Genomic DNA, 56,312 nt, shown 5'->3' on the forward strand with positions numbered 1-56,312 from the left:
CCACTCGCACCCCCAGCCGAGCACGAACAGACGCGCTGCCGGCGCGAAAGATCCACTCGCACCGCCAGCCGAGCACGAACGGTCCGCCCACGCACCAATCCCACTCCACGCAAAGCCGACCGCGCGGCACGAACCGTCCAGAACGAACGGTCCAGCCGCTCACCTACCACGGCGCGAAAGGACAGTTCGCAACCCCCGCCCGGGCGCGAACGGACCACTCGCACCCCCAGCCGAGCACGAACAGACGCGCTGCCGGCGCGAAAGATCCACTCGCACCGCCAGCCGAGCACGAACGGTCCGCCCACGCACCGATAGCAATCCACTCAAAGCCGAACCGCGCGGCACGAACCGTCCAGCCGCTCACCTACCACGGCGCGAAAGGACAGTTCACAACCCCGCGCGGGCGCGGAAAGGACCGGCGCACCGCCAGCCGAGCACGAACGGGCCCCCGCGCCGCCAGCGCGAAAGATCCACCCGCGCCGAAGGTCCGGCATGAAGGGCCCCGTCGCTCACGTGCCGCGGCACGAAACGACAGTTCACAACCCCGCGCGAGGTGCGGAAAGGACCACTCACCCCCCAGCCGAGCGCGAACGGACCACTCGCACCACCAGCCGAGCGCCAAAGCACCATTCGCACCGCAGGCGGAGCGCAAAGGGACCGCCCGCGCCGGCGCGAGGGGACAACTCGCGCACGTCCAGCTGTTCCAGCGGAGCACCCGCAACGCCGCCCTCGTGGCGAAGGCGCCGCTCGCGCCGAATTGCGCGATGCGAGGAATCCGTGCGGCCGGAGCGCACGCGCGAAAGGTCCGCTCGTGCCTAGCCGTCCGGCATGAATGACCCAGTCGTGCACCGACCGCGGCGCGAAGGGACCGTTCGCGGAGGCCGCCAGGCGCCGACGCGACCGCTCGCCCGGAAACGCGAAACAGCCCCTCCGCCACCACCCGGTGGCGAAGGGGCTGTCCCCACAAAAACCTCAGCGGCGCTTCGGCTTCCACACCACCAAAGACGTCTGCTGCCTCATCGGCACCAGGTCCTTCCGGTACGAAGCGTGCACCGCGGCGGCGGCTTGTTCGGCGGCGGCGTACGCGGACGCCAGCTCCTCGGTCAGCTCGTGCACCCGCGCCCGCAGGGCGTCGACCTGGTTTTCCAGCTCGATGATCCGCTTGACGCCCGCCAGGTTGACGCCGTCCTCCTGCGAGAGGCGCTGGACCTCACGCAGCAGGGCGATGTCGCGCATGGAGTAGCGCCGGCCACCGCCGGAGGTGCGGCCCGGGGAGACCAGACCCTGGCGGTCGTAGGAGCGCAGGGTTTGCGCGTGGAGGCCCGAGAGCTGGGCTGCCACGGAGATCACGAACACGGGGGTGTCCTCGTCCGCGCCGTGTGGGAGTCCCGGGATTCCGCCGAACATCACCCTCACCTGCCTTCGAGCATCTCGGTCACCTCAGGCCGCGGGTCGTGGCCCTTCATCGCCTCCGCGTAGGCCTCGAGGGCCTCGCGCGCCTTGTCGTCCAGTGTGGCGGGGACCGACGCCTGCAGGGTCACCAGCAGATCACCCTGTGAGCCGTCGCGCTTCTGAATGCCCTTTCCGCGCACGCGCAACACTCGGCCACTCGCGGTACCCGCGGGCACCTTCAGCGACACCTTGCCCTCGAGCGTCGGCACCGTGATCGTGGTGCCCAGCGCGAGCTCGGTGAAGTCGACCGGCACGGTCAGGGTCAGGTCGAGGTCCTTGCGCCCGAACAGCTTGTGCGGTGCCACGTGGACGCGCACGTACAGGTCACCGGCTTGCGCGCCACCGCGGCCGGGCTCGCCCTGGCCGGCCAACCGGATCCGCTGGTCGTCGTCGACGCCCGGCGGGATGCGCACGGTCAGCGTGCGGGTGCGGGTGCTGATGCCCTCGCCACCGCACTCGGGGCACGGGTCGTCGATGATCTGGCCGCGGCCGCGGCAATCACGGCACGGCTCGGAGAACGCGAACGCGCCCTGGCTGCGGCTGACGAGACCCGAACCGCCACACGTCGGGCACTGGCGCGGCGACGTGCCCGGCTTCGCGCCGTTGCCGCCGCACGTCGAGCACGTCGCGGGGCTCGACAGCCGCAGCGGCAGGGTCGCGCCCTTGACCGCCTCGGTGAAGTCGATCCGCACGTCGGTCTCGACGTCGGCGCCGCGCTGCGGCCGGTTGGCCGACGCGGCCCCGCCGGCCCGGCCCTGACGGCCGAAGATGCCGCCCAGGATGTCGCCGAGCCCGCCGAACCCGCCCTGCTGGGCAGCGCCGGCCTGGCCGAAGATGTCGCCCATGTCGAAGCCGCCCGCGCCACCGGCACCGCCCGGGAACCCACCGAAGCCGCCGGAGCCGAAGAGGCGCTGGGCCTCGTCGTACTCCTTGCGCTTGGCCGGGTCGGACAACACGCCGTAGGCCTCGGACACGGCCTTGAACTTGTTCTCGGCCGCGGTGTTGCCCGCGTTGGCGTCCGGGTGGTTCTCCTTGGCGAGCTTGCGGTAGGCCTTCTTGATCTCGTCCGCGGTGGCGTCGGAGGAGACACCCAGCTCTTTGTAGAAGTCCTTGCCCATCCACTCCCGAGCACTCATCGGGTGCCTCCTCCTTTCGCTACGAAACGGTTGTTACTGCTGGTTCGGCTCATCGATCGACCCGTCCAGCGGCAGCTCGCCGCCGACGGGCGGGTCGACCGGTGCCGCGGCCGGCTCGTGGTCGGTGACCCCGACCAGCGCCGCCCGCAGGACCCGGTCGCCGAAGCGGTAACCGCGGCGCATGACCACGGTGACCGTCGGACCCGCCACGTCCGGCGAGGTGTTGTGCTGCACGGCCTCGTGCACGCTCGGATCGAAGGGCTCGCCCTCCGTGCCGAACGATTCGAGACCGGCTCGCTGCAAGCCGCTCACCAGCTTGTCGCCGACTGCCTTGAACGCACCGGTGAGGTCACCGTGCTGCTCCGCCCGCTCGAGGTCGTCGAGCAGGGGGAGCAGGTCGCCGACCACCGACGCCTTCGCGTTCAGCACCACGCCCTCGCGGTCGCGGTCCACGCGCTTGCGGTAGTTGGCGTACTCCGCTTGCAGGCGTTGCAGGTCGGCCGTGCGCTCGGCCAGCTGCTTCTCGACGTCGGACGCGACCGAGACCGCGTCGTCCACCGAGTCGCCGAGCGAGGGGCCCGCGTGCTGCGCGGGCGCCCCATCGGCGGGGTTGTATTCAGGGACAGGGGTTTCCGGGGCAGGGGGACGGACCTCACCGGTCTGCGGGTCGACCCGCCGCCGGTCACGCACGACCACCGGTTCCTCGGGGCCCCGGCCCTCGGCTTCGGAGTGTCGTGGGGTCACTTCTTCTCGTCCTCTTCCACGATCTCGGCGTCGACCACGTCATCGGCCTTGTCCTGCGCCCCACCGGCGGAACCGGCGTCGGCACCCGGAGCGGCACCGTCGGAACCGGCAGCGCCCTGGTTGGCGTAGAGCGCGGTGCCCAGCTCCTGCGAAGCCGTGTTCAGCTTCTCGATGGACTCGCGGATCTTGGCCGAGTCGGTGCCCTTGAGCGCCTCGTTGGCCTCGTCGATGGCGGTCTTGACCTTGCCCTTGAGGTCCTCGGGGAGCTTGTCCTCGTTGTCCTTGACGAACTTCTCGGTCTGGTAGACGAGAGTCTCCGCCTGGTTGCGCGTCTCCGCTTCCTCGCGGCGCTTCTTGTCTTCCTCGGCGTGGGCTTCGGCGTCCTTGACCATGCGGTCGATGTCGTCCTTCGGCAGCGCGGAGCCACCGGTGATCGTCATCGACTGCTCCTTGTTCGTGCCCAGGTCCTTCGCGGTCACGTGCACGATGCCGTTGGCGTCGATGTCGAAGGTGACCTCGATCTGCGGCACGCCACGCGGAGCCGGCGGGAGACCGGTCAGCTCGAACATGCCGAGCTTCTTGTTGTGCGCCGCGATCTCGCGCTCACCCTGGAACACCTGGATCTGCACCGACGGCTGGTTGTCGTCCGCCGTGGAGAAGATCTCCGAACGCTTGGTCGGGATCGTGGTGTTGCGCTCGATGAGCTTGGTGAACACGCCACCCTTGGTCTCGATGCCCAGCGAAAGCGGGGTCACGTCCAGCAGCAGGACGTCCTTGACCTCGCCCTTGAGCACACCGGCCTGCAGCGCGGCACCCACGGCCACGACCTCGTCCGGGTTCACGCCCTTGTTCGGCTCGCGCCCGCCGGTCAGCTCCTTGACCAGCTCGGCCACGGCCGGCATGCGGGTGGAACCACCCACGAGCACGACGTGGTCGATGTCGCCGACGGAGATGCCCGCGTCGCGGATCACGTTGTTGAACGGCGCCTTGGTGCGGTCGAGCAGGTCCGAGGTGATCTTCTGGAACTCGGCGCGCGACAGCGTCTCGTCGAGGAACAGCGGGTTCTTGTCGGCGTCGACCGTGATGTAGGGCAGGTTGATGCCGGCGGAGTTGGAGCTCGACAGCTCGATCTTCGCCTTCTCGGCCGCCTCGCGGATGCGCTGCAGGGCCATCTTGTCCTTGGTCAGGTCGATGCCGTTGGAGGCCTTGAACTTGTCGACCAGCCACTTGACGATGCGCTCGTCCCAGTCGTCACCACCGAGGTGGTTGTCACCGGAAGTCGCCCGCACCTCGACGACACCCTCGCCGATCTCCAGCAGCGACACGTCGAACGTACCGCCACCGAGGTCGAAGACCAGGATCGTCTGTTCCTTCTCGCCCTTGTCCAGGCCGTACGCCAGCGCGGCGGCGGTCGGCTCGTTGACGATGCGGAGCACGTTCAGGCCGGCGATCTGCCCGGCCTCCTTGGTGGCCTGCCGCTGAGCGTCCTCGAAGTACGCCGGGACGGTGATCACCGCGTCGGTGATCTCCTCGCCCAGGTACGACTCGGCGTCGCGCTTCAGCTTCATCAGCACGCGCGCGCTGATCTCCTGCGGCGTGTACTTCTTGCCGTCGATCTCGGTGTTCCAGTCGGTACCGATGTGCCGCTTGACGGACCGGATGGTGCGGTCGACGTTCGTGACGGCCTGGTTCTTGGCCGACTGACCGGTGAGCACTTCACCGTTCTTGGCGAACGCGACGATGGACGGGGTGGTCCGGGAGCCTTCCGAGTTGGCGATGACCGTCGGCTCGCCGCCCTCAAGGACGGCGACGACCGAGTTGGTCGTGCCGAGGTCGATGCCGACCGCTCGCGCCATGGTGCTTCCTCCTGTGTTGGCAGCTCTACTGCTATGTTCGTGACCTGCACGTTCGGGTCCGCCTTGAGCGGGCCCCTGGCAAGTTCTATCGGTCCCTCGCGAGCTTCGTCAAGCCAGACTTGAGTCAGCTGCACTCAACCTTCGTATCAGGCTAACGAAGGGGTAGTGGCTCTTGTTCCCGGGCTCACCGGCAGATCGTGCCGCGAGGGAGTGTGAGGCCGCTCACCAGGTACTTCGTCTCCGCCGCTCTCGCGCACGCGGAGTTCAGCAGGCCGGTGTGACCGTCGTCGAGGCGGGTCAGCAGCACGGAACCGTCGACGTCCGCCGCGAGCCCCCGGGCCCACGCCAGCGGTGTCGCCGGGTCGTGGGCGCCGCCCACGACGAGGATCGGTGGAGCGCCGGATACCCGATCGGGGTGCGGCGGGTTCCTCGCCGGCAGCGGCCAGCCCGCGCACCCGCTCGCGAAGTCCCACCACTCCGAGTAGCGCCAGCTGTGCGGGGCGACCGCCCGGACGACGGCGGCCGTCGCGCGCACGTCCGCGACGCTCGTGAACGGCGACGGGAAGTCTTGGCAGCCGATGGCGCGGTACATGCCGTAGCTCGGCGAGAAGAACTGGGCGGCCGAGGTCAGCTGGGCGGCGTCGGCGCTCGCGGCGGCCAGCGCGCGGCCGAGATCGGGCCACTGGCCTCTTGTGTAGAGGTAGCCGTAGACGCCCGAGGACAGCTCCTCACCGGTGGCCACGCGGCCTAGCCCGCTCGACCAGGCGCCGTGGGCGACCAGGTGGTCGTAGTAGGCCAGCACGTCCTGGCCGTGGAGCGCACAGTCCGTCGAGGCGCCGCACCACGACCCGAACCTCACGAGCGAGTCCTCTATCGCGGCGGCCTCCTCCACGATCGACTGCCGCGGCGGCCGGCTGTGGTCGACGGCGCCGTCCAGCACCATCGCGCGCACACGGTCGGGGTGCGCAGCGGCGTACGCGGCCCCGAGCTCGGTGCCGTAGGAGACGCCGAGCCACGAGATCCGCTGCTCGCCGAGCGCGACGCGGATCGCGTCCACGTCCTCGGCCGCACTGCGCGTGTCGACGTGCCCGAGCGACGGCCCGGTCTTCGCCAGACACGTCTCGCCGACCGCCCGGTTGTGCTCGACCAACGCGGCGAATTGCGTTGCCGTGGAAGGAAACCGGCTCACGGCAGGGTCGGCGAGCTGCTCCGGATCGCAGGCGATCGTCGGCTTGCTGAACCACACCCCGCGCGGGTCGAAGCCCACGACGTCGAAGCGCTGCCGCAGCACCGGATCGGTGATCGCGCCGAACTGCGTGTAGCCGACGCCGGACCCCCCGGGCCCGCCCGGGTTGATCAGCAGCGCGCCGATCCGGTGCGCCGGATCAGTGGCCGTCAGCCGCACCAACGCGAGCCGAGCGGTCCCCGATCCAGGGTCGGCCCGGTCGATCGGCACGTCGACGAACCCGCATTCAGCGGTCGGTTCCTGCGAGCTCGGGCACGGCGTCCACGTCGTCGACGCCGAAGCCGGCACCGCGAGCAGCGGCAGGAAGAGCAGGACAGCGGCAACGACCAGCTTCATGCCGGACGAGCCGAGACGACCGGCCGCGCGGCGCGGTGGGACCCCTCGTCCCGCACGATCACCGTCTCCGCCAGCCGCACGTCCCCGGCCGGCGCCGTCACCTGGACCACGGCGACCGGCGTGGGCGCCGGCGTCGTCACCTCGGGCTTGGGCGCCAGGCCGAGGCTCGCCGTCACGACGAACGCCCCCACCGCCCCGGCCAGCACGGCCGCCAGCACCCGGTTCTCGATCTTGCGCATGTGACTTTTACCCCGAAAGTGTCGTGGTTCAGGCGGCCTTGACGGTGACGCTGCCGCTGGAGGTGTTGAGGTCGAGCGTCTTCGGCTGGCCGGCGTCGTTCGACGTGGGGATGTCCACGGTGCGGTGTCCGCTGTCGGTGTCACCGATCACCCGGTACGACCCGTCCGGCACCCGCACGTCGACGCTGCCGGAGTCGGCGTGCACCTTCACGTCGTTGGGCGTGGCCAGGGCCAGCTCCACGCTGCCGGAGTCGGCGGAGACGTCGACCGGGCCGCGCACCCCGTCGGCCGTCACGTGACCGGAGTCGCTGTGCAGCTGCACCGGCCCGACGTTTCGCAGGTCGATCGAACCGCTGTCGAGCCGCAGGTTCACCAGGCCCGCGACGTTCGCCACGTGCGCGTGGCCGGAGTCGGCAGTGACGTCGACGCTCGCGACGCCCGTGACATCCACCTCGCCCGAATCGGCCTGGCCCGTCACGGGCAGCCCGGCCGGCACGACGACGTCGAAGTCGGCGGTGCAGTTGCGGCCGCAGTCGCCGAGCACCAGCTGGTCGCCCTCCACCCGGAAGGCGTCACCCGGCTCGCCGCGGAAGTTGTAGTGCAGCTTCTGGTGCACGGAGATCGCGCCGGAACCGGTGCGGATCCGGATGTCACCGGAGTTCGCGTCGAGCTTCACGCCGCGGATCTGCTGCGAGACCGTCGCGCTGCGCTCCACCGTGTTGCCCAGGCCCCAGCCGAGCGCGATGGCCACTCCCACGCCGATCAGAACTACGCCACCCAGTGCCAGAAGCGGGCGTGCCATGGTATCCATCCCCTCAGTACCGCTCATCCGTCTGCCGCAAACGGTAAGAGGGGCGCGGGTGCCGCGACATCCGGTAAACCCCCCGAAACATCCCTGAGGTGCCGGGACCCGGGTCAGGGTCATAGCCTGGTCCCGACTGGACTTCCAAGATCAACGCGTTCAGGAGGATTGATGCCTCAATCGCCCAATCCCTACGATTTCCTACCGTCCGTGCCGTCGTTCACGCTGCGCAGCACGGACATCGCCGAGGGCGAGACGCTCGCGACGCCACACCTGTCCGGCATCTTCGGCGCCGGTGGCGAAGACCGGTCGCCGCAGCTGTCGTGGGAGGGCTTCCCCGAGGACACGCGCAGCTTCGCGATCACGGTGTACGACCCCGACGCCCCGACGGCGAGCGGTTTCTGGCACTGGGCCGTGTTCAACGTCCCCGCGTCGGTCACCGAGCTGGCCGCCAACGCCGGCGACGCGAACGGCTCCGGCCTGCCCGAGGGCGCTGTCACTCTGAAGGGTGACGGTGGCGTGAAGCAGTTCCTCGGCGCCGCCCCGCCGCCGGGGCACGGCCCGCACCGCTACTACTTCGTGGTGCACGCGCTCGACGTCGACTCCCTGGAGATCGACGGCGACGCCACGCCCGCGTTCCTCGGCTTCAACCTGTTCGGCCACACCCTGGCTCGCGCCACGATCATGGCGGTCTACGAGAACAAGGGCTGAGGTTCGCCGGCAGCAGGGCCACCGTGAGTTCGCTCACGGTGGCCCTGTGGTGTTTTTCCGACAGGTGGAATCACTGCCGTTGACCCGCTCCCTCGCCGGGGAAGACGATCGGAAGCTGCACATCAGCACGTACCTCGTACCGCAAGGGAGCCGGCACCGATGTACGAAAAGGACGGCGAGCGCTACTTCATCGTCGACGGTCACGTGCACTTCTGGACGCCGACGGAAAACGGGTTTCGCCGCCAGAGCGAGGAAACGATCGTTCACGACCTGTTCGAAACCGGGTACGTGGACCACGCGATCTTCCAGCCCGCGTCCACCGCCGACCCCGACGGCGCGACGCCCGGGGGCGCGTTGACCGAGCGGTACCCCGGCCGGTTCACCGTTGCCGGCCTCGAGCCGATCGCCGGGAACCTGAAGGGCGTCAAGCTCGTCACCACCGAACAGGCGGGCCGGCGGCTGTCGGACCCGTGCTCCTACCGCTTCCTGGAGAAGTGCCAGGAGCTCGGCATCCGCAACGTCCACCTCCACGCCGCCCTCTCGCTGCGCGCGCTCGACCGCGACGGCAAAGAGAGCACGAACGGCGCCGACGCGTCCGCGGCCTTCGACGCCGCCGGCCTCGACGAGGTCGCCGCGGCGTTCCCGGACCTGCGCTTCATCGTCGAGCACGTGGGCTTGGCCCGGCTGCAGGACTTCTGCTGGATCGCCACGCAGGAGCCGAACGTGTACGCCGGCCTCGCGCTCGCGTTGCCCGCCATCCTCACCCGGCCGCGCCAGTTCGCCGAGATCGTCGGCGAACTGCTCTACTGGATGGACGAGAACCGGATCACGTTCGCCAGCGACTACGGGCTCCAGCACCCGAAGTGGCTGATTGAGTCCTTTGTGGACTTCGAGATGCCGGAGGACTTCCAGGACGAGTACGGCGAGCTCACCACGGACGTGAAGAAGAAGATCCTCGGCCTCAACGCGGCGCGCCTGTACGACCTCGAGGTGCCGGACGGGTGCGGGACCACCGAAGCGGCGGCCGAAAGCGACGAGATCGGGTCGAACTCGAAAGTACCGGTGTGACGCCGGGACTCACCCGTTCGGTCCAGTGGGCCGAGATCGCGGTACGCCGGAGTCACCACGGCCCGTCGGCGAGCGACCTGCACTGATCTCACCGGGTGAAGCCGGGCGACGGTCAGCGTGAGCGCCGAAGACGGCGTCGGAATCGTTGCCGACCGGGTGCTCCGCTTGCGCCATTCGGAGCACGTATGGTGGAGGGCGCATGTGATCGCCCGTTCATCGCCGAACGGTTCACGGAGGTGCCGCTGTGTCCGAACCCGCCCTGCCGCTTTCCGACGACGACACCACCGAGAAGGGACCCAGCGGGCTGATCGGATCGGCGCAGCGCGCACTGCGCGTGCTCGAGATCGTGGCCCGTGCCGGTGACGGCATCGCGGCCAAGGCCGTGGCCCGGCGCGCCGGCTACAAGCTCTCGACCACCTACCACCTGCTCAACACGCTGGTCCACGAAGGCTATTTGATCCGCCTCGGCCACGGCCGCGGGTTCGGCCTCGGCTACAAGGTCGGCGGTCTCTACCACAGCCTGCTCGGCGAGCTCGACGTCGACCACCAGCTGCGCGACGGCCTGCACCAGCTGCACCTGCGCGTGAGCGCGCCCGCGTACTACACGGTCTTCCGCGACACCGACGTCGTCGTCGCGGCCGTCGCCGACTCGCCGGCGTTCCCGCGCGCCCAGCCGCTCGACTTCGGCTTCCACGAAGCCGCGCACGCCACGGCGTTCGGCAAGGTGATGCTGGCGTCGCTGCCCGCACGCGAGCGCCGCGACTATCTCGCCGGCGCCGGCATGCCTCGCCTCACCGACCGCACCCGCGTGACGTCGCGCGACCTCGAGGCGGAGCTCGAAACCGTGGCGCGCTCGGGGATCGCCTTGGAGATCGAGGAGTTCCAGCCCCAGCTCGCGTGCGTGTCCGCGCCGGTGCTCGACACCGAGCAACGCGTGACGGGCGCGGTCGCGTTCTCCGTGCCGGTACACCAGTTCGCCGACCGCCGCCCGGATCTCGAACGCGCCGCCCGCGCCGGGGCGGCGCACTTCTCGAAGTTGTTGTCCGCCAAAGACAACTGAAAATTCGACCGATCGGTTTATCGCAGCGACTCCCGGTCGACACCCTCACGCTCGAGAAACCGGCCCTTGGTGTGCTCGCCGAACCCGAACTGCCGGTACAGCCCGTGCGCGTCGGCCGTGTGCAGCATCCAGCGCATGCCCGCGCCCGGGCCGTTGTCGATCATCTCACGCACGATCTCCTTGCCCAGTCCCGAACCGCGCGCGTCCTCGACCACGAACACGTCGGCGAGGTAGGCCGACGTCACTCCGTCGGAGATCCCGCGCGCGAAGCCGACCTGACGGCCGGTGCCGCGCTCGTACGCGCCGACCACGCGCCAGGACCCGGCGACGGCTGCCTCGACCTGATCGCGGGTGCGCCAGCGACCCCAGTAGGCCTCGGTGGAGAGGAACTTCCACAGCACGTCGAGGTCGAGCCGGCTGGGGTCGTCGTCGAGTTCGTAGTCGCCTGCGATCCGCATCCCCGCAAGTTACCAATCCGGCCAACAGCAGGCGGGTACGCAACCCGACCTGACCGCGGCTGGCGACTGTACCCGCCGGGACTGTGGTCGGATTGGTAACCAACAGCACCGTCAGCGCGGCTTGAGCAGGTAGTCGACCACCGGCCGCAGCTCGTCGGCCGAGGGCGGCTCGTCGTCGATCAGGCCCTGGATCAGCAGGCCGTCGATGCCGGCGAGGAACACGCGGAACGCCACCTCGTCGTCGTGGCGGACCATGGACGTGAGCACGTCGAGCCAGCGCCGTGCGGCCGGGCGCAGTTCGGGTTTGCGCGCGGCCAGCAGGTACAGCTCGTACTCGGCCATCGTGCGCCCGCGGCGCGGCCCGAGGGCCTCCGCCAGCAGGCCGGCCACCTCCTCGGCGCCCCGGCTGCCGCGCGCACGGGCGCGGTCGATCATCCAGTAGACCTCGGTGGCCATGTCGCGCGCGCAGGAGATGAGCGTGGCCACCAGCAGGTCGTCGAGCGAGGCGAAGTGGTACGTCGTCGACGCGGTGGGCACGTCGGCCTCCACGGCCACTGTACGATGCGTGACGCCGGCGACACCGTCACGCTCGATCACCCGCAGGGTGGCCGCGATGATCTCCGCGCGCCGCTTCTCCCCGCGCGCCTTGCGGCCGTCGACCTGGATCCTCACTGGTTGCTCCCGACCTCGATCAGCACCACCCCGCCGATCACGAGCACGAGCCCACCGGCCATCACCAGGTTGAGCGGTTCCTTGAGGAACAGGACCCCGATGATCGCCACGAGCGCCACGCCGACGGCGGCCCACACCGCGTACGCGATGCCGAGTGGCAACCCCGACTTCAGCACGCGGGAAAGTGCGAAGAACGCTACGCCGTACCCCACGGCGACCAGCACGGACGGCAAGACTTTGGTGAAGCCCTCCGAGAGCTTCAGGGAAACGGTGGCCGTCACTTCTGCGGCGATCGCCAAAGCGAGGTACAAGTAAGCACCCATGAGTACGAAACTACCTGAACGATCGTCTCACTAGACAGCGAGGCGTGCACCACATCGGTGGGACTTGGGCGCTGCCAACCAGTTACCCATCAGTAAGAAGCGTTACCCTGCTCGGCACCGGGGCTGTGACCCGCGCACACGCACCGGCACCACCACACCGGACGAAAGGCACCCGACGATGGGCGCTGTAGAGCTGACGCTCGGGGGGATCTCTGTCCTCCTGGGCATCGTCGCCTGGGGATTGTTCATCGCCACCATCGCCCGCTTCGTGCGGGTGATCCGGCTGGGCCAGCCCGACCCGACGCGCAACGGACCGTTCATGCCGCGGCTCGGCACGTTGATCAAGGAGTTCGCCGCGCACACGCGCATGGCGAAGTTCCGACAAGTCGCGCCGTGGCACTGGATGGTGATGTGGGGCTTCCTCATCGGGTCGCTCGCGCTGTTCGAGGCCTACGGCGAGGTGTTCGTGCCGACGTGGGGCTGGCCGGTCCTCGAGGACTGGTCGCTGTGGAGCCTGCTCATGGAGCTGCTCGGCGTGGCGACGATCGTCGGCGGCATCGGGCTGGTGCTCATCCGCCAGGCCAACCACCCCCGCCGCGCCGACCGGCAGTCGCGCTTCGCGGGCTCGAACTTCAAGTGGGCCTACTTCGTCGAGGCCGTGGTGATCATCGAGGGCATCGGCATCATCGGCGTGCGCGCGGCGAAGGCCGCGATGGGCGTGCACGAGACGCCGACGTGGGCCGCCTTCGTGTCGAACCCGCTCTCACACGCGTTGCCTTCCAGTGCCGCGCTCGTGTCCGTGTTCGCGTTCATCAAGCTGATGAGCGCCACGGTGTGGCTGATCGTGGTGGCCCGCACGATGACCATGGGCATCGCGTGGCACCGCTTCAGCGCGTTCTTCAACATCTACTTCAAGCGCGAGGACGACGGCGGCGTCGCCCTCGGCGCGGTGAAGCCGATGATGAGCAAGGGCAAGGTGCTCGACCTCGAGGAAGCCGATCCGGACGAGGACACGTTCGGCGTCGGCAAGGTCGAGGACTTCAGCTGGAAGGGCTGGCTCGACTTCTCCACGTGCACCGAGTGCGGCCGCTGCCAGTCGCAGTGCCCCGCGTGGAACACCGGCAAGCCGCTGTCGCCGAAGCTGCTGATCACGCAGCTGCGTGACCACGCGTACGCGAAGGCGCCGTACCTGCTGGCCGGCGGCAAGCGTGACATGGCCGGCGATGAGATCGGCCTGACCGGGGACAACCCCCACGCGGGCATCGACGTGCTGGCGCTGGCCGAGTCCGAGCGCCCCCTGATCGGTGGCGCGGACGACGGTGGCGTCATCGACCCCGACATGTTGTGGTCCTGCACGTCGTGCGGCGCCTGCGTGGAGCAGTGCCCGGTGGACATCGAGCACGTCGACCACATCGTGGACATGCGCCGCTACCAGGTGATGATCGAGTCGTCGTTCCCGACTGAGCTCAACGGCATGTTCAAGAACCTGGAGAACAAGGGCAACCCCTGGGGCCAGAACGCCAAGGATCGTCTGCAGTGGACTGAGGACCTCGACTTCGAGGTGCCGGTGTTCGACGGCGACCTGGGTGACGCGGAGTACCTGTTCTGGGTCGGCTGCGCCGGCGCCTTCGAGGACCGCGCGAAGAAGACCACGCGCGCCGTGGCCGAGCTGCTGCACATCGCGGGCGTGAAGTACACCGTCCTCGGCTCGGAGGAGTCCTGCACCGGTGACCCGGCGCGTCGCGCGGGCAACGAGTTCCTGTTCCAGATGCTGGCGCAGCAGAACGTCGAGGTGCTCAACTCGGTGTTCGAGGGCCGCGAGCGCAAGGCGCGCAAGGTCGTGGTGACCTGCGCCCACTGCTTCAACACGCTCGCCAACGAGTACCCGGAGCTGGGCGGCCAGTTCGACGTCGTGCACCACACGCAGCTGCTCAACCGCCTGGTGCGCGAGAAGTACCTGACGCCGGTCGCGCCCGTCGCGGAGGACGTCACCTACCACGACCCGTGCTACCTGGGCCGCCACAACAAGGTCTACGACGCTCCGCGTGAGCTCGTCGGCGCTTCCGGCGCGAAGCTGCGCGAGATGCCCCGCCACGGCGACCGGTCCATGTGCTGCGGTGCCGGCGGCGCGCGGATGTGGATGGAGGAGAAGATCGGCAAGCGGATCAACGTCGAGCGCGTGGACGAGGCGCTCGGCACCGCGCCGTCGAAGATCGCGACCGGCTGCCCGTTCTGCCGCGTGATGCTCACCGACGGCGTCACCGCGCGCCAGAGCGACGGCATCGCGAGCGAGCGCGTGGAGGTCGTTGACGTGGCTCAGCTGCTGCTCACCTCCGTGAAGCGCAAGCCGGAGCCGGCGCTGGTGGCGGCGGGCGCGCCGTCGCTCGAGGGCGAGTCGGACGCCGACCTCACGAGCAAGCCCGACGTGCCGACCGACGAGAAGGCGACCGGCACTCCGTTGCCGGACGAGGACAAATAGCCCGAATCAAACTGGAATGAACGCCCCTTTCACGATCAACAACGGTCATGAAGGGGCGTTCGGCCGTTCCCGGCCCCGACATTTGTCATGGGGACAGTCGTGATTTACGGCCCGTGTGCGAATGCTCGCACAGCGAAACGATCACTTCATGCCATTCCGCAAGTCCGCCGTCGCCGCACTCGCCTTGTTCTCCCCGTTCGGCGCCGAGTTCCTCCTGGGTGACCAGTACCTCGCCGGGCCGCCCCGAACTCGGGCAGCAGCTCGGCATGTTCGCGATGTTCGTGGCGTGCTACGGATCGGCCGCGGTGCTGGTCCGCGAGCTCGCGCGCCGCCGCGGCCGTGGCTGGCCGACGATCCTCACGTTCGCGCCGGCCTTCGGTGTCGTTGAAGAAGCCTGCTCACGCAGACGTTGTTCAGCCCCCACTACCTGGGCCTCGACCTGCTGAGCCCCGCACACGTCCCCGTGCTCGGCATCGATGGCCAGTGGACGGTTTTCGTCCTGACGTTGCACGCGGTCTGCAGCATCGTCTCGCCGATCGCGGCCGTGGTGGCCGTCGCGCTCGTGGTGTTGCCTGCGCCTCCCCGTTCGATCCCTTGACACGCGGGGACGTGGGCCGGGTTCGCCGTCGGGCTCGGTGCGAGCACGGCATTCCACCTGGTGGACAAGACCGCACTGCTCCATTCGTGGGGCACGGTCGCTCATGCCGGCACTCGAAGCAGCCGTATTCGCGTGCGCCCTGCGCTGCGGCCCGCCCGCGTTTTCCCTGGCAGCAGGCGCACTCGTCACGTACTGCTGAGTCGGCCTGCTCTCTGCCACCGGGAATCCGATCGCACTGATCGAACAAACGATCCTCGTCATTACCACCCCGATCATCTTGGTCTTCGCCGCCCGAAGGGAAATTCCGGTAACCGTTTGACAGCAACGGCACCCACGTACCGGAAATCGAACGAAAACGTTTACCGTGCACATTTCCTGCACCACTGGACCGGCTTCGTCACATTGGCGATGACAGACAGGACAACGGGCGTATTCTTCGGTTTCTCGCGACCGACGCCGCTTGCGGGAAGCGAATTCGGCGACCGACCCGAGGGGGCGCGACGTGGTGAACGGGTACAGCGGACCTGGCTACACCGGCCACCCGGGCACACCCTTTCCGCCTTCCGGGCGAGTGAGCGTCGCGCCGGGCCGGACCCCCGAACCCGGTTGGCCGAGCGAGGTGCCCGAGGAGCTCGCCGGCGAGCCCGTGGCGGGCGACGGCTGGGTCTCCGACCCGTCACCGGTTCCCGGCCCGCGGACGCTCGTCCGCCCCTACGTCCTCACTCGCGGCCGCACGCGCTCCCGCCGCAACCTCGCCGTCGAGGCGCTCGTGAAGGCCAACGCCCAGGACCCGCGCTGGAACACGCCGCAGGTGAAGGGCGAGTTCCGGATCGTGCGGTCGCTGTGCCTGTACCCGCGGTCGGTGGCCGAGGTGGCCGCGACGCTGAGCGTTCCCCTCGGCGTCGCGCGGATCCTGCTCGACGACCTGGCCGAGCTCGGCCTCGTGACGATCCACGCCCCGCAGCGCAAAGAGGACGACCGGCCGGCGATCGCGTTGATGGAGCGCGTGCTTTCGGGTCTCAACCGACTCTGACCCACCGCGCGGCTAGTCTTCTGCGCGTGAGCGAGCAAGAGGAATCGGGCGGCGAGAGCACTCTCACGGTGCTGCTGGCCGGCGGCGTGAACCTGGCCATCGCCATCCTGAAGCTGATCGCCGGGATCATCACCGGCTCGGGCGCGATGCTGTCGGAGGCCGCGCACTCGCTGGCCGACACCATCACCGAGGTCCTGCTCCTCACGGCACTGAAACGTTCGGAGCGCCCCGCCGACCGGGTCCACCCGTTCGGCTACGGCAAGGAGCGCTACTTCTGGTCGCTGCTGGCTGCCGTCTCGATCTTCGCCTCGGGCGCGATGTTCGCGCTGTACGAGGGCTTCACCACCGTGTTCGGCGAAAGCGAAGAGCAGACGGACCCGATCGTCGGCTACGCGGTGCTGGGCATCGCATTCGTCCTCGAGGGCGTGTCGTGGCTGCAGGCGATCCGGCAGGTGCGCAAGGAGTCCCGGCAGGAGCGGCGTTCGTTCTTCACCTACCTCAGCATGATCGACGACCCGGCGCCGAAGACCGTGCTGTTCGAGGACTCGGCAGCGTTGATCGGCCTGCTGCTCGCGTTCGCCGGCATCGGGTTGCACCAGCTCACGGGTTCGTCGGTGTGGGACGGCATCGCGTCGATCCTCATCGGCGTGCTGCTGGCGTGCGTCGCGTACCTGCTGGGGCGGACCAACCGGGGCCTGCTCGTGGGCCGTCAGGCGGACCCGCGGATCGTGCGCGGAGTGCGTGACCACCTCGCGTCGGCGCCGGAGATCGAGGCGCTGGTGGACCTGCAGACGATGCTGATGGGCACGGACCAGGTGCTGGTGTGCGCCCGCGTGGACTTCGACGACTCGCTGGGGGCGGCCGACGTCGAGTTCGCCTGCGTGCGGATCGCGGGTGAGCTGACCGCGGAGTTCCACGACGTCACCGAGGTGTTCATCGAGCCAGTACCGCGGTCGGATCCGAACCTGCGGGCGGCGGTGCTGGCGCGCTACGGCGACTTGAGCACGCGGCCGATCGAGGGTTCCTAGAGGGTTTTCAGTACCCGAAGTCCTGCGTCCAGTACCAGCCGTCGGTGGTCACGCCGACGCCGAGCTTGGTCAGCGAGCAGTTGAGGATGTTCGCGCGGTGGCCGCTGGAGTTCATCCACAGCTGCATCACCTGCTTCGCGCTCGTCGCGCCCTTCGCGATGTTCTCGGCGCCCGGCTTGCCGTAGCCGGCGTCGCGGATGCGCTCGTCGAAGTGCTTGCCCTCAGGCGTGTCGTGCGAGAAGTAGTTGCGGGCCGACATGTCGTCGCTGTGACCCTGCGCGGCCTGGTCGAGGTGGGGCTCCTCGGCGACGGGGTCGCAGCCGGCCTTGGCGCGCTCGTCGTTCACGAGGTCCACGACCTGACCGGCGGTCGACGGGTTCGTGGTGCGGGGCTGGGTGGTCGACGCTGGCGTGGCCGGCGGCTTCGGGGGCGCGGGGGCGTCGGAGCTCGGGGTGTCGGACGCGGTCGTCGACGCCGGGTCGGGGCTGGCTGAAGCCGACGTCGCAGGGGCGATCGAGCCGGACGTCGGGGTGCCGCTCGTGCCGCCCGTGCCCGGCACCGGGGTGCCGCCGCCAGGAGTGGACGACGAGGGCTGCTTCGCGTACGGATCGACCGAGGGCACGCCGGACAGCGGGTCGGACTGACCTGCAGCGACACTACCGAGCGTCGCCACGCTGGGTCTGGCGTGGAGCCACGCCGTCCCTCCAGCGGCGGAGAAACCGCCAAGAAGAACACTCAGTGACACCAAAACCACTCGACCGCGCGCACCAATGGGGGACACGGGCGAGGAAACTATCACGAACCGATTACGACCGTTACCCCTGAAGGCGCAGTGCTCTATTTGATCAAGCACGGGAAATGATCACGTGACGGCGGGGGTTTCCTGGTGCAGGGGGTGGTGATCTCCCGGTCTTGTACGCGATCGTCGGCCGATGGGAGACTCAGCTCACGCTCGTGGTCTGCGGGTGACGCGCAGGAGGAGCGCGCCCGCGGCGAGGAGGGCAAGGCTGACTACCGCGTAGCTCGTTCGGTCGGGGTCGGGGCCGGGGATCGGCTGTATTCGCGCGGTCGTTCGCGCATGGGAGGCGATGATCCGGACGGTGGCGGCGGCGCGAAGCGTGAGCGGGTTCGCGGCTTCGGGTTGGGCCGTGACTTCGACGGTGTCGGTGAGCGTGCCGCTGCGAGGTGCGGTGGCGGTGCGGGTCCATTCGCGCCGGCTGCCGGGGCCGAGACGGTGACCGTCGAGTGTGAGCGGGGTGGTGCCGGTATTGGCGGCGGTCACGAGGAATGTGACGGTGTCGCCCGGGTTGGCCGTGGGGTCGGCTCGTTCGATGAGGTTCAGGGCTGGGCGCGGAGTGGGTTGGACTCGCTCGGGGACGGTGGAGTTCTCGACGTCGGTGGTCGTGGTGGTCGTCGCCGTGAGCTGGTGGCCCGCGGGGTCTTGGGCGGTGGCGGTGGTGTCGGTGATGGCCGTCGATTCGGCGGTGAGAGTGCAGGCGCGAAGGGTTTCGGTGCCAGGCTCGAGGCCGGGCAGTGTGAACGCGCAGGCCGGGTCGGGGGCGCGAACGGTCACATCGTGCAGCTCGGCGTCTCCGGTGTTGCGGACCGTGGTCAGGTACGTCACGGGGTCACCGGGGCGGATGGGCTGGTTGAGGTGATCGGTCGCGACGGCGAGCCCGGGGTGGATCACGGGAACGGGGTTGGTCGCCGTGGTGGTGACGGGGGCGCCGCGGGACGGGGTGGCGGTGGCCTGCGTGATGTCGGTGGTGGCGCCGGTCGCGGTGGTGGTGCACAGGTAGCGCTGGATGCCGTTGACGGGCAGCGTCGCAAAGGTCCGCGTGCACTCCGGGGCCTGGAGGTCGGTGACGTGGACGTCGTGCAGTTCGGTGTCGCCGGTGTTGGTGAGCACGAGGTCGAAGCGCACGGACTCGTCGGGAGCGAAGGGACCTTCGGTGCTGGTCTTCGTGACGGTGAGTTTCGGCTGCAGCACCTCGAACGACGCTTGCGCCGATGCCGTCACGGTGCGCTGGGTCGGATCGGTGCCGGTGGCCTCGGTGGTGCCGGTGAAACCGGCTTTGCCCGCGACGGTGGAGCAGGTGTAAGTCTCCTCGGCGTCGGGCGCGAGGGTGGCGACGTCGTGGGTACAGGCGGCGATGTGATCGTCCACAACGGACACTTTGGTGAGTGGGACATCGCCGACGTTCTTCACCAGCACGGAGAACGTGACGGTGTCGCCCTCACGGACCTGGTACGGCTCGGCGTCGGTCATGATCGCGAGCTCGGGGTGGATCACGTCGACGTTCGCGGTGCCGGACGCGGTCACGGGGCGGGTAGTCGGGTCGTTGGCGGTGGCGTTGACGGTGGTGGTGAAGTCGTCGGGCGCGGCTTTGACGGCGCAGGTGTAGGTGGCGGCGGCGCCGGTGGCCAGTTGGTTCTCAGTGTGAGGGCAGCCGGTGAGGGTGAGGTTCGTCAGCGGGGTGTCGCCGGTGTTGGCGATGGTGACGGTGATCGTGACGTCGTCGCCGGGTCGCGCTTGTGCCTGGGCGGCAACGGGTTTAACGGCGAGCGTCGGGTGGATCACGTCGATCTTCGCGTCGGCGGTTGCGGTGAGCGCCGGACCGGTGGTGGGGGTGCCGGTGGCGCGGGCGGTGAGCACGGTGTCGTCGGCGGGTGCGGGTGAGGTGCAGTCGTAGGACTGGTTCGCACCAGGGGCGAGGGTGTCGAAGGTCTTCGCGCACGTCGGCGTCTGGTCGTCGGTAACTCGCACGGCGGTGACGCGTGAGTCACCGGTGTTGGTGACGGTGAGTGTCGTGGTCACGGCGTCGCCGGTACGGAAGGGACCGCCGTGCACGGCGCGGGTGAGCGCAAGGCCGGGGTGGACGACGGTGAACGCGGCGTCGGCCGTCGCCGTGACCGTGCCGCCGAGTGGGTCGGTGGCGGCGACTTTCGCGGTGTTGGTGTAGCCGTCGGGGCCGGCATGGGCTGTGCAGGTGTAGTGGTCGGTGGCGCCGGGGGCAAGGGTGGTGCCGTCGGCGCGGGCACAGGCCGGGGTCTTGTCGTCCACGATGGACATTTTGGTGAGCGGGACGTCGCCGGTGTTGCTCACGGTGATCGTGAAGGTGACTTCGTCCCCTTCGCGCACTTGCTGCGGCTTGGCCGACTGGGTGATCGTGACGGCGGGGTGGATCACGTCGAGGTGCGCGTCGGCGGTCGCGGTGACCGGGCGGTTCGACGGGTCGGCGCCGGTGGCCTTCGCGGTGCTGGTGAGGTCGTCGCCGGCGGATTGGGTGCAGGTGTACGTCTGTTTCGCCTGCGGGGCCAGGGTTCCGAGGCGTCGGGCGCATTCGGGTGCTGCGGGGTCTTCGATGGTGAGGTCGTGCAGTTCGGCGTCGCCGGTGTTGGTAGCGGTGATCGTGAACGTCGCGGGTTCGCCGGGCCTGGTGACCGTCGGTGCCACCGTCTGCGTGACGGCGACGGCCGGGTGGATCACGTCGATGGCGGCTTCCGCGCTCGCCGTCACGAGCGGTCCCGTCGGCGGGGTGGCGGTGACGGTGAGCGATTCGGTGTCGTCGTCGGCCGGTGCCGTGGTGGTGCAGGTGAAGGTCCAGGCGGCACCGGGTGCCAGGGTGTCGTGGTCCTGCGCGCAGGTGTCGGCGCGGGATGCGGTGGTGACGTGCAGCTTCGTTAGTTGGGTGTCGCCGGTGTTCTTGACAGTGACCTGGATTGGCACGATGTCGTGCTCGCGAAATGGTCCACCTTGGACGGTGGTGCCGAGGGTGACGGCCGGGTGCTGCACGGTGAACTTCGCGTCGGCCCAGGCCGTGACCGTGCGGGCGGTCGGGTCTGCTCCGGTGGCTGTCACGGAGTTGGTGAAGCCGTCTTTTCCGGCCACCGTGGTGCACGTGAAGGCCTGCTTTCCGCCTGGTGTCAGGACGCCGAGCTGCTTGGCGCAGTCGGGAACCTGACTGCTGGTCACGGCGAGATCGTCCAGCTCGACGTCACCGGTGTTGCTCACCGTGACGCTGAAGGTCACGCGGTCCCCCTCGCGCACCTGCGCGGGCGCGGCGGATTCCGTGACCGCGACGGCGGGGTGGATGACGTCGACCGGGGCGTCGGCCGTCACGCTGAGTTGTTTGCCCAGTTCATCCTTGCCGGTCGCGACAGCGGGATCCGTGAAGTCGTCACCCGGGGCAAGCAGATCGCACTGGTAAGTCTGCGTGGCCTGCGGGGCGAGCGTGCCGAACTTCCGCACGCAGCCGGGTGTGCGGTTGTCGGCCACGGCGACGTCGTCGAGCGGCGCGTCACCGGTGTTCTTGAGCGTGACGGTGAAGGTCACGCGGTCCCCTTCGCGCACCTGCACGGGCGCGGCCGTCTTCGTGAGCGACAACGCCGGGTGGATCACCTTGGCCGTAGCCGACGCGGTGTCGGTGACGGGCTGGCCCGACAGGTCGGTGCCGGTCGCCGTGACCGTGTTCGTCGTGGTCAGCGCCGGGTTCGCCACGCACGGGAAGCTCTGTTGCTCGCCCGCGGCGAGCGCGCCGAACGTGCGAGCGCACCCCGGCGTGGCGGCGTCCGTGACGACCACGGGGTTCAGTGGGCTGTCGCCGGTGTTGCGCACGGTGATCGTCCAGGTCACCGGCTCACCGGCGTGGACGACGGCGGGGTCCACTGTCTTGGTGACGTCCAGCGCGGGGGCGATGAGGGGGACCTTGAGCTCGGCGTTGGCGGTCACCGTCTTGCCGAGCGGATCGGTGCCGGCAACGGAAGCGCTGGTGTCGGGCACCGGCGCGTTTGCCGTGCAGGTCCCGGTGGTGTGCTGGCCCGGCGCGAGCGTCCCGATCGTGCGCGCGCACGCGTCGACCTTCGCGTCCGTCACGGCGACGTCGTGGAGCGACACGTCACCGGTGTTGGTGGCGGTGACCGTGAATGTCACCGGGTCCCCGGCGCGATAAGCCGCCTTGTCGACTTGCTGCGCGAGCGTGATCGCCGGGTGCAGCACGTCGATGCGAGTGGTGGCGCTGCCGTCGAGTGCGTCACCGAGCGTGCTGGTGCCGGTGACCTTCGCTGCGCTCGTGACGTCGTCGTCCGGGGCGGTGACCGTGCACTGGTAACCCGTGGTCGCGCCCGCGGCGAGCTGGCCGATCTTCTTGGCACAGGCGGGAAAGCGCTCGTCAGTCACCTCGACGCCGGTGGCGGCCGTGTCGTTCGGGTTGGTGACGCCGACCGTCACGGTGACCTGGTCGCCGGCGTGCGCGCGGGGCGGATCGGCGTGGGTCTCGAGCTGCAGATCCGGCACGGGCACGGAGAACACGAGGTTCTGCGCGACGAAATCGTCGCCGGTGGTGCTGAACGCGAGCTTCGCGCTGGTCGCACCGCTGGGCACGGCGTCGCTGCTGAACGCCTTCGCGTCGATGCCAAAGGTGTTCTTGACGCCGGGTTTCACGGCGTTGTCGGTGCTCGCGACGAAGAAGTTGTCCGACGCGCCGGTGCCGGGTTCGGCGACGGGTTTGTCGTTGATGAGGAAGTGGTCACCCGTCGTACCCCAGTCGCCGCCTTCGGCGGTCACCCCGACGTGGGCGTCGGCCGAGGCCGCGCGGAATCCGGTGATGGTGGTGGTCGTGGCGGGGCCGTTCGCGCCTTGCGGCACGTGGCCGTCGTACACGTAAATCGCGCGCTTGGCCGGCGCGTACTGCGGATCGCGCGCGGGGTAGGAGAAGACGATCGCGACGGACCAGCCCCAACCACACCCGCGGCCGGCGGTGGTCCAGACGTTGGCCGCGGTGAGAGTGAGCGGCGCGCCGGTCGGGGCCGTCGCGAACTGACCGGTCACGTCGGCGTAGGCGGAGTACAACTTGGCGTCCTCGGCATAGGACCCGGGCGTGACGTCGGCTTTGGCTGCGCCGACGGAAAACCGCACGGCCTGCGTCTTCGGTGCGCCGGCGGGACTCGCGCACGCCGTCCTCGTGCCGCCCCAGCTCAGCCGCGCGAACGCGACCCTCGCGTCCGGTGGGATCGTGACCGACGCGGTGGAGGAGTCGAACGTGCTCGCATCGGAGTCCACATCGGACCATCGCAGTGCGAAACCGCCAGCGGGCTTTTTCGTCTCGCGAATGGCGACTTTCGCGCAGTCGGCGTCACTCGGCGCGCACTCGACCACGCTGTTGCCGGCGTAGAGGAAATCGCCGTACACCACTTGGTGGTAATTCTGCTGCAATCCCTTGACGGTGTCCGCGTGCGCCGGCACGACGAAGATGGCCAGTAGGCCGAGTACCGCGAGCAGACGTTTCCCGGCCGAGCCCATGTCCGCGAGCTTTCCACGAACCGGTGAACGAATCGCGTTTTCCAACCCGGCCGTGGCGGCAACTCACTCCAGCGAGCGACGGGTGAGGCGCAAGGTCGACTCGTGGGTGACCGCCGCGGGTCTTTCTAGGAACCCGATCACCGTTCGGAGTTCACCTTCGGAGTAGTCGTTCGCGAGCTCGCGCGTCGCGGCCACGATGTGGCCCCACAGCGACTCAGCGCGCTCGATCGTCTCCTCCTCGACAGCCACGAGCACCTTCCACCGATCGTCCGGGTGGGGGAGCGGGTGACCATCGGCTTGCGCTCCAGCCGGTCGATCAACGCGGTGATCGACGCCGGCCGCTGCCCGACGGCACGGTGAGCCAGACCGTGCGCCGCTCGGACCTCTACGTCGCGCTGCGCGAGGAGGCCGCCAGACGCGGGGGTGCGCACCGAGTTCGGCCGGCGGCTCGCGGACGCTTTGCAGACGTCGTCCGAGGTCACCGCGGTGTTCGCGGACGGCTCGACGGAGGCCGGTGACCTGCTGATCGGTGCGGACGGCCTGCGCTCGACCGTGCGCCGGATCCTCGCCCCGGCCGCGCCGGCGCCGCGGTACGTGCCGCTGCTCAACACGGGCGGTTTCACCACGGGGCGCGCGGCTCGACGACGAGTCGGGCGTGAGGCACATGGTGTTCGGCCGCAAGGTGTTCTTCGCGCACGTGGTGCACCCGGACGGTTCGGTGGTGGTTCGCCAACGTCCCGCGCGCGACCAACAAATCACCGGGCTTCGTCGGCCGCATCGCCCGCGACTTCTTCCTCCGGCGCGCGATGAAGAACACCGGCGGCGACGATCCCCACGCATTCATGTGGAACCACCGCATCGACTGGGCGGCTCCGGTGTCTGCCTATCGCCAGGCGTCCACGCAGTCGACGCCCCGGCACTCCCGACCCGACCACGCCGCGGGCGGCCCACTCCGGACACAGCAAGGGGTCCAGGACGAACCCGTACTTGCTGCACTTCGGTGCCCCAACGTTCGCCACCGTCTGCTCGAATACCTATTCAGAGATTCTTCTGACCGAATAGTCGGGACCGGAGACGCCTTCCTCAAGAACTGGCGAGACGACCGTTCCCGCCGTCCACCCACTGAGAAAATCTCCAAACCCACCGGGGTGCTCCCACCATTGCAGGCTCTCAACCACGACCACCGTCCACGACGACGGATCACCTCCGGTTTTCCAGAAGTAGTACCCGTTGTCGTCATTGTATGCCCACGGGAACAACCCGCCGGCCGCAGGGAAGATCGGATGCGGGAAATCGCCGTCCGCTTGCGCGTAAATCATCGACCACATCTCACGAATCCGAATATTAGCCTGAATCAAGTTCACGAAGGGATTGCCAGAATTTGGATGAAGAACATTGATGAACTCATCGATGTTCAACGCCGGATATAATCCGGCGTACTCCTTGTAGTCCAACGGAAGTGAAATTCAGCCGGTCTTCTACCTCATCCCAGGCGACGCTCTGCGAGGCCGGGTCAATTCCCCGGAAAATTCTCTCGAAGACAGACACAACGTTGCCCTTCTTGCTGGTCCGGCACACAGCCGTTCTTGATGACCACCTCGCTGCAGAGACCCTTGTTCCCCGCAGCGAACATACTGATCGCACCGGGGGCACTGCCCGCCACCTCTGTTCCAGCCGTAGTGACACTGCGGCATACCGTTAGCTCGAGGAAAGACTGTCACCCCTCACCGTCACTCAGATGCCGCACGCGGCCCTGTGCCGACGTCGGCCATACCCACTCCCCCCAACGCAGTGAGCATGTGCGAGCAGTGCAACGGCTCACCGACCTGCACTGCTTCTGGCAGATCCAAGCGCGAGCGGAACCCTCTCAGCGACTTCATCGAGGCCAAACGGCACGGTGGACCACGGTGTAGCCGGCGCCGCGGGCAAGCACCACGTCGAGCAACTGTCCCGATACCCCGCCGGCAGTGGGTTCAGCCACAGCTGCACGTCCACGTACCCGAACCCGTCCGTCCAAGCTCCGCGCATGAGCACGGGCAGGCCGAAACGGCAGGTCTTCCCACTCCGCCACCTCAGCCCGATCAAACAAGCGTTCGACCTCGTCGCGGCGCCGAAAACGCCGTCTGAGCCACACTGAGACCCGATCCGGAAAACCCGCGCCGACACGCGAGACATGGAACCTGCGTGCCCTCACCAACACACCACAGTGACGAACCCGGGCATCAGGCGCGACGGCCCGGGTCGCCGCATCGAGTGGGCGGCGCGTGCGGCGGTCTAGCGCCAGGTGTCCACGCGGTGGAAATTCTTGTACGCCCGGCTCGGCGTCGGGCCGCGCTGGCCCTGGTAGCGGGAGCCCGCTTCCTTCGAGCCGTACGGGAACTCCGCCGAGCTGGACAAGCGGAAGATGCACAGCTGGCCGATCTTCATGCCCGGCCACAGCGTGATCGGCAGGTTCGCGACGTTCGACAGCTCGAGCGTGATGTGCCCGGAGAAGCCGGGATCGATGAACCCCGCGGTCGAGTGCGTCAGCAACCCCAGCCGCCCCAGCGACGACTTGCCTTCGAGCCGGCCCGCGAGGTCGTCGGCCAACGTGACCATCTCGTAGGTCGACCCAAGCACGAACTCGCCCGGGTGCAGCACGAAGGGCTCCTCGCCCTCCTTCTCCACCAGCGAGGTCAGCTCGTCCTGCTGCAGCTGCGGGTCAATGTGCGTGTACTTGCTGTTGTCGAACACCCGGAAGAACCGATCCAGCCGCACATCAATGCTCGACGGTTGCACCATCGCGGCATCAAACGGATCAATCCCGAGCCGGCCGGCATCGAGCTCTTTGCGGAGGTCACGGTCACTGAGCAGCACGGACGCAGCCTAACGTCACCACGGCGCGCACCCACCATCCGCCCATTCCCGCCGATCTCTGCGCCCGTCGAAACCTCCGCTGCCAGCCACGTCCACCCCGCGCTTGACCCCACTCACCGCCAGCCGGCAACGCAACTCCCGCACCCTCCGGCCCCGACACCCACCCCGGGCGCAACGGTGCGCTCCGCGCGCCGAGCCGCCCAACCCCAGCCGCACCCGTCAGCTCAGGCAGCGCGCTCGTCACTCCCATACGACGTATCCGCCTTGAACACCTCATGCACCCTCTTCAAGTACCGCCGCCGACCCAGCCCACCGAGCAGCTCCTGCAGCGCCGTCGCCCCCGGGATGAACCGCCGGGCCGTCTCGGCCGCGAAGTTCACTCCGGCGACCGCCACGACCGCGGCCTGCGCGACCGGGGCGTCCGGCAGCTCGAGAAAATCGGCGTTCTCCTTACCAAGCACCAGCCGGCTGATCGCCGAATGCACCGAGACGTTCACGTGCGCCAGCACCTTGCCCGCCGGTCCGCGCCCCTCACCGATCGCCGCATGGCTCTCGACGAGGGCCTTGGCCAGGCGTTTCGAGTCGTCGTCTGGGATGAACTCGGTCGCGGCGAGGAGCCAGAGCAACCGCCAGGCGTCATCTTCGTCGGCGGGCAGGAGTTCCTCGTCCACGCCCATCAGCCACCCTATGTAGCGCCACAGGTGCAGGATGTCGGCGCGCTCGCGTTCGGTGTAGCGGAGGCCGAGCAGCTGTGTGCCGAAAACGTAGACCAGCGAGAACAGCAGCAACGTGCCCGCGATCTGGACCTGGTTGACGGGCCGGTCCCACTGTTCGTAGTCCCAGTCGTCGCGCTGGTTCATCGCCCGCCGCACGTGCGCGTGCACCAGGCGGACCCGCACCGCCGCCCTGAACCCGGCCGCGTTCCGGGCCATCGCCCCGGGCGTGGTGACGTCGATCCACCACGCGGCCGTCTCCACCAGCCGCTTCGGGGCCCGGTACTCGATCTCCCCGGTCCCCACCAACGCCTTCGTCGCCCGCGACGCCAGATACCCGCCCATCAACGACATGTCGCCCAGCGGAAACAACCCCAGCAACCCCGCTCGCGTGATGGCCCGCGCCCCACGCTCCAGCCTCGCCCGATCCACCCAGTACGGCGTCGCCTCGACGCCCGCCATGAACTCCCGCAGCTCAACGCTGGTTTCTTCCCCGACCCCGCGTACCAGCGCCCGCTCGAACCGCGCCCGGTTCCCGGCATCCCGCCCGAACCACTCCACCAACGCATCCGCCGGCGCGTCCTGCCGCTGCGCGAACTCCCTCAGCCGCTGCACCTGCTCATCCCCGGCGCGCAGCCCCTCGACCCCGCGCAACCGCGCGACCAGCCGAAACCCGCCCTGCCGGAACAACACCGGGTCGTCCACCACATCCACCTCCGGCGCCGCCACCCGTCCGACAACAAGTGTTGTCACTTGTCCCCGGCGCCGTCAACCCACGCCCCACTGGACACACCGGCCACGCCCCCGTGTAAGCTGGCGAGGCACTGCGGATGTAGTTCAATGGTAGAACATCAGCTTCCCAAGCTGAATACGCGGGTTCGATTCCCGTCATCCGCTCTCATGTAAAAGCCCCAGGTCACACGGTGTATACTGTGGACCTGGGGCTTTCGTTTTATCTCGCTGACATTTCTCGCGTGCCATTAATGTGCCATTAGCCGACCGGAACCGGTAGGCCGTCCTCGCCCTCGTCGTCCTCCGGCTCGATGCCCTTGCGGTGCCGGTCGACGAGCTTCGACAGCCTGTCTGCGATCTGCTGATCGGCGTCGCTGGTCGCCCGCTGGTAGATCAGGGCAGCCCGCATGTCGTCGTGCCCCATGCGCGCCATCAGATCTTTAGTCGAGGTGCCGGCCTTGGACGCCCAGATGTTCCCGGCGTGCCGCAGATCGTGGAAGTGCAGCCCCTTCAGGCCCATCTTCTCCACGACCTCCGTCCACCGGGTCCGCTGGCTGAAGTTCGGCCGGCGGACCGCATGGCCGGCTCGTTCCCCGGTGAAAAGCAGCGCGTCCTGCGGCGGCTTGACCCAGGTCTTGAGGTGCTGAACCAGGTCAGGCCGGACGGCCGCTGGAATGATCACCGTGCGCACACCCGCCCGCGACTTGGGCGGCCCGACGACGAGCCCACGACCAGGAACCTCGACCATCGCCCGGGACACCCGAACCCACGCCGCGTCCTCGGCGACGTCGCACCGACGCAGGGCGGTCACCTCACCCCAGCGCAGCGAACCGAACGCAGCGAGTAGCACCAGCGCACGGAACCGCTCCGGCATGCGACTGGCCAAGTCGAACACCTGCGGCACCGTGAGCACCGGCCGTTCGTCTGGGTTCTCCCGGTCAGCGCCCCGAACGCGGCATGGGTTGCGCATGAGGATCTTGTCTTCGTCCACCGCCGTGTTCAGGATCGCGCGCAGCAAGCGGTACGACTTGGCCGTCACCGACTCTGAGACGCCCGCCAACAGCCGGTCCGACCGCCACTGCCTCACCAGAGCCGGGGAAAGCTTTCCCAGCTCGACCCCACCAAGGCCGGGGTCGATGTGCTTGCGCAGCAACCACTTGTATAGCTCAACCGTGCGCGGACGCAGTCCGGGCCGCTCCGTGATCCACTGGTCCGCGTAGTCGCGGAGCTTGCGCTTCGCCCGTTCCGGGTCGATCCAGTCGCCGTGCGCGATCTGCGTTTCGACCTCGGACAGCCAACGTTCCGCCGTCCGCTTCGTGTCGAAGGTGTTGGGCGCCGTCCTCGTGATGCCGTCCGGCCCGGGATATCGGGCCTGCCAGCGACCCGACGGCAGTTGCCGAACACTTCCGAACCCCCGGTGCCCATGCTTGTTCGCCATTTCAGGCCGCCCTTCCGAGATCTCGGCGAACCGAAGCGCGGGTGATCGGCTCGACGCGTCCCAATTGCATGAATTCCTCCAGATCGGCCACCGCCAGCCGTACGTGCGCGCCGGCCTTGTGAAAGGCGATCCGTCGTTCCGCGATGAGCCGCCGCACGAACCGGACGCCGGTGTTCAGGTAGTCGGCCGCCTCGTCGACCGTCAGATACTTGGTTTCCATCCGTTCCCCCTTCCGATCAGGCCGCGAGCTGAGTTGCCGAAGTTTCCGGCGGTCCCGCCGCGAGTAGCGCCCGGTCGTACTCGGCCTTCCACGTGATCCGCTCGGCGATGGCGCGCATGACGAGGTGATCCCGAGGCGGGACGTGGGCGTCGGTGGACTCGACCTTGCGCCAGACGAGCCGGGCCGGATCGGGTTCCGGCTTCTCGATCCCGACGACCGCGAGCGCCTGCTTCACGAATGCCTTGCGGTCGGCTTTGTGGTCCACGAGCGTCTTGCCCGACCACTTCCGCGACACCAGCACCCGGCGCCCAGGAAGTCCGAGCGTGGTCCGCCGATGTGCGCGCCCCTTGCAGTGCCCGGGCGTCATCTTGCCGTTGGCGCCCTTGGGTTGGATGCCGTAGAGCAGCCAGACTGCGCAGCGCGGCGAGCACGGGGTGATGGCCAGTTCGGCGTGAAGCCGGTCGTGGTGCGCAACCTGTGCCGCGCCGTTGGCCTCGACGACCTCGCCAGTGGACTTGGTGAGGTACTTCGTCAGGTAGCCAATGTGGCGGCCGGCCTCTTCGGTGCCGCCGAGGATGCCCTTGGAGTGCACCTGACGGCCGAACGTCACCACGTGCGCCGGTTCCTCGACCTCGTCCACGGCGTCGTCCCAGGTGGTCAGCGGTCGCCGTGTCTCCGGGTCGACAAAGCCACGTTCCGGCCCATCCCAGGTGGGCAGGCGGTCGGTGTAGACGAGCTGGTCGTGGTTGGGCCACCAGACCTGGTGATACGTCGCCTCCGTGACCATGCGGATGGTCTCGTGCGAGATCGAACCGCGGAGCGCGGTGTGCAGGTGCGGTGCCGTCCGCTTCTGCGGCTCTACCGTGGCGAAGTACTGCACGTCCCAGCCCACGACCCGGCGCAGGTTCTGCCACCACCGATCCACGAGCGCGGAGAAGTGCACCGCGTCCCGAGCCGCCCGCCGATAGTCGTACGTCGACGGGTCAACCGGTGTGCCGTCCGAGCGCACCCGGCCGTAGGTGTCGCACGTGAGCGTGACGAACATCGACGGCCGGAACTTGCCCGCGAACTCCCTGCCCACGGTGGCCTTGGTGACCTTCTTCCGAGGCAGGTTGGGCGTGTCCTGGCGACGCTTGGTCGAGCGCTTCACCGGCTTCTTCGCGGGCAGGTCGAGCGACGGCAGCCGGCCCCGGACTCCGAGTTGCCGAAGTTCTTCATCCACCCCGGCGACCTCCGCGCGCAACTCCTCGGCCTCGGCCGGATCGTGGTCCGCCGCCTCCCGGTAGGCCGCGACGAGATCAGCGCGGTAGGTCAGTAGCTCCTTCTGGTCCTCGGTGGGTTCCTCGGGGGTGAGGTCGGGTTCTTCCGTCATGTGCCAGCCCTCGCGGCACTGAACCTGCCGAAGTGCCTTGGCCTTTCGTGCGCATGGCAGGCACACCGATTCCACAGTGGATCCACAGGGGATAGGAACGTATTGCAGCTCCCCGGTTTCCTTGTCGCCGACTTCCATCGTGAAGGGTCGAACGCAGACGCCGTGTTTCTCCGCCGTCGCCTTGATGACGTCAGCCGCGAGGGGCTGGCGCATCCGTTCAGCGCGAGTTTCGGCCATCAGGCAGCCACCTCCCCGGCATCGGCCCAGCCCCGAAGGACGAAGACGGGCAGGTCTTGGCGAACGCCTTCCGGCAGATCCGGGAACGTCACCTCGTCGAACCGCACCCCGCCGTAGACCTGCACCGGGACACCGCACGGAGTCCGACCGTTGATGACGAGGTGGACCCGGCCGCTTGAACGAGGTCGCCAGATCGTGGCCGCCACCTCGTCGAGCGTCGAGACCCACCGCAGGAGGCCGGCCGCGACCCCCGACAGGTCGGTCACATCGAGCTGGACGACGAGCGGATCGGACCAGGCGGTGACGGTCACCGACGCCGCTGGCGGCAAATGGTGCAAGTCCAAGTGGTCGCGGACCGCATCGAGGAAGACCATCAGCCGGTTCATGCAGCCACCCCCATCCCACGGGCGCCCAGATCTGCACGACCGCCGTTGGTGACGTACTGCTCCAGTGCCTTGACCGTCTCGTCCGACACCCAGCCGGCACGGACCCGCAGGGGTTCGCGGATGCCCTCGCCCCACACGTAGCCCACGCCCGCCTCGGAATCGCCGATGCGGTTGGCCCAGGCGCCCCGCTCGTAAGCACCGTCTCCGAGGACCATGCCGACGTGCGTCTTCGAGGTCACTCGCAGACAGACCCGCCGCGTGAACAGCTCCCGGACCGGCACGGTGTCCTTGGTGGGTTCCTGGACGTAGCCGCGGACCGACATGCCCAGCGCCCGGCCCTGCGTGGTGAGCAGGGCGACCCGTTCCACGATGGCGTCCCGGGTCTTCCGGTCGGTGTACTTCGTCAGCGCTCCGATCTCGTCGAATTCCAGCAGCTCCAACGGGTACTCGGTCGATACAGGGATCGTGCGGACTCGCCCGGCGAAGGCCCGCTTACGTGACTCCATTTCGTCCACGAGGCCGTTCAAGACCTCCAGAGCTTCCGTGCCGGTGACCGCATAGCGGGAGAAGATCCCGCGCCCGTAGGCCAGCTCCATCCCCTTGGGGTCGATGCCGGACATGCGAACCACGCCGGAGCGGATCGCCGAGGCAGCCGCGACGAGCGGGCACCACATCACCGAGTTCTTCCCCGCACCCGAAGCTCCAGCCGTGAGCGTGTGCGCCCCAGAGCCGATCAGCGGAATCCGCCAGTCCTTCCCGTACTCCGTGCGCCCAGCCCACACGTTGCGCAGATCAACCCCACCGGCCTCGACCCTCTCCGGCAGCGGCGGGCAGTGCACGAGCGGCGAGAGCCGGTCGTGACGCTGGAAATCGATCGAGACGACGTTCGGGGCGACCTCCCGCACCTGACACCGCGCGACCTTCCGCGCCACCGCCAACGCCCGGGCAGCCTCGTCGAAGTCCTCCGGCTTCTGGCCGGCCACGAGCTCCACCCGCACCTCATCCCACGAGGCACCCGACCGAACCTTGCGGACCTTGGGAATCCGCGTTGCGGCCGGAGACGTCGAGCGACTGGCCTTACGTCCGAGGAGGTTGACATCCACCACGACCGGCAACGAGCCGTCACGTACCGACAGGCCGCAGGCGTGCAGCCACGCCGGAAGCTTGCGGTTGTACATCCACCACCGCGCCCACCACGAGCGCAGGAACCGCCAGCACCACTGATCGAACGACACCGCGTCGATCAACCACCAGGCACCGAGCACAAGCGCTACACCACCGAGCACCGCAGCAAGAGAGATCCAACCCAACACCGCACACCACGCGACCAGCGCCACTACGGCGAGGCTGGTCCGCCACCGCGTCGCGAGCTGCGCGAGTGCCCAGACGATGGCCTTGCACACCCACCAGAGCGCGATGAAGACCACCGCAGCCGCCGCCAAAGCTTCCGCCACCGACGCCAGCGCACGGCCGACCTTGTGCAACACCCACACACCGACGCCGAGCGCCGCCATTGCCACGACTACGAATCCGGCCGACATCAGCGACCACCTCGCGACGTGAGGTTCAAGGGGAGCATTCCCGAGCACGTTGCACACTTCGTCTCGCCGGGAAGCAGCTTCGCGAATCGCTTGCAGGAGCAGCAACGCGTCCGGGTGACCCCCGTTGACACGCGCCGATTACCATCGTTTAGCGTTGTCATTGTTCACTTCCGCTGGTTGTGGACAGCGCAGGAGCGGCATGGTTGGTAGCCGGTTTCCGCTTCTGCGCCTTACGTTTCTCGTCCGCCGCATGAGGGCGTGATTGATCGCCGCACGTCATCGCGTGCGTTTTTCGCTGAAACTGTTGACTTATGGTTTGTCTACTTGGGACTACTCGGCCCGCGGCTTCTCCGCCTGGATCCGAGCCGACACCTCACCCGCCTTTCGTTCCTCGTACCCGACCCAGTACATGGCCTCGTGGTGATGCCACCGATCGACGTCCGCGACGGCGCGGTACATCCGGGCATTGCTCTGGTGGAACGTCACCCACGCGGTGAGATTCGCGTTGGATGGCGGACGTCGCTCGGTTGCGGCGTTGTGGGCGGCCTGGAGGGTCGTGGGCTCAGTCGTCGTCGCCATCACGCACCACCCCTGCCCGGGCCTCGACCACTACCGCCAGCTGTTCCGCCCCGTCGCGGAGTTGGCGAAGGAACTCCGCGAACCTCGGCCACAGCGCGGGATCCGCCGGCGGGGCGATCGCCAGACTGTCCGGATCGAGATACAGCACCAGACCCGGGAGCGACGTCGAACCAAGCTGGTGCATCCCGGCGACCGCCTCCGCGCCCGGGGTCCAGGTCGCATTGAACGCCACCCTCGTGTCCTTCCTGTTGCTGCCAATACCGTGCTTGGTCCTCGAACGCCTCGGCGGCCGACTCCACTGCTGCGAGGAGCCACCACTCCAAGTCGTCCCGGTTGTTTGCGAGCGCCCGCCAAGCCGAAGCGACCGACCACGACGCGTCCGCCATCGCGGAAGCCCCACCGTGGTCTCCCCGGCCCACCCGAGCCGCGAACTCCGACGCAGCGCCGTATCGGCGGTAGGCGTGCTCCCACGCCCGCACCAAGTCGACCCCGGCGGAAACCCGCTTCATCACGCCGCCTTCTGCGCCGACTCAGTCGAGGCGTTGCGGGCCGGCTTCGCCGAGCTGACAGAGGCCTTGAAGCCCGTCGCGCGGAAGGCGTAGGACTGGTACTTGAACTCCCCGTTCCCGGCCACGCGTGGTTCAGCGGTGAGCCCTTCCAGCTCGATCGGTCGCATGCCGGGCAGAGCCTCGGACGTCGTCGGCACCGGCTGAACGTCGGCCAGGAACGTCACGTCGAACGACGCACGCTTGGAGTTGGTCTCGTTCGGGTCGGTGACCGTCGCCTTCCACTGCCGCTTGCCCGTGGTCTCGTCCACGCGCTGGCGAGCAGGCCGACCCGCCGCCCGATCCTCCCGCGACTGGTACTCGTTGTCCGGCGCGACCTCGCCGACCAGCACCAGGCCGAGCGGGAAAGCCTCGTCAAAGTCGATCGCGAACCGGTGCCCCTTGCTGATCGCCATGGTGGTTGCCCCTTCTGTCGTCACATCTGGTCTCTGGGGTCCCTGTGGGACCACTCACCTCGTTAGAGGTAGTTCTATTAGAGGCTGCGACGATCAACTTGTCAATAGAACTATCTCTAACGCGCTCAGTAGACCATGATGAGCCGATACCGCTAGCGTTATCGACCGACAGAGGAGGACCACGTGGGCACTGGGTACCGCGACCTGGCCGCGAGCCTGCGCGACGCGATCCAGCGGGGCGACTACGCCCCGGACTCGACGCTGCCGAAGCAAGAGGAGCTGGCCGAGGAGTACGGCGTCAACGTCAACACGGTCCGCAAAGCCGTCGGCGTCCTGGAGGCCGAAGGGCTGGTGACACCGATCCGCCGACGCGGCACCGTCGTTCGCGCCCGCCCGCCGATGAAGCGCCTCGGCACGGACCGCTACGCCAAGAGCAAGTGGAAGTACGGCGACACGGTGGCGTTCATCGCCGACCGCGAGGCGTCCGGCCGCGAGTGGAAGCCCACCGACCAGACCCAGACCGTCTCGAAGGTCGAGGCCGACAAGGAGATCGCCGAAGCCCTGGGCGTCGACGTCGGCTCACTCGTCTACGAGCGCGCGCGCCTGGTCAAGGACGCCGGCCACCCCACGCACACTCTCTCCAGCTACTACCGCCCGGAAGACGTCGAGGGCACTCGCCTGGTCGACGACACTCCGGGGCCGGCCGGCCGAGGCGGCGGCTTCCTGGTCCTCACGCTCCAGGGCCTGGAACCGGACACCATCAGCGAGACCTTCTACTCACGCATGCCCACGCCCGGCGAGATCGAGACCCTGGAACTCCCGGCCGGCGAGCCCGTCATGGTCCTGCAGCGCCGCACGTTCACCGCAGACGGCCGGGTCGTCGAGTTCGCGCGTGGCGTCCACGCCGCAAGCCGTTTCTCCTGGTCCTATACGTTCAAGCTCCCCGACTGACTCCGGAGTCCCCACATGACCGAGCGCTCGACCACCCTGCCGGACAACCTCCGCGCCGACGTCCAAACGCTCTGGGACTACCACGACATGCACCACGAACTCCGGCCCACCGACGTTGGGATCGGACTGGGGAGCCACGATCTCGGCGTCGCCACGTACACGGCGCAGCTGTACCAGCAGGGGTACTTCCCGCGGATCGTCTTCACCGGGGCCAACGCACCGACGACCGTCGAGCGGTTCCCACGCGGGGAGGCTGTGCACTACCGGGAGCACGCGTTGGAACTGGGGGTTCCGGACGACGCGATCCTGGTCGAGCCGGAGGCGCGGAACACTGGGGACAACATCACGCTTAGCCGGCAACTGCTGCAGGCGCGGGGGATCGAGGTCGAGTCGGTCGCTCTGATCTCGCGGCCGTACCAGCAGCGTCGGGCGTACGCGACGTGCAAGAAGCTCTGGCCCGAGGTCGACGTCATCTGTGCGTCACGGCCACTGCCGCTGGACGAGTACATCGAGAGCATCGGCGACGTCGACCGGGTTATCAACATGCTCGTCGGTGATACCCAGCGCATCAATGTCTACGCACAGCGCGGCTTTTCGATCGACCAAAACGTGCCAACTGCAGTTGGCCAGGCCTACAAGCGCCTCGTTCGAGCAGGGTTTGACCGACGCCTTCTTTAGATTCGGGAACGCTAGGCGGACGGTGCAGAGTCACCCGTCGCAGATTTGATCGGCAGGTAACGATTAAGTACGCCTTGTAACGAATTGTCGCGCGGAGCGACATACCCTCGCGAAGCTACAGGAGGTTGTCATGTCGCGCGGTGCCGAATGGGCAAAATGGGATCTTCATGTCCACACGCCTTCGTCGTTGGTGCAGGGATACGGTGCTGACAATGACGAGACATGGGAAAAATTCTTCTTAGATCTTGAAGGTCTACCAAGTGAATTCACGGTTATCGGGATAAATGACTACTGGTTTCTGGATGGGTACCGAAAAGTTCTAGCAGCCAAGGCCGCCGGAAGAATGCAGAACATAAGCTGCATAGTTCCGATAATCGAGCTCAGACTTAACCAGTTTGGTGGAAGTGTCAATAAGCTAAGTCGGGCCAATCTTCACGTTATCTTTGATCCGGGTATTTCTGCCGATGTCATACAGGCACAGTTTGTCAATGCCTTGAGTTCGGAATTTACCGTGTTGCCCGATGAGGGCGGTAAGGGTCGCTGGAGCGGGGTCCCGACCAGGGAATCACTAACGGACTTAGGAAGGTTGATAAAAGAGTCCGTTCCGCCCGCGAAGATCGGAGCGTACGGGCCTGACCTCATTGAAGGATTCAACAATCTGGTGGTTCCCCTGGATTCAGTAGTGCAACTGCTTCAAGGCCCGTACTTTGAAGGTCGGACATTGATGGCCCTAGGTAAAGTCGAGTGGGCTGACATAAAGTGGCAGGAGGCATCCGTTGCGTCGAAGAAGAATCTGATAAACAAAGTCGACATGCTCTTCACTGCCTATGAGGACGTGTCGAGGTGGCGGGATAACTGCGCTGCGCTCAAGGCCGATAATGTTCTATATAAGGTACTAGATTGTAGTGACGCTCACTCGTTCTCTAACAGTACCGCTGAAAATAATAGAATTGGACGATGTGCGACGTGGCTACGCGCTGAGCCGAGTTTCAATGGGTTAGTGCATGCCTTGTCGGAGTTCGACGACAGGGCGTTTGTCGGAGCCGAGCCACCCGATATTGCTCGTCGCCGAACGAACCCTGAGTCCATAATCGACTGGGTTAGCGTGCGACCCGTCGCTGATGACGCAAAGAAGCCACTCTTTGACTATGAGCTCGAATTAAACCATGGGCTAGTTGCAATCGTCGGAAATAAAGGGCAGGGAAAGTCGGCTCTCTTGGACTGTATCGCGCGCGCCGCGAATTCGTCACGGAATAAAGACTTTGGGTTTCTAAACCCAACCCGCTTTCTGCATCCGAGAAATGGCAGTAAGAACAGGTACGAAGCCACTGTAAGTTGGGTCAGCGGTCGTTCGCAGTTCAGGAATCTTGCTGCGTCTCATGATCCCGCCGAAGCGGAGTCTATTGAGTACTTGCCCCAAATGCTAATCGAACGTATCTGTGCCAGCAATCCCCTCTCTCAAGAGCATGAAGACTTCCAAAAAGAATTGCGCAAAGTCCTGTTTCATCACCTACCGTTTGCAGACAGAGAGCATCAGAATACTCTGGAAGATCTAATTGAATTGCGCACTGCCCCTATAGGTACTCTGCTCAACGAGCTCCAAGGCAGGACACTTAAGGAGTGCAATCTGTGGGCGGAACTGCATCGCTTGCAAGCGACGACGACAATCGGCGAACTAAAAAATAAAGAGCTTGAATTGATGAGGTCGATCGAAGTTGCCGAAACTGATCTCAGGGACGCTCGTGAGGAGCTGAAAAGCGCTACCAGCTCGGGAGCTGATAGTACTCCAGAAAATCTGCAAAATAATCGAGAAGAGATGGCAAGACTGGAAGTCGAGATCAATCAAGCTTCACAGCGAAGGGGTGAGGATCTGCGTGTCCTTGGTGAGCTCCGAAGGCGTACCAGCGTCTTGCAAGATATAAGTAGCGAGATCTCTTTGGTTGTCGATCGAACTAAGGAACTTGACCAGAGGTTGCGCGCGGAATTTCCAGAGATCGAGTCAGGTCGGGAAGTCATTTCTCTCGTCGCAGAATCGGGCGCCATTGACGCGCTGAAAGGTAACCTTTCTACCCAGGCGGAGGCTCTGGAAGCAAAAAGTCAAGCCGCTCAAAAAACCATCGCCGAGCTCGCGGTGAGGCGCGATGAAATTCGCGTGTGGCTTGAAGCTGAGGACTCAGCCAGAGAGGGTCGCCGGCGTGCTGTGGAGCAGCTAGAGAAGAGGGTTCAAAGTCTTAATGGTTCCGAGGACTCAGCTGGCACATTGGAAAACATTAGAGCACAAATCGCGCGATTCGAACGTTTGCCCGATGACATTGACAAGATAAAAGGATTCATTCTCGCCAATGTACGTCAAGCCTATCAGTATCTCACGATACGTCGAGACTTGACAGCTGATCTCTACAAGCCAGCGACAGAATTTATTACGGGTGACCCGCTGGCGCAACAGGTTGGGCTCGAATTCCAGTCGGAGCTTACGCTTGATTCTAGTTGGCACGAGATAGCTGAGCGACTCGACGGCCGTAAAAATGTAGAGCTTATCAATGTCCTAAACTCATTCGATGAAATAGTTGACATTAACGACGTCGATCAAGTGGTTGCCTACGTGGATGACCTACTTAGCCGTCTCGCCCACGAGCGGGGAGATGTCCGGCAGCCAGCTAGGAGCCCCCACGCGGCTGTCCGGAACAACGTTTCATTAGCTGATCTGGTGTGGCAGATAAGTAAGCTGGGCTGGATCACAACGACCTTCGCACTAACTGGCCACGGCTCTCCCTTGGAGACCCTGTCTCCAGGGGAGCGGGGGTTAATTCTGCTACTTTTCTATTTGATTGTGGATCAAAATAGAACTCCTCTTCTTCTTGATCAACCGGAGGAAAACCTCGATAATAGGGCTGTTCGACAGGTCCTTGTTCCAGCATTAAAGAGGGCAAAGCGTCAGCGTCAAATCATATTGGTCACTCACAATGCGAACCTCGCCATTGTTGGAGACGCTGATCAAATAGTCTACTGTGAGCAAATTGATGGACAGTTCAGTATTCACGCGGGTCCGCTGTCGGACGCGACTGCCGGAGAGAATGCGCTAGATGTTCTTGAAGGCACTCGCCCTGCATTCTTAGTTCGTGAGAACAAGTACAGCAACGTAATTCCGCGCGAGTCTCAGCGGTGAAGTGATCCCTGATGTTCACTGCCGAACTTGGCTCTATGGAATCAAGGGCGCGCCGCCGGCGGGCGGCGCGCCGATGCGGTATCGAGCCACTCACCTGGGCGTCCGCGTCCGCTCCGGCACGGCGGGCTGCCGCTCCGCTCCGCCCACCGGCCGGGCGGCACGGTCGCCAGTGGGGCGCGTACGTAGCGCCGCTCACCGACGGCGCGCATGCGCCACAGAGCCAGGGCCGGAGGAGCCTCCCCATCGAGAGCCATGCCGTCACGGTCGCTCTCAGAGCCCCGAGCGTTACGCACGGAGGTCATCAGGCTCCACCCCGAAGCCGGATCGTGACAACGGCCGGCGACACCGCGTCAAGGCGGGAAAGAGTGCCTTGACCCGGCACCACCGGCCGCGTGCGGGCTTCGTATCGGGGTGAAGGGAGGGGAGTGGGTCAGGCAGCGTGCCATTGCCGTGCCATTGAGGCCGGTCAACCACGGTCAACAGGGGCCAGCGCCAGGCAGGCGAAGTCGCAGGTCAGAGCCGCTGTCGAGCATGATCACCCTGGTTCCCAAGCTGAATACGCGGGTTCGATTCCCGTCATCCGCTCCATAAATAGCAGTGAGGGTGTTTTCCGAACAAGGAAAACACCCTCACTGCTATTTCAAGGCCACCAACCGTCAGGGATAATCCCACCCATGACGTGTAGCCAGCAGCTCTGCGAAGTCATCACCGACCTGCTGCACATCCTCCGCACCGGCGAGCACGACACGTCCTGGAGCAGCTACCGCTCCGCGGACGACGCCATAACCGAGCTGGAGCAGCTCAAAGAACGCATCGAGCAAGGCGACCCCAAAGCAGAGCAACGGTTGAGAGAACTCTTCCTCCCCACCGGAGCACTCGAAGAAATCGCCGTCTCGAGCGGGTGGCGTGGCACCTGGGTCGAGCTCACCAAGAAGGTCGATCCACAATAGACAGAATCACACGTCGTCGCCGATGTCGAGTTTGCGGTAGAACGACACGTCCGGCTGGGTGGTGACGCCGGCCGCCGCCATCAAGGCGTCGATGCGGTCGCTCTCGGAGGAGAAGAAGGCTTGGAAAGAGGCCTCGTCCGGCCAGACGTCGACGACCAGGATGTCCTTGTCGTCGGCCCAGAAGTGGTGGGACTGGAGGCCGTGGGCGCGGGCGGAGGCGATGATGGTCGAGATGCGGCCTGGGTCGTCGGCGGCGGCCTTTTCGAACTGGGCGCCGTTGCCGGGGACGCGCAGGAGCATGAGCACGGACATCGCGATCACGTCCGGAAGGCGTAGTCGTCGGCTACGCGGTCCGGGCAAACCGCGTAGCCGCCGCGGGTGGGTTTCGCCTTGGGGTGTTCGGCCATCGTGGAGCCCCCTCTGCAAGGGAAAAGTGGGCGCCCTGGGCGCGGGCGCGTTCACCGGCCGCAGGGCGTTTCCCCATCGAACGCGCCGGGCGGCGAACGTGTCAAGGTTGCCCTATTCACCCAGCCGGCGACGCAGCAAAGCCGCGTGGCCGCCACCAAGACCCGTGGCCTCGGCAAGCTCGAGAGCCGCCAAGGCCGCAGGGGCGTTTCCCAAGCGGTGCGACAGTTCCGCGCGCGTCGCGTGCCACCAGGGGTAGTCCGCCAGGACATCCAGCGCGTCCACGAGCGGCAGGGCCACCGCGGCGCCGTCACGTTCGGCGATCGCGGCGGCACGGTTCAGTGACACCACCGGGCTCGGGCGGGCGGTGAAAAGCACGTCGTACCAAGAGATCACGGCGTCCCAGTTGGTCGATGCGTACGTCGGCGCCAAGACGTGACAAGCCGCGATCGCCGCCTCCACCACATAGGGATTGGGTACGGACGGCGTCCGCCGCAAAGCACTCCCCACCAGCGAGACGCCCTCCTGGATCAGCACGGCGTCCCACAGCGAACGGTCCTGATCGGCCAGCAGCACGGGCAACCCGTCGTCGGCCACGCGCGTGCACCGGCGCGCGTCGTGCAGCAACAGCAACGCCAGCAGCCCCAGCACCGTCGGCTCGTCCGGCATCAGCGACGCGAGCAGCCGCGCCAGCCGCACGGCCTCGTCGACCAACGGAGCGCGCACGCCCGCATACCCCTCGTTGAAGATCAGGTACACGGTCGCCGCCACACCGGAAAGCCGCTCAGGCAGCTCCTCCGCCGCCGGCACGCGATACGGGATCCCCGCCGTCGCGATCTTCTGCTTCGCCCGCGTCAGCCGCTTCGCCGCCGTCGCCTCGGGCAGGCGCAGGCCGCGCGCGACTTCGGCGGTCGACAAACCGCCGAGCGTCCGCAGCGACAACGCGACCTGCGCGTCCACCGACAGACACGGGTGACAGCAGGTGAACACGAGCCGCAGCAGGTCGTCGCGGATCACGGAAGGCGGCGGGTCGTCTTCGGCGAGCGGCATCGCGTCCGCCTCCTTCCCGACGCGCTTGGCCTCGCGGCGTAGCACGTCGACGGCGCGTCGCCGCGCCGTCACGAGCAGCCAGGCCCGCGGGTTGTCCGGGACGCCGTCGCGGGGCCACGTTTCGAGCGCCCGCACGACGGCGTCCTGCACCGCGTCCTCGGCCAGGTCCACGCTGCCGATGACCCGCACGAGCGTGGCGAGCACCCGGGTCCCCTCATCCCGGATGAGCCGCGCCAGCGTGTCACCGGCGAGCGTCACGAGAACTCGACGATCGGGCGCACCTCGACGGCGCCGTCCCACGCGCCGGGGATCTGCGCGGCGACCTTCACGGCTTCGTCGAGGTCGGCGCATTCGATGAGGTAGAAGCCGGTGAGGGCTTCCTTCGTCTCGGCGTACGGGCCGTCGCTGGTCACGATGTCGCCACCCTTGCCTCCGTTCACACGGACGGTGGTAGCGGTCGCCGTCGGGTACAGCGCCTTGCCGCCGCGGATGACGGCGGCGGCGGCCGCGCCGAACTCGTTGTAGTCCTTCATCATCGACGCGGCTTCGGGCTGCGTCGGGTCCACGTCGGCGGAGTAGATGAGCGCGGCATAGGTAGGCATGGCTGCTCCTGGTGAGTGTCCGGACCGGCGCCGTTCGCCGGCTAACACTCTAAGGACGAACGGCCCCCACCGCGCCAGGACAATCGCCGCGGAAGAACTTTCAGCCCTCCACGAGCTCCCACTCGGCACCCGGCTCCGCGCGGTCGAAGACCTGACCGGGCGCGGCCTGCAGCACGGGCACGACGTCCGGGTACAGGCTCACCACGTGCTCCAGCTCCAGGCCCTCGACCTCGAAGTCCTCGGCTTCCGGCACCTCGAAGCCCACGAAGAGCCACGTGCCGTCACCCTCGCGCACCACCTGGCGCACGGCGCGAACGGGCGCGTCGCCACTGGTCACGATCTCGGTGAGCCCGGTGGACAATTGCACCTCTTCCACCGGCGAGCCGGGGTGCTGCCACGCGGCGATGCGCGCGTCGCGGATCTCGCGGTCCTCGGCCTCGTCGTCGGAGTCGGCGACGGAGCTCAGCAGCCACGCCGAGCGCTCCGGGTCCCAGTCGGCCGCCATGCCGGTGGGCAGCGACGCCAGCGCCGTGAGCTGCGGGACCAGCTCCACGGCTTCGCGCAGCGAGACCGCACCGAACTGCTCGCGGTTGACGTCCATGTCCTCGTCGAACTCGGCGCCGTCGCTGATGAACCAGTCGTCGTCATCGTCGAGGACCACGAACGCGAGCTGCGAGGGGTCCTCCAGCAACGCCCGCGCGAAGATCACGGGCGACTCCGGGTCCTGTCGCAGCGGCCAGTCGTTCGACATGTTCTTCTCCCCGCGTCGTGCCGGCGTCCGCGAACATCCCACCAGACGTGCGAAACGGCGTCGCACCGGGCCGAAAACGCGCTAATTCCACGGACGTTGGATTACGCTGGACGCATGGTGCTGCCAGAACGCCTCGCCCACTTCAACCGCGTGGTGACCAACCGCGTCACGGGACCGTTCGTCGGATGGCTGCCCGGCTTCGGCATGGTCGTGCACAAGGGCCGCCGGTCCGGCAAGGAGTTCCGCACTCCGCTGAACGTCTTCCGCACCGCCGACGGTTTCGTCGTCGCCCTCACCTACGGCCCGGACACCGACTGGGTCAAGAACGTGCTGGCCGCGGGCCACGCGGAGCTCATCACGCGCGGCAGAAAATGGCGCGTCGACGATCCACGGCTCGTGCATGATGGGTCCCGCCGTCCCATGCCGCCCGGCGTGCGCCAGTTCCTCGGGCTCATCGGGGTCGAGGACTTCCTGCTGCTGCGGCGGGAATGAGGGGGAGCGGTGCTCACGGGCAAGCTGGTGCGGCTGCGGGCGTTGGAGACGTCGGACGCGGAGTCGCTGTACCGATGGATCCACGACCCCGAGGTCGGGCAGTGGATGGACAGCTCGTACCCGCGTTCGCTGGACCAGGTGCGCAAACGGTGCGAGGAACGCCCGGTCAACACGTACGCCCACGTGGTGCTCGGCATCGAGTCGGTGGCGTCGGGCGCGTTGATCGGCGTGACCGACCTGCGCGACGCCACGCCGGAGACCGGGCGCGCGGAGCTGGACATCTACATCGGCGAGAAGGAGCACTGGAACGGCGGTTACGGCACCGAAGCGCTGCGGCTGATGTGCCGCTACGGCTTCAACGTGATGCGCCTGCACCTCATCGCCCTGTGGGTCGTCGCCGAGAACGAACGCGCGCGCCACGTCTACCGCAAGGTCGGCTTCGCCGAGGACGGCCGGCACCGCGAATGTTTCCGCGGCAGCGACGGGAAGTACCACGACATGTACCTGATGAGCCTGCTGGAGCACGAGCTCGTCGACTGAGTCACCGCAGTTTGCGCGGGGCTTTCCGCCGCCACGACTCCAGCAGCAGTTCCTTCAGCTGCACCGGATCGACCCGCGAAAGGTCCACCAGGATCGAGCCGTGCCCGTCGTAGTGCGGTGTCGTGAAGTACGCCGGGTCGCCGGATGCCAGGAGGGCTTCCTTCTCGTCGAGGCCGCAGAACAGGACCACGCCGCCCTCGGCTTCGCTGCGCAGGCGCGCGAAGCCCTTGCCCGCGACCTTCAACGCGGGCGTGCGGTACCAGGTGGACTCCTCGGTCTCCGGCAGCTCCGCCGCGAGTGCCACCACGTCTTCCCAGGTCGTCATGGGTCCCATCGTGCGCCTTGGGACCGTCGAAAGCTTGAAGAACGAGAGCCCCGCCCCTCAACGAGCGAGAGGCGGGGCTACTCGAATCGAATTGCTACGGAACCATCGTGATCCGGTCCGCCGGCGGCGGAGTGACGCCCGGGTGCGCCCCGAGGTACGCGATCAGCGCGTCGAGGTCGACGGGACCGCCCGCGAGGTCGGTGCCCTTCGTGAACTCGGTGAACCCGTCACCGCCCGCGGCGAGGAAGTTGTTCACCGACACGCGGAACGTCGCGGCCGGGTCCACCGGCGTGCCGTTCACGGTGATGTTCGAGACGCGCGAACCGATCGGCGCCGAGGCCGAGTAGGTGTAGTGCAGGCTGCTCGAAATCTGCAGGATCTTGGTGCCGCCCGGCTGGCCCCATTGCTGTTCCAGCACGTTCTTCAGGTTCGCGCCGGTGAGCGTGATCGTCTGCATGATGTTCGCGAACGGCTGCACGGTGAACGCCTCGCCGTAGGTGACCACGCCGTCGCCCTCGCCGTTGGGAGAAGACGCGTAGGTCAGGTCCGCCCGGATGCCGCCGGGGTTGGTGATGGCGACGACCGCGTTGTTGGCCTTGGTGCCTTCGAGCTGCGCGTCGGCGATCACGTCGCCCATCGTCGACTCACCCGAGGGCGCGCCGGCCGCGGTCAGGTCCGCGGTGATGGTCCCGACCTGCTTGTTGGCAATCGGACCCGCCTTGGTCTTGGCCTCGGCCACGAGCTTGGTCACGGCCGGGTCCGGCGTCACGTCGCGGGTCACGACCTCGTTGTGCGCCTTGGTCTGAGACCGGATGACGTCGCGCGTGCGCAGGTCGATCTTCAGGTCGACGACGGACAGCAGCCGACCGAACGACGCGCCCTGGATCACCGCCCGCGGCTGGCCCTCGGGATCGTTGATCACGCAGTTGTACTGCTGGTGGCTGTGGCCGGTGAAGATCGCGTCGACCTTCGGGCTCACGTTCTCGGCGATGACGTCGGCCTCGCCGTTCGGCGCCACTTTGCAGTCGTTCGGACCAGCGCCGGGCAGCGTCTCGTCGCCCTGGTGCAACAGCACGACCTGGGCCTTGATGCCCAGCAGGTCGAGCAGGTTCGCGGTGCGGTTGATGGCCTGCGCCTCGTCGCCGAACTTCAGGCCTTTGATGGCTTCGGGCGTGACGACCGAGGGCAGGTCCTTCAGCGTGGCGCCGATGATGCCGATCGGCACGCCGCCGGAGAACTGCACCGAGAACGGCAGCAGCGCGGGCAGGCCGTTCGTGAAGTACACATTGGACCCGAGGATCGGGAAGTCCGCGCCCTGGTACGTCGGGCGGAACTGGCAGCCGTCGGTCTTGTTGCAGCCGCCGAACTGCATGCGAAGCAGCTCCTGGTAACCCTCGTCGAGCTCGTGGTTGCCGACCACGGAGGCCTTCACCCCCAGCTCGTTGAGGAAGTCGATGGTCGGCTCGTCGTGGAACAGCGCCGAGATCACCGGCGACGCGCCCACGTTGTCGCCCGCCGAGAGCACCATCGAGTTGCGCACCTGCGCCTCGAGCTGCTTCACGTGCGTCGCCACGTACGCCGCGCCGCCCGCGTCCACACTGGTCCCGTCGGACATGAACACCTTGCCGGCCGACCCCGCCGGTGGCTCGAGGTTGCCGTGCAGGTCGTTCAGCGTGATGATCCGGACGTCCGTGGTCTGCGCGGCCGACGCCGGCACGCTGGTCACGGCCACAGTGGCCAGTGCGGCTGCGGCGGTGACCGCGAGCCGGGTGAAGAGCCTCATGTTTCCTCCGATTTCGCGCCCGTCGTCCCCTGGAACGGGCACACGGCGGTGCAGTCTGCCCAAACGGGAGAGACCTCACCAGAGGAAAAAGGAGGGTGATGGGGAAATGTCACCCGGCGTTTTCGCGGCCGTCCGGCAGCACCCGCGCGACGACGTCCGGCGCGTCGCCCATGGGCACACACCCCCGCCCACGATCGATCCCACCGCCCGGCCGTCCCCGCTCGTTCGGCGTAACGGCCGGCTCCCCGGTAGCGATCAACCGGCCGAACCTCGGGGAGCCACAGTGGAACTGCAGATCGTCCTGACCGTGATCGTGGTCGTCGCCCTGCTCCTGGGCGGCACGGCCTTCGCGGCGTGGCGGTCGGAGCGCGCCGAGGACGCGCAGCGCGACGAGGAGTCTGACCGATCGGCTTAAGCGGCCCTCGGCCAGATGGCCGACCCGGCCGGATTTCGTCCGGCTCTTCGACCGAAGTGGCGTGACCCCCAAGATCCATAACGTTCTCGGCATGACGAACGCACAGGTCACGGCCCTGCACAACGGACTCATCGGATTCCTCGCGGTGTGGGGCACGCTGCTCGTCCCGCAGCTCGTGCTGCAGCTGGCGCGCTACGGCCGCCCGCGGCTGCGCGGCCTCGTGACCACGGCCGCGGTCGTCTTCTACGCGTGCATGGCGCTCGCGGTCGTCTTCCTGCCGCTGCCGAGCGCGAACGGCCGTCGGCTCGAGCAGACGGTGCAGCTGCGGCCGTTCCAGTGGATCGCCGACATCCACACCGAGCTGGTGAAGCACGGCCTGCCGGCCGCGCACTGGTTCAGCACGCAGACGTTCCAGCAGGCGGCGCTCAACGTGCTGCTCTTCGTGCCGCTCGGGATCTTCGCCCGCATCCTGTGGCGCCGCGGCCTCGTCGGCGCACTGGCCGTGGGCGCGACGGTGTCACTGGCCATCGAGATCACGCAGCTCACCGCGAACTTCGGGACGGCGCCGTTCGTCTACCGCATCTTCGACGTCGACGACCTCATGACCAACACCTTCGGCGCCGGCCTCGGGTGGCTCTTCGGCGCCCTGCTGCTCGCCCTGCGCGGAATCCCTTCAGCGATCCACGCTCAGCCGGCCGGGCGCGAGCGGATCGACTTCGCCCAGACGCGCTAGCCGCGCCTTGCGCCGCAGCGCCGCCCGCTTGGCGGCGCGCCGGTCTTCCAGAACCACGATCAGCGAGGCGGCTGCCAGGATGAGGGCCACCAGTGCGAGGACAACCCAAAGCTGCACGCGGGCTCCTCCCTACGACGTTGTGCGAGAGATCACACAGGCTACCTAGATCGGTACCTGATCCGCTACCCCGCGTGCCGAGAACCAGTCCCGGTCAGCGGTCAGCCACTCGTCGAAGGTCAGATCGGCCGAGGTCAGCGTCTCGGACAGCTCCGGAAAACTCAGCCGCCGGCAGGTGAATTCCTGGCGCCACCCACGTTCGGCGGCTCGGTAGCGCACCGTCGCGGACAGCAATTCGCCCTCGCGGACCACCTCGTGCAGCGAAACGGCGATCTCCCCGAGGAGCCCGCCCGGACCGTCGGCCACGTGGTCGAACCACTCAGGCGGGTGCCATTCGACGAGCAGCCGCCCGCCAGGGGCGAGGTGCCGGAGAGCCGCCGTGAGCCGCGCGTGGCACTCCGCCGGATCGGCCGTGTTGACCAGGTGGCTGCCGAGCAGGACCACGTCGAACGCGCGGTCCAGCCGAAGGTCGCCGATCCGCGCGCACACCGTTTCGGCGCCACGGACGTGGACGAGCATCTCCGGCGACTCGTCGACGGCGACCACGGCATGGCCGAGCTCCAGCAACGGGTGCGTCACGCGCCCGCAGCCGCTGCCCAGCTCCAGGATCGACGCTCCGGCGGGCACGGCGCCGTGGACGATCTCCGGTTCGCCGGCCGCGGGCAGCCGCAGGTAGAGGTCCACGGAGCAACCGTCGGGCGTCGTGGTCATGCCGGACAGCGTGCCCGAAACTGGAGCAATGCCCATCCGACCCACCAAAGACCAGCTCGCCGCCGCGCAGGACAAGGTCATTCCCGACGTCATCGCGCCCGGGTTGGACGTGCTGTTCTGCGGGATCAACCCCGGGCTCTACTCGGGCGCGCTGGGGCTGCATTTCGCGAGGCCGGGCAACCGGTTCTGGCCTGCCCTCCACGCCGGGGGCTTCACGCCGCGGCTGCTGGACCCGAGTGAGCAGCACGAACTCCTCGACCTCGGCCTCGGGATCACCAACGTCGTCGCCAGGACCACCGCCCGGGCGGACGAGCTCACCGACGACGAGCTGCGTGAAGGTGGCAAGTCGCTCGTCGAGAAGGTCCGCGAGAACAAACCCCGCTGGCTCGCCGTGCTGGGCATCACCGCGTACCGCACCGCGTTCGGCGAAAAGAAGGCCGCAGTAGGCCCCCAAGACCGCGTGATCGGCGAGGCTGGGGTGTGGGTGCTGCCCAACCCGAGCGGCCTCAACGCCCACTGGACGCCTGCCGGCCTGGCGGGTGAGTTCGCCGCGCTGCGTGCACGGGTTGTCACGTAGCGACCAACTTCCGGGTACACCCTCAGTAGCAATCGGACGAGCCACCCTTGCCGCACGGGGCCAAAAAGCCGCAGATCACGCACCCTTTTCTACAGAGAGTTTGCTGCAACCGGCCGATACGGCCATGAGGGGGAAACCGCGTCACAAGCGCCTTCCGGAGGAGTCGAATCAAGGACAAGGTGTCATTCCTGTCCGATCCCAGCAGGGGGGATCGGGTGGTGCCAGGACGGCACGCCGGGGGGCGTGCGCGGGCGTCCGGCGACCCGGGAGCGACCTGGAAGACGGAGGCCCGAGATGCGCGGCATCGAGCCCCACCGAACGCCGGCTTTGCCCGGACAACCGACCGCGAACCGCAGCCTGGGGGTGGCTGTAGTCGATCCCATCCCGATCTTCCGCGAGGGCCTCGCGTCGATGGTCCACCGAACGCCGGGGCTGCACTGGGCGGGCCAGGCGGCCAGCCACCACGCCGCGATGCAGCTGTGCGAGCAGGTGCGTCCCGACGTCGTGATCCTCGATTCGGCGCTCGACCCCCACTGCCACCTCACGAAGCTGCTCAACTCCGGCGACCCCGCCGTGATATTGGTGACGCTGGTGCGCGACGTCAACCGCACGCAGCAGTACCTGGCCACGGCCATCGCGGCGGGCGCGCACGCGATCGTGCCGCGGGCGGTGGACCCGCGGCGGCTGGCTGAGGCGGTCCGGCGCGCGCACATCGACCGGCGCTACATCGACCCGGCGCTCGCCGCGCTCACCGCGCGGCCCAAGCGCCAGCCGTCCCCCAGGGCGGCCCCGGCGGAGGAGCACCTGACCCAGCCGAAGGGCGCCATGCCGCTGTCGCGCCGCGAGTACCAGGTGCTTCAGCTCGTGGCCGAAGGGCTGGAGAACTCGGCGATCGCGAAGCTGCTGTTCCTCTCCGTCGAAACGGTCCGGACGCACGTTAAGAGCATCCTGCGCAAGCTTTCCGCCCGCGATCGCACGCACGCTGTGACCATCGCGTTCCGCAGCGGCATCCTCGTGCCCCACACCGACGACACCCACACACCCGTGCCCGTCGACCGTGCGGTGGCGCGCGGCACGCCCTGAAGCCGGCTTCCTGGTCGATGTCGGTTTTTCGGCTGAATCCAGACCCCTGGAAGGGCGGAACCGCTTGCTCCAGTTACTCGTAGGTAATATCCTGAAGTTACCGGCGAGTAAGGGAACATGTGCCCGGCCGGAAAGCCGAACACGACACGGAGTGACGACATGGGCCACTACAAGAGCAACGTCCGAGACCTGGAGTTCAACCTCTTCGAGGTACTCGGCGTGCAGGACCGCCTTGGCAAGGGCGTGCTGGCCGAGTCGGACGAGGAGACCGCGCGCGGCGTGCTCTCGGAGCTGAACAAGCTCGCCACCGGCCCGCTCGCCGAGTCCTACGCCGACGCGGACCGCAACCCGCCGGTGTACGACCCCAAGACCTTCAGCGTGAAGATCCCCGAGTCGTTCAAGAAGAGCTACAAGCAGCTCCTGGACGGCGAGTGGTGGCGCCTGGGCCTCACCAACGACCTCGGCGGCTTCGGCCTGCCCCCCACGGTGCAGTGGGCCGCGTCCGAGCTGATCCTCGGCGCCAACGCCCCGCTGTTCATGTACATGGCGGGCCCGAACTTCGCCATGATCGTGAACAACAACGGCACCGAAGAGCAGAAGCGCTGGGCGCAGCTCATGATCGACCGCCAGTGGGGCGCCACCATGGTGCTGACCGAGCCCGACGCGGGCTCCGACGTCGGCGCCGGCCGCACCAAGGCCGTGAAGCAGGAGGACGGCTCCTGGCACATCGACGGCGTGAAGCGGTTCATCACCTCCGCCGAGCACGACATGAGCGAAAACATCATGCACCTCGTGCTGGCGCGCCCGGAGGGTCCCGGCATCGAGACCAAGCCGGGCACCAAGGGCCTTTCGCTGTTCCTCGTGCCGAAGTTCCACTTCGACTCCGAGACCGGTGAGCTGGGCGAGCGCAACGGCGCCTTCGTGACCAACGTCGAGCACAAGATGGGCATCAAGGCGTCCACCACGTGCGAGCTGACCTTCGGCCAGCACGGCACCCCGGCCAAGGGCTGGCTGCTCGGCGAGGTGCACAACGGCATCGCGCAGATGTTCCAGGTCATCGAGTACGCCCGCATGATGGTGGGCACCAAGGCCATCGCCACCCTGTCGACCGGTTACCTCAACGCGCGTGACTACGCCAAGGAGCGCGTGCAGGGTGCCGACCTGCCGAACATGCTCAACAAGACCGCCCCGCGCGTCACCATCACGCACCACCCGGACGTGCGCCGTTCGCTGATGCTGCAGAAGGCGTACGCGGAGGGCCTGCGCGCCGTCTACCTGTACACGGCGTCGTTCCAGGACCAGCTGTGGACGCAGGACGGCGATGAGGCCTCGCTGAAGCTGGCACACGGCATCAACGACCTGCTGCTGCCGGTCGTCAAGGGCGTCGGCTCGGAGCGCGCCACCGAGCAGCTCGTGCAGTCGCTGCAGACGCTCGGCGGGTCCGGCTTCCTGCAGGACTACCCCATCGAGCAGTACATCCGCGACGCGAAGATCGACTCGCTGTACGAGGGCACCACGGCCATCCAGTCGCTCGACTTCTTCTTCCGGAAGATCGTGCGCGACAAGGGCCAGGCACTCGCGTTCGTCGCCGGTGAGATCACGAAGTTCATCGAGTCCGAGGCAGGCAACGGCCGGCTCAAGAACGAGCGCGCCCTGCTGAAGCAGGCCCTCGAGGACTCGCAGGGCATGCTCGGCGCGATGATCGGCTACCTCACCGCGTCGCAGGAAGACCCGCAGAGCATCAACAAGGTCGGCCAGCACACCGTGCGCCTGCTGATGTCGATGGGCGATCTACTGGTGGGCTGGCAGCTGCTCAAGCAGGCCGAGGTCGCCATCGCCAAGCTCGACGCCGGCGCGTCGGCCAAGGACGTGCCTTTCTACGAGGGCAAGGTGGCCGTGGCGTCGTTCTTCGCGAAGTCCGTGCTGCCGGAGCTGTCCTCACGCCGCGCCATCGTCGAAGGCGCCGACAACGCGCTGATGGAGCTGGACGAAGCGGCTTTCTGAGCCTCGTTTCCCCTGCGGACGCCCCCGGCCGATCTCGGTCCGGGGGCGTCCGTGTTTCTTTCGGGTGACTTCACCTGCCGCGAATGGCCGTGACCGGGCACGCGGGGGGTGTAATCAGGACTGCCGCAGGTTTCGGTCGCCCGCCGCAGGGGCACTCCGGGACCAAGTCCGCGGCAGGACCGCGGACCCCATCAGGCATGAGGAGTGACGATGACTATTGCAGGCATCATCAGTGCCGTCGTGATCGGTTTGATCCTCGGCCTGCTGGGCCGACTGGTCGCGCCCGGCAAGCAATCGATCCCGCTCTGGCTCACCATCATCGTGGGTATCATCGCGGCCTTCATCGGCACCGCGATCGCTCGCGGCATCGGTTACGCCAACACTGACGGCATCGACTGGCTCGAGATCATCACCCAGGTGGTGCTCGCCGCGGTCGGCGTGACGCTGGCCGCGAACCTCTACGGCAGGCGCAGCGTCAACAGGTAGCCTTGATCCACTTCGGACGGCCCGGCCCGCTCAGGCGGCGCCGGGCCGTTCTTTGTGGACTGCCGACGTAGTCGGTCAGCAGATCACGATCGGCTGCGGCGAGTACGTGGTTTTGCGCGTTTCCTCGCGGACCTCGTTGCCTGTGGCCAGGTCGCGGAACACGCGGGTGTCGGTCACGGTGAAGCCCGGCGCGCCCATCGACGAGTGGCACGCGCCGTCGGGTCCGGGTCCGAACTGGACGGTCGGTGAGACCTCGTCCGATGTCCCGCCGGTGCGGCCCTCGACGAGGTAGTGCTTCGTGCCCCAGATCCGGACGGTGACGGAATCCCCGCTGACACTGGCCTGGACCGCGAAGCCCGTGTCGTCGTTGTCAGTGATCTTCAGCTCCACCGGGTTTCCCGCGTCGTCGATGGCTTTCGCGTCGCGACCGGCGGGGTAGCGGTCGAGGTAATGGTCGTGGGCGAGGTGGCCGCCGTCGCCGAGGCCGGCCAGATAAGCGGCGTTGTACAAAGTGGACGCCAGCTGCGAAACCCCGCCGCCCACCACGGAACGACCGGTTCCGTCCTCGTTCACGGGAGCGCTGACGTAGCCGTCGGCCGCGCTCCGCGCCCCCGAGCGGGCGCCGAGGCTGAACGTGTCGCCGGGCTTCACTAGGGCACCGGAGACGCGGTCGGCGAGCGTGCTGATGTTCGTGGCCGCGGCGCCGGAGAAGCCGTTCGTGGTGAACTCGCCGATCACCTCCTTGATGCCCAGCGCGTTGGCGGCGTCGGTGGACAGGCTCGGCTTCGTGGCGTCGTAGGCCACCGGCAGGTCACGCCCGGTCGGCTTGGCGAGCACGGCGGTGAGGGGCTTGAACGTGTTGGCCCAGTTGATCTTCCGCGCGTCTTCGGACGGGTTGACGGTCGGCGCGCCCGAGGTGAACACGATCTCCGCGTTGCGCCCGTCGGTCTCGGTCGAGGCGAGGTCGGACTCCACCGCCTGCTGCAGCTTGCCCTGGTCGATGCGCAGCTCGAGCGATCCGCCGTCGCGCGGCGCGAACTGGAACGACGCCGCCATGGCCGCCGGCTTCAGCGCGACGTCCTTGCCCTGCCCGTGCAGCACCACCGGCGCGGCGACGGCGGGGGAGACGACCTGGTCCAGCAGCGCGTGAACGCCTTTCGACGTGGCTTTTGCCGGCGTCACGGCCATCCGCAGCGTGACGCCGCCGGGCGCGAGCCAGTCGTTCGCCACGGTCTGCGCGGCCGCGCGCACGTCGGTGAGCTCCTGGCCCTGGCGCGGCTCCACGGGGTACGCCGTGACGGCGCCGTCGTCGCCCGGCTGGAAGCCGATGCTGCCCTCGACGAGCGGATGGTTGAGCTTTTCCGCCGCGAGGGTGCCCAGCGCCTGCACCACCAGCTCCTGGTCCGAGCGCGTGACCACGCCGACGTCGCGCGTGGTGAAGAACGACAGGAACCGCGTGATCGGGCTCAACGGCTGGTGCCCGGCCTGCGCGAGCGTGCCCGGCCAGTCGAGGCCGAGGCCGGACTCCGAGGGCACCATCGACGTCGTGACGTCGCCCGCGTGGAGGGTCACCGGCTGCGTCAGCCGCGGCTGCAGCTCCGCGCGCAGCTTCGCCTCGGCCTCGGTGTGGGAGAGGCCGCCGACCTCGACGCCCGCCACGAGCACCCCGCGTGGCACGTCGCCGGCGCTGGTGACGAGGTCGATCGCGTACAGCAGCACGAAGAGGCCCAGCGCGCAGCCGACGATCATGAACGTGCGCGCGACGCCTTTGCGCACGCGCCGCTCCGGCGTCTCCGGCAGGGGCGGCCCGTCGACGACGGCGAAGATCTCGGTGGCGAGGTCGTCGTCTTCGCGCTCCGGCAGCAGGTCGTCGACGAAGAGGTCCTGTGAGGTCTCGTCTTCGCGCACGCCTGCCCTCCCGTGGCCGGGGAGCTACAGGTAGAGCCCCGTGCCGTGTTCGGTCCGCTCGGTGGCGACGGCGTGGATGTCCCGTTCGCGCAGCACGAAGTGGCCCTCACCCTGGATCTCGACCTCGAGCTGGTCCTCCGGGTTGAAGAGCACGCGATCGCCCTGCTTGACGTTGCGCACGCTGTTGCCGACGCCCAGTACATCACCCCAGGCGAGCCTGCGCGCCACTTGCGCGGTCGCGGGGATCACGATTCCGCCGCTGCTGCGGCGCTCGCCCTCCTCCGGCGACAGGCGCACCAGCACGCGGTCCTGCAGCATCTGGATCTGAAGCTTGGGCTTGTCGGGCACGTCCCCAATGCTACTGACCGGGTGACGCCGCCTTCGGCTCACCCGCCATGACCAGGCTGAGCGTGCGCTCACCATCGCGTTCGAAGCGCACCGGCACACCCCAGTCCTGCCGCGTGATGCGGCACGCGGGGTGCTCGCCGCCCTCGTCGCAGCTGGCCGCCTGGGCGACGACCTGCAGCACGCCTTCCGTTACGCCGTCGGCGAACCGGATGCGGCGGGTGAGGTCGGTGCCGATGCCGGCGCCGTCGGCGAGCAGCTCCGGCGGCGACGCGCTGACCTCCAGCCGCGTGGACGGGCCGTAGCGGTCGTCGAGCTTCTCACCCGGCGGCGGCGTGAAGACCACGGCGAACTCGACGTCGCCGGTGGCGAGCACCGTCGGCGGCCGGCGGACGGCGTTCTTCTCGCCGGCCACGGTCGTGACCTGGGCTCCGACTGGCGCGAGGCGGTTGCCGGCCGACTCGACGACGAGCAGCTCACCGTCGTGCAGCAGCAGGCCCTGCGGCTCGGCGAGTCCGGTGGCGATCGTGGTGACCTCGCGGGTGAACGGGTCGTAGCGGCGGACGGCGCCGTTGTAGGTGTCGGCGATCGCGATGCGGTCGCCGGGCAGCAGGACCAGGCCCAGCGGATGCTGCAGCAGCGCTTCGTCGGCCGGGCCGTCCGCGTGGCCGAAGGAGAACAGGTCCGTGCCCACAGCGGTGTGCACGGTGAACGTCTCGCCCTCGGGCTCGATCCAGCGCAGCGCCGAGGTTTCCGCGTCGACGAGCCACAGCTTGTCGGCGTCGGGCGCGAGGCCGGACGTCTGCGCGAAGAACGCTTCGCTCACTTCGCCGTCTCGCAGGCCTTCGACCGTGGTGCCCGCGAAGCGGCGGATGACGCCGGAGATCGGGTCGAAGACGCTGAGCGTGTGGTTGCCGGCCATGGCGACCACGACGCCGCCGGCCGGCGCCCACCACGCGACATCCCACGGGCTCGTGAGGTCGGTGTCGAGGGCTTTGCCGGTGTCCGTGCCGTTGCGCCACTGGTTGCCGGTGCCGGCGACGGTGGTGACCTCGCCGGTGTTGAGGTCGAGGCCACGCAGGCGGTGACCCGCGGTGTCGGCGACGACGGCGTGGTAGCCGGCACGCTGGGCAACGTCGTTGGGCAGCAGCGCGATGCCCGCGGGCTCGGTGAAGCTGGCGAGGTCGAACGGCCCGTCCTGCGCGCCGCGCTCGCCGCTGCCGAAGCGGCGGATCACGGTCTCGCCATCGGACGCGAACTCGACCACGGAGTGGTGCCCGGTGTCGGCGACGAGGATGCGGCCCTCCGCCGTGGCGACGGCCTTGCTCGGGAAGCGCAGCTCTGTCTGCTGCTCTTCGATCGGCACGTACGGGTTGCCGCCGCGGCGCAGCGTGCCCTTCGCGGCGTGCTTCGCCACGAGATCCGCCACGACGCGCCGCAACGCCTCGCCGTGCCCCTCGCCCGCGGCGACGTGCACGACGTAGCCCTCGGGGTCGACGATCACGAGCGTGGGCCACGCGCGCACGGCGTACTGCGACCACAGCTCCATCTTCGGGTCGTTCACCACGGGGTGGTGCACCTCGTAGCGGCGCACGGCCGCCTCGATCGACGCGCGCTCGCCCTCGTGCAGGAACTTCGGCGAGTGCACGCCCACGGTGACCAG

General features: G+C 67.8%; 55 protein-coding genes and 1 tRNA gene (1 of these 56 cut by a window edge). 21 read left to right on the top strand and 35 right to left on the bottom strand.

The window, feature by feature from the left end:
- Positions 1-972: 972 nt before the first annotated feature.
- From AB0F91_RS15875 to AB0F91_RS15905, 7 genes are all read right to left on the bottom strand, one after another.
- Positions 973-1,407 (bottom strand): helix-turn-helix transcriptional regulator, encoded by a 435-nt coding sequence (locus AB0F91_RS15875; protein ID WP_220245238.1) that lies wholly within the window; start codon positions 1,405-1,407, stop codon positions 973-975.
- Between the two features lie 5 nt (positions 1,408-1,412).
- Positions 1,413-2,588, bottom strand: coding sequence for a molecular chaperone DnaJ (dnaJ, locus tag AB0F91_RS15880; RefSeq protein ID WP_360598188.1), 1,176 nt, complete (start codon positions 2,586-2,588; stop codon positions 1,413-1,415).
- A gap of 33 nt (positions 2,589-2,621) precedes the next feature.
- Positions 2,622-3,332, bottom strand: a complete 711-nt coding sequence (grpE, locus tag AB0F91_RS15885; RefSeq protein WP_360598190.1) for a nucleotide exchange factor GrpE — start codon at positions 3,330-3,332, stop codon at positions 2,622-2,624.
- On the bottom strand, positions 3,329-5,188 hold the full coding sequence (gene dnaK / locus AB0F91_RS15890) for a molecular chaperone DnaK (RefSeq protein WP_360598192.1): 1,860 nt from the start codon (positions 5,186-5,188) through the stop codon (positions 3,329-3,331). Before dnaK ends, grpE begins: the two co-directional genes overlap by 4 nt.
- 184 nt (positions 5,189-5,372) lie before the next feature.
- Positions 5,373-6,770 carry an alpha/beta hydrolase gene (locus AB0F91_RS15895; RefSeq protein WP_360598194.1) on the bottom strand — a complete coding sequence of 466 codons (1,398 nt, stop codon included), beginning with the start codon at positions 6,768-6,770 and terminating at the stop codon, positions 5,373-5,375.
- Positions 6,767-7,009 carry a hypothetical protein gene (locus AB0F91_RS15900; RefSeq protein WP_360598196.1) on the bottom strand — a complete coding sequence of 81 codons (243 nt, stop codon included), beginning with the start codon at positions 7,007-7,009 and terminating at the stop codon, positions 6,767-6,769. Before AB0F91_RS15900 ends, AB0F91_RS15895 begins: the two co-directional genes overlap by 4 nt.
- A gap of 28 nt (positions 7,010-7,037) precedes the next feature.
- Entirely contained in the window at positions 7,038-7,811 is a 774-nt protein-coding gene (locus AB0F91_RS15905) for a DUF4097 family beta strand repeat-containing protein (protein WP_360598197.1), read from the bottom strand.
- 171 nt (positions 7,812-7,982) lie between these two features.
- On the opposite strand from AB0F91_RS15905, the gene AB0F91_RS15910 reads away from it, so the two are divergent.
- The 3 genes from AB0F91_RS15910 (at position 7,983) to AB0F91_RS15920 (ending at position 10,650) form a co-directional block, all read left to right on the top strand.
- Positions 7,983-8,522, top strand: a complete 540-nt coding sequence (locus AB0F91_RS15910; protein ID WP_360598198.1) for a YbhB/YbcL family Raf kinase inhibitor-like protein — start codon at positions 7,983-7,985, stop codon at positions 8,520-8,522.
- A 159-nt stretch (positions 8,523-8,681) separates the two neighbouring features.
- Positions 8,682-9,590, top strand: a complete 909-nt coding sequence (locus tag AB0F91_RS15915; RefSeq protein ID WP_360598199.1) for an amidohydrolase family protein — start codon at positions 8,682-8,684, stop codon at positions 9,588-9,590.
- Positions 9,591-9,834: 244 nt separating this feature from the next.
- Complete coding sequence (locus AB0F91_RS15920) at positions 9,835-10,650, top strand: IclR family transcriptional regulator (protein WP_360598201.1); 816 nt, start codon at positions 9,835-9,837, stop codon at positions 10,648-10,650.
- Positions 10,651-10,667: 17 nt separating this feature from the next.
- On the opposite strand, the gene AB0F91_RS15925 is transcribed toward AB0F91_RS15920, so the two are convergent.
- The 3 genes from AB0F91_RS15925 to AB0F91_RS15935 form a co-directional block, all read right to left on the bottom strand.
- Positions 10,668-11,108: a GNAT family N-acetyltransferase gene (locus AB0F91_RS15925; protein WP_360598203.1), complete on the bottom strand. Its 441-nt coding sequence runs from the start codon at positions 11,106-11,108 to the stop codon at positions 10,668-10,670.
- Positions 11,109-11,219: 111 nt separating this feature from the next.
- Positions 11,220-11,780, bottom strand: a complete 561-nt coding sequence (locus tag AB0F91_RS15930) for a TetR family transcriptional regulator (protein ID WP_360598205.1) — start codon at positions 11,778-11,780, stop codon at positions 11,220-11,222.
- Positions 11,777-12,103 (bottom strand): multidrug efflux SMR transporter, encoded by a 327-nt coding sequence (locus AB0F91_RS15935; RefSeq protein WP_360598206.1) that lies wholly within the window; start codon positions 12,101-12,103, stop codon positions 11,777-11,779. Before AB0F91_RS15935 ends, AB0F91_RS15930 begins: the two co-directional genes overlap by 4 nt.
- Positions 12,104-12,281: 178 nt before the next feature.
- Between AB0F91_RS15935 and AB0F91_RS15940 the strand changes: the two genes are divergently transcribed.
- The 4 genes from AB0F91_RS15940 (at position 12,282) to AB0F91_RS15955 (ending at position 17,241) form a co-directional block, all read left to right on the top strand.
- Positions 12,282-14,582, top strand: a complete 2,301-nt coding sequence (locus AB0F91_RS15940) for a (Fe-S)-binding protein (RefSeq protein ID WP_360598207.1) — start codon at positions 12,282-12,284, stop codon at positions 14,580-14,582.
- Between the two features lie 409 nt (positions 14,583-14,991).
- Complete coding sequence (locus tag AB0F91_RS15945; RefSeq protein WP_360598209.1) at positions 14,992-15,180, top strand: hypothetical protein; 189 nt, start codon at positions 14,992-14,994, stop codon at positions 15,178-15,180.
- 571 nt (positions 15,181-15,751) lie between these two features.
- A complete protein-coding gene (locus tag AB0F91_RS15950; RefSeq protein ID WP_360598211.1) occupies positions 15,752-16,213 on the top strand; it encodes a DUF742 domain-containing protein in 462 nt (153 codons plus the stop codon).
- A gap of 26 nt (positions 16,214-16,239) precedes the next feature.
- A complete protein-coding gene (locus AB0F91_RS15955) occupies positions 16,240-17,241 on the top strand; it encodes a cation diffusion facilitator family transporter (protein WP_360598213.1) in 1,002 nt (333 codons plus the stop codon).
- 7 nt (positions 17,242-17,248) lie between these two features.
- Here the strand turns inward: AB0F91_RS15955 and AB0F91_RS15960 are convergent, their stop codons facing one another.
- Positions 17,249-17,596 (bottom strand): CAP domain-containing protein, encoded by a 348-nt coding sequence (locus tag AB0F91_RS15960; protein ID WP_360598214.1) that lies wholly within the window; start codon positions 17,594-17,596, stop codon positions 17,249-17,251.
- Positions 17,597-17,636: 40 nt separating this feature from the next.
- Between AB0F91_RS15960 and AB0F91_RS15965 the strand changes: the two genes are divergently transcribed.
- Positions 17,637-17,885, top strand: a complete 249-nt coding sequence (locus tag AB0F91_RS15965; protein ID WP_360598216.1) for a hypothetical protein — start codon at positions 17,637-17,639, stop codon at positions 17,883-17,885.
- Positions 17,886-18,187: 302 nt separating this feature from the next.
- Here the strand turns inward: AB0F91_RS15965 and AB0F91_RS15970 are convergent, their stop codons facing one another.
- The 5 genes from AB0F91_RS15970 to AB0F91_RS15990 all read right to left on the bottom strand — a co-directional run bounded on the left by AB0F91_RS15970 (position 18,188) and on the right by AB0F91_RS15990 (position 27,819).
- Positions 18,188-23,542, bottom strand: a complete 5,355-nt coding sequence (locus AB0F91_RS15970) for a hypothetical protein (RefSeq protein ID WP_360598218.1) — start codon at positions 23,540-23,542, stop codon at positions 18,188-18,190.
- A gap of 63 nt (positions 23,543-23,605) precedes the next feature.
- Positions 23,606-23,791, bottom strand: coding sequence for a hypothetical protein (locus AB0F91_RS15975; protein ID WP_360598219.1), 186 nt, complete (start codon positions 23,789-23,791; stop codon positions 23,606-23,608).
- A gap of 785 nt (positions 23,792-24,576) precedes the next feature.
- Positions 24,577-24,996, bottom strand: coding sequence for a hypothetical protein (locus AB0F91_RS15980; protein ID WP_360598221.1), 420 nt, complete (start codon positions 24,994-24,996; stop codon positions 24,577-24,579).
- A gap of 820 nt (positions 24,997-25,816) precedes the next feature.
- Positions 25,817-26,398: a dCTP deaminase gene (gene dcd / locus AB0F91_RS15985; protein ID WP_220245217.1), complete on the bottom strand. Its 582-nt coding sequence runs from the start codon at positions 26,396-26,398 to the stop codon at positions 25,817-25,819.
- A 224-nt stretch (positions 26,399-26,622) separates the two neighbouring features.
- Entirely contained in the window at positions 26,623-27,819 is a 1,197-nt protein-coding gene (locus AB0F91_RS15990; RefSeq protein WP_360598301.1) for an oxygenase MpaB family protein, read from the bottom strand.
- Between the two features lie 118 nt (positions 27,820-27,937).
- On the opposite strand from AB0F91_RS15990, the gene AB0F91_RS15995 reads away from it, so the two are divergent.
- Positions 27,938-28,008: transfer RNA gene (locus AB0F91_RS15995), tRNA-Gly, on the top strand.
- Positions 28,009-28,102: 94 nt separating this feature from the next.
- Here the strand turns inward: AB0F91_RS15995 and AB0F91_RS16000 are convergent.
- From AB0F91_RS16000 to AB0F91_RS16035, 8 genes are all read right to left on the bottom strand, one after another.
- Positions 28,103-29,281 (bottom strand): tyrosine-type recombinase/integrase, encoded by a 1,179-nt coding sequence (locus tag AB0F91_RS16000; protein WP_360598222.1) that lies wholly within the window; start codon positions 29,279-29,281, stop codon positions 28,103-28,105.
- Position 29,282: 1 nt separating this feature from the next.
- Positions 29,283-29,501 (bottom strand): excisionase family DNA-binding protein, encoded by a 219-nt coding sequence (locus tag AB0F91_RS16005; protein WP_360598224.1) that lies wholly within the window; start codon positions 29,499-29,501, stop codon positions 29,283-29,285.
- 16 nt (positions 29,502-29,517) lie between these two features.
- Entirely contained in the window at positions 29,518-31,110 is a 1,593-nt protein-coding gene (locus AB0F91_RS16010) for a replication initiator (RefSeq protein WP_360598225.1), read from the bottom strand.
- The gene (locus AB0F91_RS16015; RefSeq protein WP_360598227.1) at positions 31,110-31,496 is read right to left on the bottom strand and encodes a hypothetical protein; all 387 of its coding nucleotides are present in this window, start codon (positions 31,494-31,496) and stop codon (positions 31,110-31,112) included. Before AB0F91_RS16015 ends, AB0F91_RS16010 begins: the two co-directional genes overlap by 1 nt.
- Positions 31,493-33,037, bottom strand: a complete 1,545-nt coding sequence (locus tag AB0F91_RS16020; RefSeq protein WP_360598229.1) for an FtsK/SpoIIIE domain-containing protein — start codon at positions 33,035-33,037, stop codon at positions 31,493-31,495. Before AB0F91_RS16020 ends, AB0F91_RS16015 begins: the two co-directional genes overlap by 4 nt.
- Positions 33,038-33,367: 330 nt before the next feature.
- Complete coding sequence (locus AB0F91_RS16025; RefSeq protein WP_360598231.1) at positions 33,368-33,616, bottom strand: AMED_5909 family protein; 249 nt, start codon at positions 33,614-33,616, stop codon at positions 33,368-33,370.
- Positions 33,600-33,848, bottom strand: a complete 249-nt coding sequence (locus AB0F91_RS16030) for a hypothetical protein (RefSeq protein WP_360598233.1) — start codon at positions 33,846-33,848, stop codon at positions 33,600-33,602. The genes AB0F91_RS16025 and AB0F91_RS16030 overlap by 17 nt, the downstream gene beginning before the upstream one ends.
- Positions 33,849-34,124: 276 nt before the next feature.
- Complete coding sequence (locus tag AB0F91_RS16035; RefSeq protein WP_360598235.1) at positions 34,125-34,577, bottom strand: hypothetical protein; 453 nt, start codon at positions 34,575-34,577, stop codon at positions 34,125-34,127.
- 183 nt (positions 34,578-34,760) lie between these two features.
- On the opposite strand from AB0F91_RS16035, the gene AB0F91_RS16040 reads away from it, so the two are divergent.
- From AB0F91_RS16040 to AB0F91_RS16055, 4 genes are all read left to right on the top strand, one after another.
- Complete coding sequence (locus AB0F91_RS16040; protein ID WP_360598236.1) at positions 34,761-35,528, top strand: GntR family transcriptional regulator; 768 nt, start codon at positions 34,761-34,763, stop codon at positions 35,526-35,528.
- Positions 35,529-35,543: 15 nt separating this feature from the next.
- Positions 35,544-36,206, top strand: a complete 663-nt coding sequence (locus tag AB0F91_RS16045; protein ID WP_360598237.1) for a YdcF family protein — start codon at positions 35,544-35,546, stop codon at positions 36,204-36,206.
- 130 nt (positions 36,207-36,336) lie between these two features.
- Positions 36,337-39,372 (top strand): TrlF family AAA-like ATPase, encoded by a 3,036-nt coding sequence (locus AB0F91_RS16050; RefSeq protein ID WP_360598239.1) that lies wholly within the window; start codon positions 36,337-36,339, stop codon positions 39,370-39,372.
- A 674-nt stretch (positions 39,373-40,046) separates the two neighbouring features.
- Complete coding sequence (locus AB0F91_RS16055) at positions 40,047-40,322, top strand: hypothetical protein (RefSeq protein ID WP_360598240.1); 276 nt, start codon at positions 40,047-40,049, stop codon at positions 40,320-40,322.
- Between the two features lie 6 nt (positions 40,323-40,328).
- Here the strand turns inward: AB0F91_RS16055 and AB0F91_RS16060 are convergent, their stop codons facing one another.
- From AB0F91_RS16060 to AB0F91_RS16075, 4 genes are all read right to left on the bottom strand, one after another.
- Positions 40,329-40,643, bottom strand: a complete 315-nt coding sequence (locus AB0F91_RS16060) for a hypothetical protein (RefSeq protein WP_360598242.1) — start codon at positions 40,641-40,643, stop codon at positions 40,329-40,331.
- A gap of 198 nt (positions 40,644-40,841) precedes the next feature.
- On the bottom strand, positions 40,842-42,035 hold the full coding sequence (locus tag AB0F91_RS16065) for a sigma-70 family RNA polymerase sigma factor (protein ID WP_360598243.1): 1,194 nt from the start codon (positions 42,033-42,035) through the stop codon (positions 40,842-40,844).
- Positions 42,032-42,379, bottom strand: coding sequence for a YciI family protein (locus AB0F91_RS16070; protein WP_360598244.1), 348 nt, complete (start codon positions 42,377-42,379; stop codon positions 42,032-42,034). Before AB0F91_RS16070 ends, AB0F91_RS16065 begins: the two co-directional genes overlap by 4 nt.
- A gap of 100 nt (positions 42,380-42,479) precedes the next feature.
- On the bottom strand, positions 42,480-43,130 hold the full coding sequence (locus AB0F91_RS16075) for a hypothetical protein (protein WP_360598245.1): 651 nt from the start codon (positions 43,128-43,130) through the stop codon (positions 42,480-42,482).
- Between the two features lie 114 nt (positions 43,131-43,244).
- Between AB0F91_RS16075 and AB0F91_RS16080 the strand changes: the two genes are divergently transcribed.
- The gene (locus AB0F91_RS16080; RefSeq protein ID WP_360598246.1) at positions 43,245-43,622 is read left to right on the top strand and encodes a nitroreductase family deazaflavin-dependent oxidoreductase; all 378 of its coding nucleotides are present in this window, start codon (positions 43,245-43,247) and stop codon (positions 43,620-43,622) included.
- 9 nt (positions 43,623-43,631) lie between these two features.
- Positions 43,632-44,162, top strand: coding sequence for a GNAT family protein (locus tag AB0F91_RS16085; protein ID WP_360598247.1), 531 nt, complete (start codon positions 43,632-43,634; stop codon positions 44,160-44,162).
- Position 44,163: 1 nt separating this feature from the next.
- Here AB0F91_RS16085 and AB0F91_RS16090 read toward each other — a convergent pair whose 3' ends face one another.
- Both AB0F91_RS16090 and AB0F91_RS16095 read right to left on the bottom strand, forming a co-directional pair.
- Positions 44,164-44,487 carry an MmcQ/YjbR family DNA-binding protein gene (locus AB0F91_RS16090; protein ID WP_360598249.1) on the bottom strand — a complete coding sequence of 108 codons (324 nt, stop codon included), beginning with the start codon at positions 44,485-44,487 and terminating at the stop codon, positions 44,164-44,166.
- 94 nt (positions 44,488-44,581) lie between these two features.
- Positions 44,582-46,270 (bottom strand): bifunctional metallophosphatase/5'-nucleotidase, encoded by a 1,689-nt coding sequence (locus tag AB0F91_RS16095; protein WP_360598251.1) that lies wholly within the window; start codon positions 46,268-46,270, stop codon positions 44,582-44,584.
- Positions 46,271-46,553: 283 nt separating this feature from the next.
- Between AB0F91_RS16095 and AB0F91_RS16100 the strand changes: the two genes are divergently transcribed.
- Both AB0F91_RS16100 and AB0F91_RS16105 read left to right on the top strand, forming a co-directional pair.
- Complete coding sequence (locus AB0F91_RS16100) at positions 46,554-46,685, top strand: hypothetical protein (protein WP_360598252.1); 132 nt, start codon at positions 46,554-46,556, stop codon at positions 46,683-46,685.
- A 91-nt stretch (positions 46,686-46,776) separates the two neighbouring features.
- Positions 46,777-47,418, top strand: coding sequence for a VanZ family protein (locus tag AB0F91_RS16105; RefSeq protein ID WP_360598254.1), 642 nt, complete (start codon positions 46,777-46,779; stop codon positions 47,416-47,418).
- Here the strand turns inward: AB0F91_RS16105 and AB0F91_RS16110 are convergent.
- Positions 47,359-47,535 carry a hypothetical protein gene (locus AB0F91_RS16110; RefSeq protein WP_220245205.1) on the bottom strand — a complete coding sequence of 59 codons (177 nt, stop codon included), beginning with the start codon at positions 47,533-47,535 and terminating at the stop codon, positions 47,359-47,361. The genes AB0F91_RS16105 and AB0F91_RS16110 overlap by 60 nt on opposite strands.
- A 45-nt stretch (positions 47,536-47,580) precedes the next feature.
- Positions 47,581-48,246 carry a class I SAM-dependent methyltransferase gene (locus AB0F91_RS16115; protein ID WP_360598255.1) on the bottom strand — a complete coding sequence of 222 codons (666 nt, stop codon included), beginning with the start codon at positions 48,244-48,246 and terminating at the stop codon, positions 47,581-47,583.
- Between the two features lie 28 nt (positions 48,247-48,274).
- Between AB0F91_RS16115 and mug the strand changes: the two genes are divergently transcribed.
- The 4 genes from mug (at position 48,275) to AB0F91_RS16135 (ending at position 52,396) form a co-directional block, all read left to right on the top strand.
- Positions 48,275-48,823 (top strand): G/U mismatch-specific DNA glycosylase, encoded by a 549-nt coding sequence (gene mug / locus AB0F91_RS16120; RefSeq protein ID WP_360598256.1) that lies wholly within the window; start codon positions 48,275-48,277, stop codon positions 48,821-48,823.
- A gap of 294 nt (positions 48,824-49,117) precedes the next feature.
- Positions 49,118-49,906, top strand: coding sequence for a response regulator transcription factor (locus tag AB0F91_RS16125; RefSeq protein ID WP_360598258.1), 789 nt, complete (start codon positions 49,118-49,120; stop codon positions 49,904-49,906).
- A 159-nt stretch (positions 49,907-50,065) separates the two neighbouring features.
- The gene (locus tag AB0F91_RS16130) at positions 50,066-51,910 is read left to right on the top strand and encodes an acyl-CoA dehydrogenase (RefSeq protein ID WP_360598260.1); all 1,845 of its coding nucleotides are present in this window, start codon (positions 50,066-50,068) and stop codon (positions 51,908-51,910) included.
- A 210-nt stretch (positions 51,911-52,120) separates the two neighbouring features.
- The gene (locus tag AB0F91_RS16135) at positions 52,121-52,396 is read left to right on the top strand and encodes a GlsB/YeaQ/YmgE family stress response membrane protein (protein WP_360598262.1); all 276 of its coding nucleotides are present in this window, start codon (positions 52,121-52,123) and stop codon (positions 52,394-52,396) included.
- Positions 52,397-52,471: 75 nt separating this feature from the next.
- On the opposite strand, the gene AB0F91_RS16140 is transcribed toward AB0F91_RS16135, so the two are convergent.
- The 3 genes in view from AB0F91_RS16140 to AB0F91_RS16150 are tightly spaced (at most 40 nt apart) and all read right to left on the bottom strand, a layout consistent with a single transcriptional unit that may run on beyond the window.
- A complete protein-coding gene (locus AB0F91_RS16140; protein WP_360598264.1) occupies positions 52,472-54,304 on the bottom strand; it encodes a VanW family protein in 1,833 nt (610 codons plus the stop codon).
- A gap of 24 nt (positions 54,305-54,328) precedes the next feature.
- A complete protein-coding gene (locus AB0F91_RS16145; protein WP_360598303.1) occupies positions 54,329-54,622 on the bottom strand; it encodes a co-chaperone GroES in 294 nt (97 codons plus the stop codon).
- A 40-nt stretch (positions 54,623-54,662) separates the two neighbouring features.
- Positions 54,663-56,312, bottom strand: partial view of an NHL domain-containing thioredoxin family protein gene (locus AB0F91_RS16150; RefSeq protein WP_360598266.1) — the 3' portion only. It continues 195 nt past the right edge of the window; 1,650 of the gene's 1,845 nt are visible here — the last part of the coding sequence; its start codon lies off the right edge, out of view; the stop codon is at positions 54,663-54,665.

Source organism: Amycolatopsis sp. NPDC023774 (assembly GCF_040639695.1).
Classification (GTDB): domain Bacteria; phylum Actinomycetota; class Actinomycetes; order Mycobacteriales; family Pseudonocardiaceae; genus Amycolatopsis.

What these genes read in the sequence shown, in the direction of transcription:
- AB0F91_RS16095 (WP_360598251.1), bottom strand. Translation starts at nt 46,270, where the DNA reads ATGAGGCTCTTCACCCGGCTCGCGGTCACCGCCGCAGCCGCACTGGCC.
- AB0F91_RS16070 (WP_360598244.1), bottom strand. Translation starts at nt 42,379, where the DNA reads ATGCCTACCTATGCCGCGCTCATCTACTCCGCCGACGTGGACCCGACG.
- AB0F91_RS16055 (WP_360598240.1), top strand. Translation starts at nt 40,047, where the DNA reads ATGACGTGTAGCCAGCAGCTCTGCGAAGTCATCACCGACCTGCTGCAC.
- AB0F91_RS16025 (WP_360598231.1), bottom strand. Translation starts at nt 33,616, where the DNA reads ATGGCGACGACGACTGAGCCCACGACCCTCCAGGCCGCCCACAACGCC.
- AB0F91_RS16010 (WP_360598225.1), bottom strand. Translation starts at nt 31,110, where the DNA reads ATGGCCGAAACTCGCGCTGAACGGATGCGCCAGCCCCTCGCGGCTGAC.
- AB0F91_RS16015 (WP_360598227.1), bottom strand. Translation starts at nt 31,496, where the DNA reads ATGAACCGGCTGATGGTCTTCCTCGATGCGGTCCGCGACCACTTGGAC.
- AB0F91_RS16020 (WP_360598229.1), bottom strand. Translation starts at nt 33,037, where the DNA reads ATGTCGGCCGGATTCGTAGTCGTGGCAATGGCGGCGCTCGGCGTCGGT.
- AB0F91_RS16045 (WP_360598237.1), top strand. Translation starts at nt 35,544, where the DNA reads ATGACCGAGCGCTCGACCACCCTGCCGGACAACCTCCGCGCCGACGTC.
- AB0F91_RS16115 (WP_360598255.1), bottom strand. Translation starts at nt 48,246, where the DNA reads ATGACCACGACGCCCGACGGTTGCTCCGTGGACCTCTACCTGCGGCTG.
- AB0F91_RS15895 (WP_360598194.1), bottom strand. Translation starts at nt 6,770, where the DNA reads ATGAAGCTGGTCGTTGCCGCTGTCCTGCTCTTCCTGCCGCTGCTCGCG.
- AB0F91_RS15935 (WP_360598206.1), bottom strand. Translation starts at nt 12,103, where the DNA reads ATGGGTGCTTACTTGTACCTCGCTTTGGCGATCGCCGCAGAAGTGACG.
- AB0F91_RS16145 (WP_360598303.1), bottom strand. Translation starts at nt 54,622, where the DNA reads ATGCTGCAGGACCGCGTGCTGGTGCGCCTGTCGCCGGAGGAGGGCGAG.
- AB0F91_RS15905 (WP_360598197.1), bottom strand. Translation starts at nt 7,811, where the DNA reads ATGGCACGCCCGCTTCTGGCACTGGGTGGCGTAGTTCTGATCGGCGTG.
- AB0F91_RS15900 (WP_360598196.1), bottom strand. Translation starts at nt 7,009, where the DNA reads ATGCGCAAGATCGAGAACCGGGTGCTGGCGGCCGTGCTGGCCGGGGCG.
- AB0F91_RS16050 (WP_360598239.1), top strand. Translation starts at nt 36,337, where the DNA reads ATGTCGCGCGGTGCCGAATGGGCAAAATGGGATCTTCATGTCCACACG.
- AB0F91_RS15940 (WP_360598207.1), top strand. Translation starts at nt 12,282, where the DNA reads ATGGGCGCTGTAGAGCTGACGCTCGGGGGGATCTCTGTCCTCCTGGGC.
- AB0F91_RS15875 (WP_220245238.1), bottom strand. Translation starts at nt 1,407, where the DNA reads ATGTTCGGCGGAATCCCGGGACTCCCACACGGCGCGGACGAGGACACC.
- AB0F91_RS16090 (WP_360598249.1), bottom strand. Translation starts at nt 44,487, where the DNA reads ATGACGACCTGGGAAGACGTGGTGGCACTCGCGGCGGAGCTGCCGGAG.
- AB0F91_RS16000 (WP_360598222.1), bottom strand. Translation starts at nt 29,281, where the DNA reads ATGGCGAACAAGCATGGGCACCGGGGGTTCGGAAGTGTTCGGCAACTG.
- AB0F91_RS16105 (WP_360598254.1), top strand. Translation starts at nt 46,777, where the DNA reads ATGACGAACGCACAGGTCACGGCCCTGCACAACGGACTCATCGGATTC.
- dnaK (WP_360598192.1), bottom strand. Translation starts at nt 5,188, where the DNA reads ATGGCGCGAGCGGTCGGCATCGACCTCGGCACGACCAACTCGGTCGTC.
- AB0F91_RS15970 (WP_360598218.1), bottom strand. Translation starts at nt 23,542, where the DNA reads ATGGGCTCGGCCGGGAAACGTCTGCTCGCGGTACTCGGCCTACTGGCC.
- mug (WP_360598256.1), top strand. Translation starts at nt 48,275, where the DNA reads ATGCCCATCCGACCCACCAAAGACCAGCTCGCCGCCGCGCAGGACAAG.
- AB0F91_RS16075 (WP_360598245.1), bottom strand. Translation starts at nt 43,130, where the DNA reads ATGTCGAACGACTGGCCGCTGCGACAGGACCCGGAGTCGCCCGTGATC.
- AB0F91_RS15915 (WP_360598199.1), top strand. Translation starts at nt 8,682, where the DNA reads ATGTACGAAAAGGACGGCGAGCGCTACTTCATCGTCGACGGTCACGTG.
- dnaJ (WP_360598188.1), bottom strand. Translation starts at nt 2,588, where the DNA reads ATGAGTGCTCGGGAGTGGATGGGCAAGGACTTCTACAAAGAGCTGGGT.
- AB0F91_RS16080 (WP_360598246.1), top strand. Translation starts at nt 43,245, where the DNA reads ATGGTGCTGCCAGAACGCCTCGCCCACTTCAACCGCGTGGTGACCAAC.
- AB0F91_RS16130 (WP_360598260.1), top strand. Translation starts at nt 50,066, where the DNA reads ATGGGCCACTACAAGAGCAACGTCCGAGACCTGGAGTTCAACCTCTTC.
- AB0F91_RS16135 (WP_360598262.1), top strand. Translation starts at nt 52,121, where the DNA reads ATGACTATTGCAGGCATCATCAGTGCCGTCGTGATCGGTTTGATCCTC.
- AB0F91_RS15925 (WP_360598203.1), bottom strand. Translation starts at nt 11,108, where the DNA reads ATGCGGATCGCAGGCGACTACGAACTCGACGACGACCCCAGCCGGCTC.
- AB0F91_RS16125 (WP_360598258.1), top strand. Translation starts at nt 49,118, where the DNA reads ATGCGCGGCATCGAGCCCCACCGAACGCCGGCTTTGCCCGGACAACCG.
- AB0F91_RS16035 (WP_360598235.1), bottom strand. Translation starts at nt 34,577, where the DNA reads ATGGCGATCAGCAAGGGGCACCGGTTCGCGATCGACTTTGACGAGGCT.
- AB0F91_RS16005 (WP_360598224.1), bottom strand. Translation starts at nt 29,501, where the DNA reads ATGGAAACCAAGTATCTGACGGTCGACGAGGCGGCCGACTACCTGAAC.
- AB0F91_RS15910 (WP_360598198.1), top strand. Translation starts at nt 7,983, where the DNA reads ATGCCTCAATCGCCCAATCCCTACGATTTCCTACCGTCCGTGCCGTCG.